We start from the raw sequence: 56,450 nt of genomic DNA, 5'->3' as shown, positions 1-56,450 counted from the left end.
CGGAGATGAATCCCATGAACGCCTCGGCCTCCGTGGTGAACCCCAGGCGCAGCATCGCGTAGACGCAGAAGGCGGCGTCGCGGACCCAGACATAGCGGTAGTCCCAGTTGCGTTCGCCGCCGATCTGCTCGGGCAGGCTGGTGGTCGGTGCGGCCACGATGGCGCCGGTCGGCGCGTAGGTGAGCAGCTTCAGCACCAGCGCGGAGCGGTTCACCATCTCGCGCCATCGCCCGTGGTAGCGCGAACCCGCCAGCCAGCGGCGCCAGAACCGGACGGTGGCCTCGGCCTGCTCCTGCGCCTCGGCGCGCGGGCACGACCGGGGCGGGGCGTCGTCGCCGACCTGGTCGAGGGCGAACACATTGGACTCGCCCTCGATGAGCTTGAAGTGCGACCACACGTCCAGACCGTCGGTTTCCAGGGGTGCGGTGGCGGTCAGTGCGAGCGTCAGCGACGGGGAGCGGAACACCGCCGTGCGGCCTTCGAGGTGCGTGGTGTGCGCCTCGGCGCCGTAGCCGAAGCGGGGGGCGATGCGCGCCCTGAACGGGAGGGTCCCGCGGACGCACACGATCCGCCGGATCAGGCGGTGCCGGGCCGCCTCGCGCGAGTCGTCGACCACGGGCATGAAGTCCTGGATCTCCGCCACCCCGTCCGCGGCGAAGAACCGTGTGATCAGCACGTTCGTGTCGGGGAAGTAGAACTGCCTGGTGCGGGTCGGGACCTCGGCGGCCAACTCGAACGATCCGCCCCGATCGGCGTCGAGGATGGACGCGAAGACGCTGGGCGCGTCGAAACGCGGGCAGCAGTACCAGTCGATGGTGCCGTCCGTGCCGACCAGGGCAGCCGTGCGAAGATCGCCGATCAGTCCGTGCTCGGAGATCGGGGTGTAACGGCCACCGTACCCCTGCTCGAAACCAGCCGCGCCGAACGCCATACGGGCCTCCCTGCCGCTCCGGCCGGGACCTGGGGGTGAAGCCCTGCCTCCATGCTAGACCGCTCCGAGGGTGTCCAGCACGGCGCGCACGGCCGCGGCCACGACGGACGCCGGCTCCCCCGCCTGCGCAGGGCCCTGGCCAGGGTTCGCGAAGACGCTCGGGTGCGCAGCGGCAGCGGTCCGGGCCTGTGATCGAGACGCCGGACGGCGGACATGGTGGCCGAGTCCTGCGGGAGGTGGACCAGGCGGCTGTACTGGCCGCAGTGCTCGTCCAGGTCGGCGGCCGCGTGCTCGGCCGGATACCCGGCCAGTACGTCGACCAGCGTGTCCGGAAGCGCCCGGCAGGCCGCGACGGCTCTCGCGGCCGCCTCGATGTCGTCGGCCACCGCCGTGCGGAACACCGTCGCCACGCGCTCCTCCAGGCTCGGCTCCAGCACGGAGCCGCCCGCCTCCCAGCCCTGCGTCGGCGAGCGGCACGATGCGCGGATGGACGGCGGCCGCCTTCTCCCAGGGTTCGTGATGGCCCGTGCCCGCAGACGGGCGGACGGAGCGCGGCTGGTCGAGGACAACCAGCTCCGACCTGGCACGACGCTCCGTTCAGTGGAATGCGCGCTCGCTGAACGGGTCCTGCTCCAGGCTCTCTTGCTCCTGTCGGACACCAGACGGACCAGGGAGAGGCCATGGGGATCTCACCACCCGGGAGCACGACCAGGGCCCTACAGCCAGCCGTTGCGGCGGAAGGCCCGGTAGAGGGCGCCGGCCGCGAGGGCCATGAGACCGACGGCGAGCGGATAGCCGTAGGTCCAGCCGAGTTCCGGCATGTGCTCGAAGTTCATGCCGTAGACGCCGGCGACCATCGTGGGGACCGCGAAGATCGCCGCCCACGCCGAGATGCGTCGCATGTCGTCGTTCTGCCAGGTGCCCACCCGGGCCTGCTGCGCGCCGAGGACCGAGTCCAGGAGTTCGTCCAGGGTCCGCACCTCGATGTCCGTGCGGTGCAGGTGATCGGCGACGTCACGGATGTACGGTGCGATCTTCGGCTGGTGGTCCTCCCCACCCGGGCCGCCGGACATGAGGCCCTGGACCACCGGAACGAGGGGCTGCACGGCGTCACGGAACTCGCGGACCTCGCGCTTGAGCGCGTAGATGCTCCCGGTGTGGTCGATGCGGGACGTCGAGAACACCTCGTCCTCGAGCCGGTTGAGCGTGGCGCGCACCCTCCGGGCGGCGCCGCTGTAGGCATCGACGGCGACGTCCAGCACGGCGTGCAGTACAGCCGGCGGGCCATGGCGCAGCATGTCCGGATCGGCGTCCAGCCGGCGGGCGGCCTCGGCGCAGGGGTCGATGGTTCCGTGGCTCACGGTGAGGACGCTGCGGGGGCCCACGAAGACCATGATGTCGCCGGTCTCCACCGCCGTTTCCTCTTCCACATACCGGAGGGTCTTCAGCGCGACGGCCAGGACCCCGCCGAAGCGCTCGCCCTTCGGCCGCTGGCGCCCGTGGAGCGCGTCCTCGACGGCCAGCGGGTGCAGGCCCAGTTCCTCAGCCAGTTCGACCAGTTCGCCTTCCGACGGTGCTGCCAGCCGGAGCCAGGCGAACTCGCCGTCGCCCAAGCTGCGCAGTCGCTTGAGGACGGCCTGGCAGGCGTCGTCCGGAAGTTCGCACTCCACATGCGCCGACCGGCCCGAGCCCTGGTCGTATATGACACATTCCATCTCCCGCGCATGCTTCGCCGACCCCATTTCATGCACCGTCCGCGGGACTTGCCGTGCGCGACTCCCCGATCGGCGAGTGCGTAGAACCGCAAAGCCTGGGCAGAAGGGGCGAACAGCCGTCAGCCAACCGGGAGGGAGCGGTCGTCATGTCTCGCTCGACCACCATGATGGGCCCCGTTCGGGCAGAAGAAGCACACGTCGCAGAGACCCGGGGTACTCCGGTGGAGGACCACGAACCGGTTCGCGTGGAGAACGCCCGTGAGATGGCGCCGGGCGACGCGCGCGAGCTCTCGCGTGTCTTCTTCCGCAGACTGTGCACGCTGGAGGAGGGAACGCGCGAGTACCAGTACACGCGCAACACCCTGATCGAGATGAACCTCTCACTGGTGCAGTTCGCCGCACGCCGCTTCCGGGCCCGCGTGCTCGGCGGCGGCCTGGACATGGACGACATCATCCAGGTGGGCACGATCGGCCTGATCAAGGCCATCGACCGCTACGACCTCGACCGCGAGGTCGAGTTCTCCACGCTCGCCCTCCCCTACATCATCGGTGAGATAAAGCGCCACTTCCGCGACACCACCTGGGCCGTGCACGTGCCCCGACGCCTCCAGGAACTCCGCAGCGAGCTCGCCAAGGCCCAGGAGGCCCTGACCGACGTCCTGGGCCGGGCGCCGACGGTCAAGGAGGTCGCCCAGCACCTCGAACTGACCGAGGAGCAGGTCATCGACGGACTCATCGCTGCGAACGGCTACACGAGCGGCTCCCTCGACACCACCGCCGCGGACAGTGACGCACCGTCCTCGACTGGGCGGGCCGCCCGGCCGCTGGCGGAACTCGTCGGCGAGGTCGACCCCGCCATGGACTTGTTCGAGGACTTCCACACCCTCGCCCCGCTGCTGCGACAGCTCGACGAGCGCGACCGGCTGATCCTGCGCATGCGCTTCGGCCAGGAGAAGACCCAGGCCGAGATCGGCGCCGAACTGGGCATCTCGCAGATGCAGGTCTCCCGCCTCCTGTCCCGAACTCTCGCCCGGCTGCGGGCGGGCATGCTCGCCGGGTAGGGGCGACCGATGACGTCCGTACCGGGAAACGCGGTGCCGTTGCCCGAGGTCGATCCACCACTTCCGCGCTCCGGCCGAGCTCCGCGCCACCGCCGGCTGTTTCACGCTGCCGCCTCACAAGGCAAGTCCCCGAGGCGGGAGGCCCCTTACACTGTCACGATCGTGCCGAGGCCGCCCGCCCCGCCCACGGGCACCCGGCCGGCCCCTGACGCCGGCGGCGCCCGTGGGCCGGGCCGGGTGCCCGGAGCAGCGGCCATGTGTGAACGCGGGGGTGGGACCACAGTGGATACGAAGGAACCGGAAACGAGCGGTCCGATGAGTGTTGGCCTTCCCTCGGGGAGTCAACGCCGTCGGCTCGCCCTCGTGGGCGTCCCGGGCGCCGTTGCCAAGGGCCGCGACTTCACCCGCCAGGCACTTCGGGACTGGGGCTGGGACAAGACCGAGACCTCCGAGGACACCCTCCTCCTCGTGTCCGAGCTGCTGACCAACGCGTCACTGCATGCGCACGGCTGCCGCGAACTCGTCCTGGCCGCTGATGAGTCAACCCTGCACATCGAGGTCCACGACGGCACGACAACCCCGCCCGTCCGCCACCCGGCGCCACGACGCGGCATCCCGGGTGGCCGAGGCCTGTACATCGTGGAGCGCCTGTCCGATCGCTGGGGCACCCACACGTACGGGACCGGCAAGGCCGTGTGGGCCGAGATCGAGGCTTCCCGGCTGCGGTTCGGCATGGCAGCGGGGCGCTGACCGCTCCGGCCCGGCACTGCGGCCCTACGCGCCGCCGGTCTCCTCACAACCACACGCCGAGGGCGTTCGGGCACCACGCCCGAACGCCCTCGGCGGAGCTGCTGCTCGCCGGCTGCACCTGTCAGTCGGCCGCCTCGGGCGTCGCAGTCGTATGGGCCCGTACCTCCTCCGGGGTGAGGTAGTAGTCCGTGTACTCGAAGTCCCTGAGCGTTCCCGGTTTGTAGGTCTGGAAGCCGGTCCGGACGAAGTCGTCGCCGGCCACGGCGTTCAGGAGCCAGTTCGTCAATACCCGGGTCTTCGCGGCGCCGGTGCGCAGGGCCGCCCAGTGGTAGCCGCGGGCCACGGCCTGGGCGGGCATTCCGCGCAGGTCGATGCCGAGCGGCCGGGAGACGCCGTCGCGGCCGCCGAGGTCGACGACCAGTCCGAGGTCCTTGTGGGCGTACGGACGCAGGGGTGTGCCGCGCAGCGTGGCGACGACGTTGTCGGCGGCGACCTTGCCCTGGCGCATGGCGTGCTGTGCGGTGGGCGGGCACACCGCACCGTCCCCGCCGCCGGCGAGGTCGGGCACGGCGGCGGCGTCGCCGAGTGCGAACGTGCCGTCCGCGCCGGGCACCCGGAGGTCCGGGGAGACGACGAGCCGGCCGCTCTTGGCGGTCTCGGCGCCCAGTGTGGCGACGAGGGGGCTCGCGGCGACGCCGGCGGTCCAGATGAGGGTGCGGCAGGGCAGCACGCGCCCGCCGGTGAGGGTGACGTCCTCGGGGCCCGCCTTGGCGACGGAGACGCCCAGCGAGACCTCGATTCCGCGGCGGCGCAGCACGTCGAGGGCTGCCCCGCCCAGCCGGTCGCCGAGCTCGGGCATCAGTTTCGGGGCCACGTCCACGAGGTGCCAGCCGATCTCGCGCCGGTCCAGCCGCGGGTAGCGGCCGACGGCGTTCGTGGTGAGCCGCTCCAGGGAGGCGGCCGTCTCGGTGCCCGCGTAGCCACCACCGACCACGACGAAGCCGAGCCGTGAGGCCCGTTCCGCCGAGCCGGGTGCGGCGGCGTCGGCCAGGTCGAGCTGGGCGATCACATGGTCGCGCAGGTGGGCGGCCTCGGCCAGCGTCTTCATGCCGCGGCCGTGCTCCGCCAGGCCCGGGATGTCGAAGGTCCGGGTCACGCTCCCCGGCGCGAGCACCAGGTGGTCGTACGGCTGGTCCACCAGTTCGCCGGTGATCTTCCGGATGATGCAGACCTTGGCGCGGGTGTCGACGCCCACGGCCCCGCCGGGCACGATCCGGGTCCGGTGGCGGCGGCTGCGGCGCAGCGACACCGCCACGGACTGGGGGGTGAGCACGCCGGAGGCCACCTGCGGGAGCAGGGGCAGGTAGAGCTGGTAGGAGAACGGAGTGACCAGCAGGATCTCCGCCTCCCCGGGTGACAGCGTCCGCTCCAGGCGGCGTACGCAGGCGACGCCGGCGAAGCCCGCGCCGACGACCACGATCCTCGGTCGTGCCATGGTGTCCGTCCCTTCTCGGGTATACGGGTCTCGGACACGCCTTCCCCGACAGGCCGTTCCATGCACGCGGATATCGGAACGGAAGCCGAGGAGAGCGCCGGGCCCCGGGGACCGGGGGTGCGGTGCCGGCTGTCGGGTGCCGCCTCGGCGCGGATCCGGGTGGAGAACGGGCGGGGCCGCTCGTGTCACCGGCTCGTCACCAGGCCCGTCTGGAAGCTTGGGGAGCATGGCGAAGACCGCGCTTGTCATCATCGACATGCTGAACACGTACGATCATCAGGACGCGGAAGCACTGGTCCCCTCCGTCGAACAGGCCCTGCCCGCCGTGGTCGGCCTGCTGGAGGAAGCACGCCGGCGAGGACTGCCGGTCATCTACGCCAACGACAACTTCGGGAAATGGCGTTCCCACCACGGGGAGATCCTGGAAGCCGCCCTCGCCGGCCCCCACGCCGATCTGGTCGAAGCCGTACGGCCGGACGAGGATTCCTACTTCATCGTCAAGGCACGCCACTCCGCCTTCTACGAAACACCCCTCGCGTACCTGCTGGGAGCCCTCGGCGTCAGCCACCTCGTCCTGTGCGGGCAGGTGACGGAGCAGTGCGTGCTGTACTCGGCGCTCGACGCCCACATCAGGCACCTGGGGGTCACCATCGCCCGCGACGCCGTCGCCCACATCCGCCCGGACCTGGCCGGCGCCGCCCTGAGCATGATGGAGGTCAACATGGCGGCACGCGTCGTACCCGCGGCAGAGGCCCTCGCTTGAGGGCGGGGTGCGGAGAGCGGCCTCGTCGGACCTCGCGTGGGCCTCGCTTGACTGCTGGTCGGCACGACGGGTAAGGAGAGGCTGTTCATTGCGCAAGGTGTGAAACGGGGGACGAATGAAGCCGCTCGAAACGGGGGATCCCACCTCGCTCGGCGACGGCCGGTACCGGCTGGTGGGACGGCTCGGCCAGGGGGGCATGGGAGTGGTCTACCTCGGCCGCTCCCAGTCCGGCCGTGCGGTCGCCGTCAAGGTCGTACGTCCCGAGCTGAGCACGGAGCCCGGGTTCAAGCGAAGGTTCGCCGACGAGGTCGCGGCCGCGCGGCGCGTCGGCGGCTTCCACACCGCGCCGGTGGTCGATGCCGACCTGGACGGCGATCCGGCCTGGCTGGTGACCGCCTTCGTACCCGGTCCCACCCTGCAGGCAGTACTCGCGCGCGTCGGATCGCTGCCCCCGGACACGCTCACCGTCCTGGCCGCCGGCCTGGCCGAGGCGCTGGAGGCGATCCACCGGGTGGGCGTCATCCACCGCGATCTCAAACCCGCCAACATCATCGTCGCGGAGGACGGACCGCGCGTCATCGATTTCGGCATCGCGCGCGCTCTGGACGGAACGTCCCTGACCCAGACCGGCCTGCAGGTCGGCACGCCGGGATTCCTGGCACCCGAGCAGCTCACCGGCGGTGGGGCGATCACCCCTGCGGTCGACATGTTCGCCCTGGGGGTGGTGCTCACCCAGGCGGCCGGCGGCGCCCCCTTCGGCGACGGCCCGTCCGCGGCCAGGCACTACAAGGTCGTCTACGAGGAGCCGGACCTGACCGCGGTGCCCGGTGAACTCCGCGAAGCCATCGCCGCCTGCCTGTCCAAGGACCCGGCCGCAAGACCCACCCCGGCCGCCTTCCTCGACACGCTGACCGTCCGCCACCCCGACGGCGCCTCCTGGCTGCCGGAGGCGGCGACGCAGCTTCTCCCGCCCCAGGAACCGGCGGTGCCTCCCACCACGCCGGACAGCCGGCCGGACACCGCACCGGACCTCCCCGGACCCGACGCCGCCCCGCCCGTCGCCGCGGAGCACCGTCCGGAGCAGTCGCGCACCGTGACCGGCCCCGCCGCGCGGCTCTCCCCCACCCCGGCTCCCACCCCCAGCCCCACCCCCGCGCAGGTGCCGCAAGCGGAATCGGGGACGCCCCGGCGCCGCCGCGCCGCCGCGCTGGCCGCGTTGCTCGTGGCGTCGCTCGCAGCCGGTGGCCTGTTCGTGTGGCAGCCCTGGAAGGACTCGGCCCGTGACAACGCCAAGCCCCCCGCCACCACACCCACCGGATCCGCCCCCACCCCTGCCCCGTTCCCGGCCGATCCCGTACTGATCCGGCAGGACACCGCCCCGGGCTGGCCCGCGACGTGCCACAGCGTCATCGCCCGCCGGGACGCCGCCGCGGAGAAGCCCGTGCAGCTCATCGCCGGGGGCGCAGGCGTGTGCGACACCCTGCCCCAGTGGTCCCCCGACCGCAGGACCTTCGCGTTCACCCGCACCGGCTCCGACGGCACGGCCGTGTGGGTCGCCAACGCCGACGGTTCGAACGCGCGGCGGATCACCGCCGTCGCCGGCGGCCGGGTGTCCTGGTCGCCGGACGGCAGCCGGCTCGCCGTGCTGCGCAACAAGGACGGCGTACAGCAGCTCTTCGTGGTCGGCGTCGCCGACGGGTCGGCCCGCCAGCTCACGTCGGGCCGGGGCCAGGTCGAGGATCCCGCGTGGTCACCGGACGGCAAGAGCATCGCGGTCTGCCTGCAGACCGAACCCGAGAACTGGCAGATCCACGTGGTCGACCCCGCCGACCCGAACCGCGCCCCGCAGCAGGTGACCCGGCTGCCCCATCCGGCACTCGACCCGGTGTGGTCGCCCGACGGCGCCACCTTCGCCTACACGGCCGGGACCCATGGCAAGGGCACTCAGGGCGACATCCGCCTCGTGGACTCCGACGGCAGCGACGACCGTGAACTGGTCGCCACCGACGCCCACGAGATGGACCCCGCCTGGTCCGCCGACGGCACCTGGGTGGCCTTCGTCCGCGGCCCGTACGAGAAGCCCGTGGTCTGGGCGGTACGTGTGGACAAGACCGGCGAGCGTACGCTCACCACCGGCGCCGGCGCCGAGGGGCATCCCTCCTGGCGCTGAGACCGGCCTGGGGCGCGCAGGCGGAGGCGTCCGCGTGCCCCCGGCCGACGGCGCGTGGGCGGGCTCCCGTTGGGGCTACCGGGCGGCGCGCCGCCGTCGCGCGCGCTCGAACTCGGCAACGTCCGACATCCATGGACCGTGCTGTTCCAGTGCGGCGCAGCCGCCGCGGACGAAGGCGCTCACCAGGCTCCGGTACCCGCCCATCCCGTCGACCAGGCTGTACTCGACCCGGTACTCCGGATCCGCCCCGCCTTTTCCCGCGCGGAGCGTCGTGATCCGGGCTACGGAGTCCGCGTAGAAGTGGAGCTGGATCCCTTCCCCCATCTCCTCGTCCTCGATGGTGAACACTTCGTTGTCCCCGGCAGACCGCTCGCCGACGAACTCCCAGAACTCCGCGGTCGCACTGCGGGGACCGTCCCGCAGCCACTTCTTCTCGACGTCCTTGTCGTCGGTGAACGACAGAGCCGTCTTCCTCGCACTCCCGCCGGAGTCGGCGCGGTAACCGGCCGCCTCCTCGTCATCCTCCATGGGGGTGTTCCGGGAGCGGGCCGCGGCCTCCGAGCACAGCAGGAAGCTCACGGTGCGCACCGCGTCATCGACGAGACCGGGGTGTGCACGGCGTACGGCTGCCTCGACCGTGGTCTTCATCCGATCCCAGTCGCGCCTGTCCGTGGCGCGGCGCCCCCGCCGCGGATCGCGGCCGATCCGCATCCCGGCGCACGCCTGTTCCGCGGTGGTGATCACCTGCATGACCTGCGGCAGCAGTGCGGGGTCGACGGCGTCGGGTATCCGTTTCGGAACCGTCGCGCCGTGCACGTACTGGCCCGTGTACCTCAGAATCGCGGCGTCGAGTGGACCGAGTACCGTTCCGCGCTCGGCGCGCCGGCGGTCCGCGTGGTGCTCCTGAGCTCGTCTCATGTTCGACGTTTCCGTCGCCGCGCGCATCGCCGCGCACACGTGACCGCGCTCCAGCAGGCCGATGTCGGCCCCGTGGGCGATGAGCCGGCTTCTGTCCCACCGGATGCGGCGGAAGAGCGCGTCGACGTCCGCGGGCGCGGCGAGGAGGATCGGGTCCAGGAGGGCGACGGCCGCGTTCTCGTCGAGCGGGCCCCGGGTTCCGGCGGCATCGCACAGCGGAAGGACCGCGCTCCACAGCAGCAGGTGCCGGGCGAGGTCCTCCCGGATCACCGCGAGATGGGCTTCGCCGATCGGGAACGTGAACGTGCGGGGATCGTGGTTGGCGTCGGCTCCGGCACCGAGCATGAGCCTCAGCTCGCCGTCCTCGCGGACCACGTTCGGGATCCACCCGCTGCTGCGCGTGAAAACGATGTCTCTCATGGATTCAGCCTTCTCGGCCCGACCCCGCGCCATCCGTTCACGACCACCGTGCGAATTCGACGTCGAGGCGGGGGTCGGTGCGCACCCAGACTTCTCCCCCGGCGGCGTCGGCCGGAGCGTCGACCCGTTCGAGGCCGAGGAACTCGATCAACGTGAGGAGTTCGGCTCGTTCGGCCCGGTCATCGTCGACACCGTGCGAGTCGAAGAAGACGTAGTACTGGTCGCTCGGGTCGACGATGCCCGAATCCGCCCAGATCCGGGCGACTTCTTCGATCGCCGCTGTTTCCGTCGTGATGGTGGCGGCGCGGGCGGCACCACGAGTCTCCGGTGACGCGTCGAGGTCGGAGAGGTCGGAGAACCACTGGCCGAAGCGGTCGAGGCCGGCATATCCGTTCTCGAAGAACAGCATGGCGCTCGGAAGGTAGCGGTTGCCCCTGTCGACCTGGAGGTACTCCGACCGGGGCCGGTCCGCGTGCTGGATCCGGGAGATCACACCTTGCCCGGGCATGAGCACCAGGCTCTGCCCCGAAGGTTCGTCCTTGATGGTGTAGGTGTCGGAATCCCGATCGCGGAAGAACGCCGAGAACGCCACGTAGGCTTCCTGAGGGTCGCCCACGGAGACCTGTTGGTCGTTGCCGTCGCCGACGGCGAAGACGAACTGCTTCGGTCCGGGGTGGTACGGGCGAGCCATATGCGTCCTTCGTTCACGTGTGAAAGCTCCGCCAGCCTATGTGAACGCAAGAGCCTGCCGGTCATCGCCGACGAACAGCGTTCTTGCGCGGCCTGTCCCTGTCGGCACGTTCCACGCGGGCGGAGTCGGCGGGCGGGCCGCTCCCGGGACCGGTCCGGGACGGGACTCCCGGCGGGCGACCGTGCTCGTCCACGGCCGCTCCCTCATCGGGAAGGAGCTTCGGGCGCGGGTCCTGCTTCTTGGCGTTCATGATCGACCGTCCTTCCCTGCCGATGGGCGGGGACCGGCCCATCGGCTCGGCTCGTCGCTCACAGGTCCAGCACGACGGCGTAGGCGAGGAAGAAGAGGGCGCAGGCCAGAGCCACCAGGCAGATCAACACGAGGGGGCCCATGGCCCAGCCGCGGGTGAGGGGTCGGTACGGGCCGGCGCCGGAGCCGGTGCTCGACTCGCCGGGCGGGGTCTCGCCCGGGGGTACACCGCCGAAGGGCCGGGGCGCGTTGCGCGGCTCTGGGTCGGGAACACGTGCGGACATCTCTGCCTCCCTCTGCTCGAAGGCCGGGGGCCGGCCTGCCGACAGGTCGGCCGGGGCGCCCGGCACCTACCCGCTACAAGCCGCCGCACGCCTCATGTCATGACCGGCCCCAGGGATGGAAGAGCACCTTCACCATGTGGTCCCGCTTCTTCTGGAAGTCCTCGTACGCCTGCGGGGCATCGTCCAGGGGCAGGTGATGGGTGGCGAAGCCCTCGGTACCGAGGGGGTCGCCGTCCGTCAGCAGGGGCAGGAGCGCGTCGACCCACCGGTGGACGTTGGCCTGTCCCATGCGCAGCTGGATCTGCTTGTCGAACATCGTGAGCAGCGGGAGCGGGTCGGCGGCTCCGCCGTAGACGCCGGAGAGGGAGATCGTGCCGCCGCGGCGAACGAGCTCGATGGCCGGTTTCAGGGCGCCCAGACGGTCCACGCCGGCCTTCTTCATCAGTGCGGAGGCCAGGGCGTCCGGGAGCAGTCCGGTCGCGGTCTGTGCGGCCTGGACGCCGAGACTGCCGTGGGCCTCCATGCCGACGGCGTCGATCACGGCGTCGGGGCCGCGGCCGCCGGTCGCGTCACGGACCGCGTCGACGAGCTGATCTCCGTACTGGGACAGGTCGTAGACCTGTACGCCGTGACCGGCGGCGCGGGCGAGGCGATCGGGCACCAGGTCGATACCGATCACCTTGCCGGCCCCTTGATGGGCGGCGATGCGGGTGCACATGTCCCCGATGGGCCCGAGACCCAGAACGGCGACGCTGCCGCCGGGCGGGATGTCCGCGTAGACGACGGCCTGCCAGGCGGTCGGAAGGACGTCCGACAGGTACACGAAGCGTTCATCGGGCGGCCCGTCGGGAACGCGGATCGGGAGGGTGTCGGCGAAGGGGACGCGCAGGTACTCGGCCTGCCCTCCGGGGACCTGGCCGTAGAGCTTGGTGTAGCCGAAGAGACTGGCGCCGGTTCCGTGCTCGCGGACCTGGGTGGTCTCGCACTGCGAGTGCAGCCCCCGCTCGCACATGAAGCAGGTCCCGCACGAGACGTTGAACGGGACCACGACCCGGTCGCCCACGGTGAGGTGTTCGACGTCGGGGCCGACTTCGGCGACGACTCCCATCGGCTCGTGGCCGAGGATGTCGCCGGCGTCCAGGAACGGACCCAGCACCTCGTAGAGGTGCAGGTCGGAACCGCACAGCCCGGTGGTGGTCACCTTGACGACCGCATCAGTGGGATCGGTGATGCCCGGATCGGGGACGGTCTCCACCCTTATGTCGCGCCGCCCCTGCCACGTCACTGCCTTCATCACGCCTCCAGCCCTCGGGGGGTTTCCCGCTCCGGCTCCCCGGCACCTACCCCGGGCGTCCGCGGTAAGCGCACCGAAGGCCCGTGGGGCCCTCCCGTACCGCCATTGCCATTACCGCCATTCCCCTTTCGGCGGTACCCGGGCGAAGGGGGGGCAGAAGGTCAAGCGGGGCGGAGGGAGGTCCGAGGATGTCCTGGATCCGTGATCCGTGACACGTTCGTCTGCGCGAAGGGCGCCGCGGCCGCGGTCGGTGAGCGGCGGGCGCTGGCACTGGCCCGCCACGATGCCGAGGAGGCGGCCGAGCGGGAGCGGGCGGCGCGTTCGCGCCCGGCCCCAGCGAGGGAGCGCGCTCCGGAAGGATGGCTGCTGCCGGTCGCCGTACGGCCCCAGGTCGCGGGGGCAGGACCGCCGGCGTGGCGGACGCTCACCGCCTACATCCGCGGGACGCTGATCGTCGCCCTGATCGACGCGGTGTTCATCGGCGTCGGGATCTACTTCCTCGGCGTCCCCCTCGCCGTCCCCATCGCCGTGGTGATCTTCCTGGCCTCCTTCGTGCCGCTGATCGGCGCCATCGCCTCCGGCGCGCTCGCCGTGATCGTCGCGCTCGTCACCCAGGGCGTCTTCACGGCCTTGATGACCCTGCTGGTGGTGCTCCTCGTCCAACAGATCGAGGGGCACATCCTGCAACCGTTCATACTCGGACGCGCCGTCCGGATCCATCCGCTGGCGGTGGCCCTGTCCGTCGCCACCGGCGGGCTGATCGCCGGTATCGGCCCTTCGACACATACGACCACAAGTGGGATCCCACCGATCGCGGAGGCGTCACACTCATCCACCGCCCCACCGGGCATCCGCTACATCGACCACCAGCCGAAGCTGGAGCAAGGCTGCTAAGCGACGACGATTCGGGACGCATGGGCCAGAAACACCAAATGCCTGGTCCAAAGGAAGTCGGTCAAATCTTCCGCTCCCACAGATAGAACCCCAGGTCAGTCACTCTGCTCCCCGCACCCGCGGGGATGTTCCCGACGCGCTCACCGCCGGCGCCCAGCTCAGCTCGTGCTCTATCCGCACGAGACCGGCCAGATCAAACAGATCAACAAGCTGTACGCCACCTCCACCACCGACGGCATCGGATGGGAACACGCCGACGTACTCCCGGGCCTGACCCAGGACGCGCCGGCCCTCTCCACCGCGAACACCGAAATGAGGTGTGCCTTCCGCGGCTTCGACAACAACAAGATCTACATCTGCATCAAGCGACATGCACCTGGCGGGCCTCCGCCCCCACGCCGGGAGCCACTGGACGCCGGCGGTGGCCTACATCCACGGCAAGATGGTCCTGGCCCGGACCGCGTCCGACGGCTACGTCTACAGCAGCGAGTGCTCCGGGCACGACTGGACCTGGAGCTCCCCCGCCAAGATCCCCGGCTCCTACAGCGGAACCTTCAACACCGGGTCCGCCCTGGTGAGCATGGGCGGCCGTCTGTACTGCGTAGCGCCCAGCCGGGTCCACTCCAGCCAACGCCGACCCGTCCTCATCGCCTCCCGCACCGGCACCGGCGCCTCAGCACAGTGGTCGTCCTTCGAACCAATCCCCGACACCACCGGCATCGCCTCCCCCCGTCGCTCTCGCCGCACAGGGCACCGGCCTCTACCTCTCCTACACCACCAGCTGACCCCGACCCAGGAAGACCGGTCGGCTGTTGCGGCCCGGATACCGTGTCTTTTGCTTCCGGCGCTGTCACCCACTCCGACCAGCGTGGACAGGCCCGGAACCGTGTTGTCCGGCCGGAGGCTACCCGGCTTCCCCAGACCAGCGGAGGCTTCTCCACCACGCGCCGGGCCCGCGGCACAGGTCCCCCAGCGGGAGCCATGCCGCGCAGACTGGGAGCCCAGCCCGGAGTTGGCGACGCAGATCAAAACGGCACGTCAGCCCCGTTACCGGCCCGTGCAACTCCCGCCCGACCGGTGACTGGTCACCGGTCGGCAGGCTCGCCAGGGAGTCGGGCTGTCGTGACCGATGGCATCGCCCAGCCCGCTCCGGTGGTGAGCAAGCCCGTGCGCGGGCTTGCCCAGGTCCCCTTTGGGCTTGCCCAGCGTGCGTCGTGGTCAGCCGCGGCGGCGGAAGACTCCGCAGCCGGGCCTGGCCGGATCCGTCGTCCGCGCAGCCGCTCCGGGCGGCTACGGGACGGGGCTCGACGGCGGGCACGGTGCGGGTCGGGCTCTGAGCCGCAACCCTGACGAAAATTCAGATAACCCGTACCTGATCAGCCTGGGGCCCCCTGGTGCCCTGGGTCACCTCGAACTCCACCCTCTGGTTCTCCTGCAACTCCTTGAACCCGGCGCCCTGGATCGCCGAGTAGTGCACGAACACATCCGGCCCCCCACCATCCACAGCGATGAAGCCGAACCCCTTCTCGCCGTTGAACCACTTCACGACACCCTGCTGCGGCATCCCCACAACCTTCCCGTAGGCCCGAGTCAATCACCCGGGGCGACGCAAACCTCCCCCAACGAGATACAGGGCAAACCGACCCCCATCGTGGAAGCCGGCGTCCGGGTCGGGACCATCACGAAGTCGACCCTCCCGAACTTCCGGCACTTGCCGGACTCGGCGTGGACCGGGCCCAGTATCCGCTTCGCCGGGCCACCGCTACCCAGTTCCACACCGTCCGCAGCGACACGCCAAGAGCCCCGGCCCCGCCCGCGTGTGGTCGGTAGCCAACTCTCCACGGGAATCAAGGGTCAAGCGCGCCATCGCGCTCTGCCGCCCGCGAGCCGGCCACCGCTGCGGCAGATCCTCGCCGCCAGGAACCTGATCGGAGACCCTCACCCCCAGGCCGTATCTCGTGGATGCAGGTGGTGGCTGTCGGCTTTGCCTTCGTCCACCCGACTGATCGGCATCGTCCTGCTGGGCGAGACGACCGGGTGGCGGCGCAAGCTCCTCTCGGCCGCCGTCTCCCTCCTGGGGGCCGTCCTCATGCTCCGCCCGCGGCCGGGCTGCAGGGCGGGGCGGTGGACGGCGCCCACACCTGGATCTCCGAGAGCAGCCCCCGCAGGGGTCCGAGCCGCGGTTCGAGGACGGCTGGTTCGCCGGGGTCCGCGACGCCGCCAACCACCTGCTGCGCATCGCCGACACCACCGCCACCACCGGACGCGGGCGCGCCGCCTCCAGCAGCCAACCTCCCCTGCCCCGGTGAAGGAGCCGGTCCCGGCGTCGCCCTGTACGCGAGGCACGTCCTGGCGGTGGCGGAAGGGTTCGGGTGAGCCGCCGCCGCGACGGGCGAGGGGCACTGGCCGGCGGGGGGAGTTCCTGGACGTCGCGCTGGGCGCGGTGCGCACCGAGGAACGCAAGGGATGCATCGAGCATCCGGAGGCATTCGCGGAGCAGCACCGCGCCCATTGTCGCGGTTCCCGGAAAACTGATCCCCCGGAGCCTTGGAGAAGTTGAGGGGGCGGAACGCGCGCAGCGCGTTCCGCCCCCTCGGGTCAGGCGATGGCCCGCACTGCCAGAAACAGCCAGGCCAATGCGACGCAGGCCAGTGCCATGGCCTCGCCGGGCTGCCTGAATGCCGCGCAGACCGAATCACGTGCGCGCAGCCAGGAGAACTTCAGCTGATCGGTGAGGCTCATGGGCGAGCCGATGAGTTCGGCACACATATAGAGCCCGAGCGGGCTCAGGATGGTGGCGGCCAGCATCAACAGGGTGACCTGAGGCGATATCACACCCACGATCAGGAACACGGCAGCTGCGACAGCCCATATCCTGCAACGGGTCTGCTGAGGGAGGGCGAAGCGGTCGCGTTCCTCTGTCATGACTGCAGTCACCTCCTGCAGATCAGATGCGGTTTCCGGGAGCAGCCATCGGCGGCGTTCCGAAGAATTGCATAATCGTGTTGATGAAGGCCTGCATCTCGCTGGGGTCACGGGCGAGCTTCGTCGTCTTGAGGTACGCCTTGAGAGCGCCGGAACCATTCTTCTCTTCGCGGCAGCGATGGCATCACGGACGATCGCAGGACCGAAGCGGGCCGCGAGGGCTGCCACGGCCAGTGGCCATGCCTGCTCCCCGGCGGGCGCGTGGGTGCTGTTGTCCGGCCCGGCTCCGACAGCCTGCAGGTACTGGGCTTCTGTGGCCGAGAGCTCGGAGACGAGGGCCGTGTCGGCCAACAGCCCGCGCGCGTCGGAAGCGCTCAGTTTCTCCACCGGCTGGGTTGCGCTCGTCGACTGACGGGTCTCAGATGCCCGGGCCAGGCCGGAGCCGGCTCCGCTGGCTATCGCGGCCGTGGCAGAAACAGCCGCAATGCGTAGAGTATTGCGATTCATACAGTATCTTCCTTTGCGTTATCGCAAAGGGGGAAGTTCGCAAGGGCACCTGGACAGGCAAATCGAACCCGAAATGCCCCTCCGGACTCCTATCCCCCAACTACTTCTACTTCGAACCACTCGCGGTCAAGGAGAGGTTCGACACGCAATACCCTTCCTTGGGTAAAGCATGGGCAGGCGATGTCGGTCAGAAGCAGTAGCGCCAGATCGAGCCGCAAGATGCGGATAGGCGGTGCCGCGGGCCAGGTGGGCTATTCCTCCGACAGCCGTGCCATGTCGGACACCGGTCCGAGGTGGCCGAGCTTGTCGGGGTTGGACACGGAGTGGATCGCCCGAATCACACCGTCCACGATGTCGAGTTCGACCACGTTGACCACCCGGCCCTCAGGGTCGTACGTCACGGCGCCGGGGCGGCTGTTGACCCAGGCCGGACGGAGATCGGCACCGAGGCTCCGGATCCGGCGGAACCCCCCGACAAGCAGCTGCCCGACGCGCTGCGGCTCGGCCACCGGATTCCTGGTCGCACGCGCCTTGCCACCGCCGTCCCCGTAGTACACGACATCGGGCGCGAGCATGCCGAGCAGCGCGTCCAGGTCGCCGCCCTCGGCCGCCTCGAAGAATTTACGGGCGAGCTCGTCGCCCTCGGCCCGCTTGGCGGGGGGCGGCGCGCTGTCCGCGTCCGGCCCAGCCGCGGTGATGCGCTTCTTGGCACGGGCGAAGATCTGGCGGCAGTTCGCCTCGGACTTCCCGGTGGTCCTCGCCACGTCCGGGTAGTCGTACCCGAAGACCTCGCGCAGCATGAACACTGCACGCTCCACCGGGGAGAGGGCCTCCAGCAGGACGAGGAAGGCCATGGACAGCGAGTCGGCCAGCTCGGCGTGTTCGACCGGTCCCGGCCGGTCGTTGGTCACGACGACCGGTTCGGGCAGCCAGTTCCCCACGTAGGTCTCCCTCCGCACCCGTGCCGAGGTCAGGTGGTTGATCCCCAACCGCGTCACGGCTGTGGTCAGGTACGCCTTTGGTGCGGAGATCGCGGTACCCGCCTGGTGCGCCCGGGTCAGGCCGAGGAAGGCGTCCTGGACGAGGTCCTCGGCGTCGCCCACCGACCCGGTCATCCCGTAGGCGATGGAGAACATCAGCGGCCGGTAGGCAGCCCCGTCCGTCACATCCGTTGCTCCCGACATGGGACCCCTCCCCCAACTCGCTTACGGCAATGCTCAGTCCGAGCGTGCCGCCCCGCCTGCCCATTCCAAGATCCACAGAATGCCCAGAGGATATCCGAGGGGTTCCGGCCGGCCGTCGGCGGGCCATCGCAGGCCCTGCGGGGAGACGCACGTCACATCGGCCCCTGTCACAGGCTCCCGGGATGCCCTGTCTTAGAGGGCGACAGCGAACAGCAGGAACAAGGAGTGCACGATGAACGCTCGACTGAACTTCATGACCAGCCCCGTCGCCGCCAAGGCCATGAAGCACATCATCGCCGCGAGCAGGGCGCTCGCGGACTCGACCGTCCCGGCCTCCACCCGCGAATTGATGATGCTCCGCGCCAGCCAGATCAACGGCTGCGCCGGATGCATCGACATGCACACCAAGGACGCCGCGCACGCCGGGGAGAGCGCGGTACGGCTCAACCTGGTCGTGGCCTGGCGCGAGGCCACGGTGTTCACCGATGCCGAACGCGCCGCCCTGGAGCTGACCGAGGAGGGCACCCGCATCGCCGACGCGGCCGGCGGGGTCCCGGACGCGGTCTGGGCGAACGCCGCCAAGTACTACGACGACGACCAGCTCGCCGACCTGGTGGCCCAGATCGCCATCATCAACGCCTTCAACCGCGGAAACGTCATGATCCAGCAGCCCGCGGGCGACTACCAGCCCGGCCAGCACGGCTGACCATCCGCCCGCCGCGCGACCGTTCCGGCCCCGGCCCCCGAGCCGACACCATGCAAGGACACATCCCATGAACCTCGTCCTGTGGATCGTCACCGGACTGCTTGCCGCCGCCTACCTGCTCGGCGGTGCCTTCAAGGTGATCACGCCGAAGGAGAAGATCGCCGCCAGCGGCCCCAGCGCCCGCTGGGCCGAGGACTTCAGCGCCGGCGCCATCAAAACCATCGGAGCCCTCGAGGTGCTGGCCGCGGTGGGCCTGGTCCTGCCCGCCGTGCTCGGCACCGCGCCGGTTCTGGTCCCGCTGGCGGCCCTCGGCCTGGTGCTGATGATGACCGGCGCGGCGATCACCCGCATACGGCGTCACGAGACCACATTCATGGTGGTGGACCTGGTCTACCTCGTCCTGGCCGCCTTCGTGGTGTGGGGGCGCTTCGGCCCCGAGTCCTTCACCTGACCAGGGCATTGTCCGGCTACAGCCCGCTGCGTTCAGCCGGTGCGCGCAGCGGGGCTGATCGGAATCGAGGACAGCACGGCGAAACACAGTTCAAGAAGCCTGCCTGACCGTTCAGGCCGAGCGCCTGCGGCTACACGACCGTGATCAAGTGCACAGCGATGGCCGCCTGGTCCAGCTACGGGTGGGTCCTCGCGCAGGCTCTCGGCATGGGTTCCCGACCTGTCGCGCGGCGGGGGGTTGGCGGCGGCGGCCAAGCATCGGCTCGGCCGGCGGCCTGAGCGTCACACGGCCTCCCTCACCGGTGGCCGCCCCCTCCTCCAGATTCGGCCACACCAGGCGTGAGCGGCTCTGCAGGCCGATCGTCATGCCGCCGCAACGCCGCTGCCGAGCCCCGTCCACCCCGGGGGTTGGCTCGGCTGATGGGGCTCTCGGGCAGGAGCCACGGCCCCCTCGAAGGCCGGCCCGCAGTCGGCAGCGTCTCCTCCACCATTTGATGATTACGGGGACCACGCTCTCGGCAGACGCGACCAGCAGGACCGCGCCGAACGGCAGATCGGTTCGGGCCCGCAGGGCGCCGAAAGGGGGACGGTAAATCGTTCGGTGTAACTCCCGATCATGGAGGATGCACCGATGACCAGTGAGAGCGTGACCCAGGCTGTCGAGCCGGCTGAACCGACCCTGTCGAAAGCGGTGGATGACCGGCTGATCGACGAGCTGGTCTCCCGCGCCCATGCCCATGGTCTGCAGCTGACCGGCGAGGGCGGGCTCCAGCAGCTGGGCCCGTCGGTAACCCCGACCACCCTCTTTATACCGTTCGATTGACAGACCCGGTTGCGGAGTGCGAGCGGAAGGCTCGGTCGCTGAGCGTTATGCCGCGCGGGCAGCCGCGGCCGGGTGCATCCAGTCGGTGTTGCCGTCCACGTCGGGCCCGCCCTTCTGCCGGTGGACGCCCAGGTCGCACCGGTTTCGCGTAGGCGGCGACGGCGCATGGAGTTCCTCGGAGCCGGGGCGGACGGATCACCACCGGTGAGCTCCGCCGGGCGCTGTCGGTCACTGCGCGTCACCGCGACCGGATCGGACACCCTCCCAGGTATGAGTCCGTATGCGACCTGTGGCGCAGTCCCGGTTCGCCCTGAGGCGGACGCGCGGTGCGGGCCCGGCCGCAGAGACTGGAAAGCATGAACCGCCGCCCGCTCGTCGTCGCAGCAGCCGCCGTGGGAGTCCTTGCCACCGCCGCTTTCGCGCTGCCCAATCTGCCGCCCAACCTCGTGACCGACAAGATTGACAGCACGGTGTACAAGGAGGCGGGCAAGCGCTTCGCGAGCGCCGCCGACGCCCCCACACGCGAGCAGGCACCGTTCGCCCTGCCGTCCTGGATACCCAAGGACGCCACCGACGTCCGTGTACGGATACCCACGAGCGGCGAGGCCAAGATGATCCGCTTCACCCTCGGCGCGACCCCGCTGGATGCCCCCCAGTGCGACAAGGGCACGCCGAAGCCGATGGGCGCCCCGGCTCTGCATGCCAAGTGGTGGCCGGACAACCTGCGGGAGGGTGTGCGGGCCGAGTGTCGGGGCGCACACCAGTACCAGGTCGCGGTGCGCGGCAAGCAGGTCTACGCCTGGACGGACGGCACCCCGTCCCCAGGCTCCGGGGGACCTCGGGACGACGCCGCCTCCGCGCCCCGGACCCAGGGCTGACCATCCCGCGCGCCCGCCCGGCCCCGGTGTCTTGCAGACCGGGCAGGCCTGGCCACTTCACGGGCAAGCCGTGGGCGCTCCGGTCCGGGCAAGCCTGTGGGTGCCGTGGGCAAGCCGGGTTCGGGCGGGCCGGGGAAGCCGGTCAGCTCTGAGCGCGGGGTCCTGCTGGGAGGAATGGGGGCCGGTGGGAGTGGGCAGATCGAGCGGGTTTCGACCTGGGGCCGGCGGAGGGCGTCGAGTGCCTGCTCGCGTGTGGCGGGCCGCGTCCGGCCCGAGGTGTGGACGACTCTCTGCGTGAGCATGAAGCCGGGGATCGGCGACCCTCGCGGTGGACATGAGTGCTGATCTTGCTGGGCAGCTTGGCCGCGGGGCGCGGCGATCATGGACGTCCAGGTCGGGCAGTGGCTCACGAACGTGCGCCGCCCCGGCGGGCTCGGGAAGGACCCCGCACGCGCGCAGCGGCGAGCCGCGGCGCTGGCCGCGGTCGATCCGGACTGGAACCCGACCGCGCTGGGGTGGACGGTGGACTGGCAGCGGCACTACGCCTACCAGGATGCAACTCCTCGCCGAGGGTGCCCGGCCGGCCGCGGTCGTACCCGGGGTGACCCTGCGCGGGGAGGACGTGGGGCGGTGGCTCGCCGCGCAGCGGCGGAACTGGGACCGGCTGAACGACGAGCAGCAACGCCGGCTCGCCCAACTCGGCGTAAAGAAGGCCCCACGGGCCCGCAGGGTGGCGCCGAAGACGGCTGCGACGTCCGGGCTGCGGGCGGAAAGGCCTTCCGGAAGGAGGTGCAGGCCCTCCAGCAGTACGTCGCGCGGGAGGGCGGGATGCCGGGGCACGGCGCGGTCGAGGAGCTCCCGGACTGTCCTCACCGGGCATCTGGGTCGGGAACCAGAAGGCTCGCCGCGACCGGCTCCGCACCGCGCACCCCGCCGCGCTCGCCGAGCTCGGCGTCGATTGGGCGCGGTAGTTCTGGCCTGCGTCACTGGCATGGGTTACACGTAGTGGGCTGCGCCTTGTAGGACATGCGCGGATCGGGTGCACGATCCCATGCCGCCGTCAAGGCCAGACTTTCCGCGTTGTGTACCGGCAAACCGCAGCGGGCGTAATGGAGGAACCCGACGACGGCTGCTCCGGACCCAAGGCAGCGCAGCCCTCCCTTAGAGGGCGACGCTGGCGGAGACCTGGTGGCCCGTCTCCGAGCCGGTCACGAAGTACAGGGTCAGCTTCTTTATGTCCTTGCCCGTCTCGTACACCAGGTGCAGATCCGTGGTCTTGCCCGTGCCCAGGTTCTTCCCCAGCGGCTCGGCCGAGTAGACGTTGGCCTTGGGATCGTCCCCGCCCATCATCATCCCCATGGACGTAGCCCTGGAGCAGTTCAGGTCGTCATCGACAGCCATGGAGAAGATGGCCTCGTCCAGCTTCTGCGGCTCTCCCGTCTTGTTGGTCACCGACAGGACGAGTCCAATGGCGCGCTTCCCAGCAGCCTCCACATCCTTGCGGATGAATTCGTTGCCGATCGTGAAAGGGTCCGTCACCTCCTTCACGGTGATGTCGAACTTCTTCCCTCCAGTGGTGGTGTCACCCGGCTTGAGGACCCGGTAATCCGCCGCCAGGGGGACCTTCTTAACGGACGGGTCGTCCGTGGCGCAGGACAGGTCCACGGTCTGGGCAGCCGGCGACGGAGGCTGCGTGGAAGGCGCCAGCGTGGGCGACACGTCGGAGGCCGGCTGGGTGCTGTCCTCCACGGGCCCGCACGCGGACAGTGCCAGAGCACCGAGCACAGCGAGCGGTACGGCAATGACCTTCTTCAAGGCTGGTTCCTTCGAAATCGAAAAAAGAAGGGGGTGGAGGGGGGCGGACCACCATGCTGGCAAAAGATGACGTCGGCTGCGCGGAGGTTCCACGGATTGACACAACGGGATGTTCGGCGTGCGCCCTGAGACGGCCAGACCCCCAGCCCCCAAGCCCCCAAACACCGCCAACGGCGGCGTTCCCGGCGTGGTTTGAGCAGACGCCCATCAGTTCCGACGGACTGCTCAGATGCCCCCGAGTCGGCGGCATGCCGCCTCGATCAGGGCGCTGCCGGAGGGCACGAGGGGTTGGTCAGGACGGCGTCGATGACGTGGGCGGTGATCTGGGCGAAGGAGCGGAAGTTGCCCCGGGCGCAGCGTTCGTCGGCTCGGGCGATGTGCTGCGGTGGCTCTTTGCCCCACAGCGGGTGGTGAGCGGGCAGGACGGCCTGGGTCTGGGTGGGGGGTGAGCAGGGGGGATGTGCGGGCGGGTCAGGATGCGGGTGGCGAGCTCGGGTATCCGCTCGCGAAGCGGGACGAGGTGCCGGCCGGTCTGTACCTGGTGGTCGACGCCGACGGGCGGCTGCGATGGCTGGGCAATGCGCACCGCGACGGTGGGTCGGTGCCCGGCTGCGGGGGCACTTCTTTTCTGGTGCCGCGACGGCGGTGTTCCAGCGGTCGCGAGTGCTGGCGCTGGCGGGTTGTCCAGGTTCGGGCAGGAGCCGGCCGCGAGCAGACAGGCTGCGGCGCGGTCCGCGGGGGGATGAACTCCACCAATTCGGAGTGGTGACCAAGCATGCCCGCCCTGTACTTCGCCCTGGTCTGGCGGACCGAAGCCGAGAATGACCTGATCCGCGCCTTGGCTGGCAAAGCGTCTGGCATATCCAGCAGCGCGGAGTCCGGGTCGGGAACCATCATGGACTGATTAGGCTTCGTGGCTATGCGAATACTCAAGCGAGCTGCCTTGGTCCTCGTCTTGGCGATGCCTGCGGCCTGCTGCGCGGGGGTGTGGATGGCGGGGGGTGCCCTGATCGGCTGCTCGGCGCGCGACGCATCCCTCTCGGGCGATCTGAACGAGGATCCGATCCTGGATGCCGCACAGTTTCCCGGGTCCAGCCAGGTCAGTGATCCCTACAACGGATGCGACGAGGATGACGGCTTCGCGTACGCCGGCCGGACCTACGACCACCCCGGAAGCCGAGCCGACCTCATCGCCCACTATCGGACCACCGCGACCCAGAACGGCTGGCAGCCCGACCCGAGTGCATCCACCGGTGGTCCGCACTGCTTCACCCGCCAGAAGGGCCACCTCACCATCCACCTCTCGCTCCACTTTCCCGACACCTACAACATCCCGGGCGAGCCGCAGGCGAAGCCGAGCGAGTACAGCATCGAGCTGACAGCCAGCCACGACGGCTCCGCCTGGTGCTGACTGGCACCGCCGGACGCCCACATGGCTTTGAGTCCCAGCGGGAAGGGGATCTGCGGCTGACGGGGTCTGGGTTCTGGCATGGTGGCGTGTCGAGCGGTTGGCTGGACGCCGCTCTGCTGCTGCGGTCCTCCTGAGTGCTGGCGCCAGGGAGAATCCGTAACGAACGCCGTGGGGCCTGGGGCCGGGCGCGGCTACGGCTGACTCGTCGCGCCCCTGCCCGGATACGCGAGCGCGAGTACCAAGGGGACGGCTGCGCCGAGAAGGATCCAGCCGCCGACGTCGGCTGTGCCGCTCTCCATGTCCGCGCGCGTGCTGCCGTCCAGCGACCTGCCGCCGGCCCGCACCACGTCGTGGACGGCCGAGCGCTGGACCGGCGCCCCCTCCGCCTCGTGGCCGCACCCCGCACCGTGCCGGTGCTGCTGCTTCAGACGCTGGACGACCACCGCGTTTCCCACCGTCGCCTGCAGCCCGAGGAGCCCGGAGGCCTGTGCGGGTGGCGTGGTGACCGGCCTGCGGACCGTCGACCGGGCATCCTCGGTGGCGTTCGACCTGGCCTTCGCGTGGTTCTGCACTGGCGCTTCCTTCGTCGGAGAATCGGAGCCGTACGTGATGCCTGTGTCCTGCATACGTCTCGCGTACGTCCTTGTCCTGCTTACGCCGGGCGACCCCGCGGACGCCAGGTACCCGAGGGCAGACTCGACCGGCCGTGAGGGCAGTCTCAAGCTTGTTCTTTATGGTCTGACCTCGAACGATGCCCCGAACTGGATCGCTCGTCCGGGAGTTTGCCGGACGTGGGAACGGCCTTCGTCTGATCATGTGCTCCGACCAAGGACGCATCTGAAATCAGACGAAGGCGTGGGGGAATGAGTCTGCTGCACCACGATGTCCTGTGGGAGCCGTTCGCTGAAGCGTCACACTTCCGGGAGGACTTCTTCGTTTGCCTGACCATGCGACGTGACGAATTGGTCGAGCTTGTGGACGCGCTGCTATGCGCGGACGGGCCAGTGACCTCGCCGGTGGACCTGACGCTGCTGGCCGAGCACCGCCGTGGGCACGGCGCGCTGTACGACGCTCTCAACCACGGCTGCATCGACATCGACGGGCTGCGGCGGAGGCTGGCCGCGCTGCCCCAGCCGAGGGCGGCCGATGACCGGCTCGTCCTGGCCGTGGACGTGACCAACTGGCCGCGGCCAGACGCCGAGTGCAGCCCGGACAGGCTGTTCTGCCACACCTACGGCCGGGGTCGGGACCAGCACCTGATGATCCCCGGATGGCCGTACTCGTTCGTCGCCGCCCTCGAATCGGGCCGCACCTCCTGGTGCCAGCTGCTGGACGCCGTGCGGCTCGGCCCCGCGGACGACGTCGCCGAGACCACCGCAGTCCAGGTCCGCCGCGTGGTCGAGACCTCATCGCCGGCGGACGCTGGCGCAAGGGTGATCCGGACATCCTGGTCGTCTTCGACGCTGGCTACGACGCCCCACGCATGGCCTACCTCCTCGACGGGCTTCCCGTCGAGGTCCTGGGGCGGATGCGCTCGGACCGCGTCATACGTCGGCCCACACCCTCGCTCAAGGAGTACGCCGAGGCCTATCCCCGGGGCGGGCGGTATCCGAAGCACGGCAAGGAGTTCCGCTTCGCCAAGCCTGAGACCTGGGGCGAGCCCGACGCGGCGACCGTGCAGGTCACCGACCGCTACGGCACCGCGCAAGCGATGGCCTGGGACCGTCTCCACCCCCGGCTCACCACCCGCTCCGCGTGGATCGACCATGACGGTTCCCTCCCCCTCATCGAAGGCACGTTGCTCCGCCTGGAGGTCGACCGCCTACCCGGCGGCGGAAACCCGCTGCCGCTGTGGCTGTGGTCCTCCGCAACCGGCATGACCGGCGCCGACGTCGATCTGCGCTGGCAGGCGTTCCTGCGGCGCTTCGACTTGGAGCACACGTTCCGGATGATCAAGCAGACCCTCGGCTGGACACGGCCCAAGCTCCGTACCCCGCAAGCCGCGGACCGGTGGACCTGGCTGATCATCGTCGCGCATACCCAGCTCCGTCTCGCCCGGCCGCTCGCCGAGGACATCCGTCGCCCTTGGGAGAGCCCGGTGAAACCAAACAGGCTCACCCCGGCCCGGGTCCGCCGGGGGTTCAGAAACCTCGGCCCGCACCTGCCCTGCCCGGCCCGGGCGCCCAAACCCACCCGGCCCGGCCCCGGCAGGCCGCTCGGCTCGAAGAACCGGCGACCCACCACCCGCTACGACGTGGGGAAGACCGTCCGACGCCCGGAGACCCTGGCCGAACGCTGATCGCCCCAGACCGCAAGGCAGCGGTTCCGAGCCTGTCGGCTGGGCCGGGCAAAATGCAGCCCTGTGAGCCTCCACTTCGAAGTCGTCTTCACGTGCTTTCTCCAGGACGACACCCCCCACACGGTCCTGAACACCCTGCGATGGCACCTCGGCCTGACCGCTGAGCGCCCGAATGGGCTCGACCCGAACGAGCACACATACCCAGTCCTTGCCGCAAACCCAGACAGCCACCTGTCCGGAGGAGACTTCGCGTCCCTGCGGCGTCAGTCCCGCGGTTTCGCAGCTGGTCGCGAGCTCTACGCGTGGGGCCTGTTCAGCCGCAACTACTGGCTCGACGACGAGATGGGCGAGCTCGTCACCATCCTCGACCTGCTCGCACCCCACATCGAGGAACCCGGCTACGGCGGATACTTCCGCGAGGAGTACGACACCGAGCCGACCGTCTTCACCTTCGAGAACGGTACCTACGGGCCGCTGAAGCTCTGATCGGGACCGACTGCTGAGCGCCGAAGAGGTTAAAGAACAAGCTCAAGAGTCTGTTTCTGAACCCCCGGTACAGGTGGGTTCGGTGGCCTGATGGCCGACGGGCCAAGGGCGAAAGTGGAGGCGAAGGTGGTGGCCACCGCCTTCGGATCGATCAAGCCGCTGGGCTTCGCGGGCCCCTGGATGACGCTGCTGATGAGCAGTGTCACGGGGTGGGCGGGTGTGAGTAGTTGGCGTACAGGAATCCCGGCGAGAACGATCACGGTCACGAGCTGAGCGCTGCGGCGTCCGGACGGGGCCGGGGAACGTCTCGGGTCTGGAGGGTGGCGAAGTTGGTGTGGGCTGTGCGACGGCCTCGGGGTACGTTTCGCGCTGGAGTGTTCGGCGAGCGCCCGGTAGATGCCGGCCACGGAGGGGCTTCCTCGACGGACTCGCCGCCCGAGCGGCGCCGCAGCAGGGTGTGGAGCATGTCGCGGCGGCGCTGCTGACCGTGGTGACGGGTGTCGTCCTGTACGGCGGGTGGGAGTGAGGGGGTGCGGCACGTGCAAGGTACGGCACGAGCTCGACCGGATCACCTCACGGTTCCCGTCGTTCAAGCAGCTTGAATCCACGTCGTGGTGCGGTATCGACCCGGACAAGCCGTCCCGGTCGCTGCCCTCGCAGGACAACATCCGCCTCGTGGGCGTGCTCAATGCGGTGGACGACCAGGCTGTGCTGAAGGACCTGGAGAACCCCGCTCGCTCCGGCAGCGGCCGGACCACCTTCAGTACTCCCGGAAACGACCGTTCTTGAGACCGGCGCAGACTCGGTGGAGCTTGAGGTCGCAGGCCGCGAGCGGCCGTTCGATCAGCGGGGCAGGATGCGCAGTACTGCCTCGCGTTCGCCGCTGAGCCGCAGGCCTTGCTGTTCTGCGGCGCTCAGATCGAGGTCGCCGAGCAGGGTGGCGGCCAGCAGGTGCGGCGGTCCGGTCAGTGACGCGGTGGGGTGGTCGACCCGGCCGGCGTGTGTGTGCACCGAGCCGTCCTTGACTTCGATGACCAGGTCTTCGTTGCCGTCGGCGTGCAGTTGCAGGGCGATTGCCGGCTGGTCGGGGCGGTGGTCGGTCAGTGCCCGGGCGGGCATGTCCAGCCAGTGGGTGCGGAAGGTGTCGTTGCCGCCCGGCTCACGCAACAGCGGCACGCCCCACCGGCTCAGTTCCTGCAGCACCGGCTCCAGCTCGCGGCCACGCTCGGTGAGGGAGAACAGGGCGGTGGCCACCGGCGGCGGGGCGGCCTCGCGGTGGATCAGGCCGGCTTCCTCGAGCCCGCGGAGCCGGTCGACCAGCAGGTTGCTGGCGATCCCGGGCAGCCCGTTGCGCAGGTCGGTGTGCCGGCAAGGACCCAGGGCGAGCAGTTCGCGAACGATCAACAGGGTCCATCGGTCGCCGATGGTGTCCAGTGTTTTCGCGATGCCGCAGTACTGCCCGTAAGTGCGCATGCCACCACCCTACATCGTGGTGTTGAGATTCAAAACTCTCTTGTTGACTTTCTCAACAACGTCGGTCTAGCGTCGCTGCCCATGACTCCCACCCTTTCCGTGCGTCGGCTGGCCTGGGCCGGCGTCGAGATCCGTCTCGGCGACACCCGCCTGCTGATCGACCCGCTCGAGAACGTCGCTCCGCTGGCGCCGGTGATGGGGCCTCCGCACCGGCCGGTCGACCCGGTCGACGCCCCGCCCGGCACCCACGCCCTCATCACCCACCTGCACCCCGACCACTACGACCACGACCTGATCGCCCGGATCGCGGCCACCGGCACGATCGGCTGCCACACCCCGAGCGCGGCGGCGCTGCACGAGGTGGGCATCACCCCCGTCGCCCAGGACCTGGGCCGGTCACGCCGCATCGGAGAGCTGACCGTCACCCCGGTGACCTCGCTGGACTGGCGCGGCAACGACTGTGACCAGGTCGCCTGGGTCGTCGAAGGCGGCGGCCGGCGGGTCATCCACTGCGGCGACACCCAGTGGCACGGCAGCTGGTGGCAGATCGCCCGCGACCACGGCCCGTTCGACGTCGCGTTCGTCCCGGTCAACGGCGTCATCGCCCACTTCGAGGGCTACGCGGCCAACGTCCCGGCGACCATGACCCCCGAGCAGGGCGTCGAGGCCGCCGTCGCACTCGGCGCCGGCACCGTCTGCGCCATGCACTACGGCCTGTTCCACAACCCGCCGTTCTACACCGAGCAACCCGACATCGAGCAGCGCTTCCAGCACGCCGCCGACGAGCGCGGCATCACCGCGGCCATCATCGCCGACGGCCAGCCCGTCCTGTGACCATCAGAAACAAGGAGCAACACATGAAGATCGTCCTGTTCGGTGCCAGCGGCAACATCGGCCGGCCCGCCACCGAGGAACTGCTGCGTCGCGGCCACACCGTCACCGCGGTCACCCGAGCCGGCCACATCGACGGACTGGGGCACAAGGCCCTGACCCTGACCACCGGTGACGTCACCGACGCCGCCGCGGTCGCCGGCCTCGCCGCCTCCCACGACGCCGTACTGTCGGCCGTCGGCCCCCGGATCGGCCAAGAAAGCGACCGCGCCACGATCGTCGGTGCCGCCCGTGCGCTGATCGACGGACTCCGCCGAGCCGGTGTCACCCGCCTGGTCACCATCGGCGGTGCCGGTAGCCTACGCACGCCGACCGGCGCCCGGGTCATGGACGACCCGGACTTCCCCGCGCTGTGGAAGGCCAACGCCGAGGCCCAGTCCGAAGCGCTCGACCTCTACCGCGGCGTGCACGACCTCGACTGGACGTACGTGTCGCCCGCCGCAGTCATCGGAGTGGGCGAGCGGACCGGGGCCTACCGCAGCGCCGGGGACACCCTTCTCACCGACGACGACGGCAACAGCCGCATCTCGTACGCCGACTACGCGATCGCCTTGGCCGACACGATCGAGAGCGGCACCGCGATCCGCCGCCGCATCACCGTGGCGTACTGAGCCATGAGCAACGACGCCGCCGGCCGGCAAACCCGATTCATCGTCCTGCTCTCAGCGCTCGTGGCCCTGGGGCCACTGTCCATCGACGGCTACCTGCCCGGGCTGCCGGACCTCGCCGGCGACCTGCGCGCCGGCGCCGCGGCCACCCAGCTCACCATCACCGCCTGCCTGGCCGGGCTGGCCATCGGGCAGCTGATCGCCGGGCCGCTGAGCGACACCTACGGCCGGCGGCGTCCGTTGCTGGCGGGCCTCGCCCTCTACACGATCGCCAGCGCGCTCTGCGCGGTGGCGCCCGACGTCCGGACCCTCGTCGGCCTACGCCTGGTCCAGGGCATCGGCGGGGCGTTCGGCATCGTCATCGCCAACGCCATGGTCCGCGACCGCACCTCCGGAACCCGCACCGCACGTCTCTTCTCCACACTTACCTTGATCACCGGCCTGGCGCCGGTGTTCGCGCCGGTCCTCGGCGGCCAGCTACTGCGCTTCACGGCCTGGCCGGGGATCTTCGTGGGCCTGGCCGTACTCGGCGCCGTGATGCTGGCGGCCTCCGCCGCAGGACTGCCGGAGACCCGGTCCTCCGCGTCACGCCAGCCGCTGCCGGCTGTCGTCGGGCAGCTGCTCGGCGACCGGGCCTTCACCGGGTACGTCCTGGCCAACGGCCTGGTCTTCGCGGCGATGTTCGCCTACATCTCCGGCTCGCCGTTCGTCCTGCAGGAAATCCACGGCCTGTCACCGCAGCAGTACAGCGCCGTGTTCGCCGTCAACGCCGCCGGACTCATTGCGGCCGCCCAGATCAGCGGCCGGCTGGTGGCCCGGGCCGGCGCCCGCGTGCTGCTGCTCGCCGGTCTGCTGGGCGCGACAGCCGGTGGCACCACGGTCCTGGCCGCGGTGCTGACACGGGCACCCCTGCCCGCGCTCCTGATCGGCCTGTTCGTCCTGGTCTCCAGCGTGGGCCTCGTCATGCCGAACGCCGCGGCCCAGGCCCTGGCCGACCACGGCGGACACGCCGGATCGGCCGCCGCTCTGCTCGGCTTCAGCCAGTTCATGATCGGCGGGGCACTTGCTCCGCTGGCCGGCGCGGGTGGCGCCACCGACGCCTTGCCGATGGCAATCATCGTCGCCGTGCTGCCGGCGCTCGCTCTGCTCACACTCGGCGTCCTCACCCGGCCGATGCCCGGTGAGCGCACTCGCAGCCCGGCTCGCCAAGGACCTGCCGGGCACCGGCGACCGCGCACGGCCTCCCACGGCACCGCGAGCGGGTCCTCACCCAGGAACCGGCCGATGTAGCGGACCGTACAGATCTGCAAGGCCATGCCCAGGCGATGCACGCCGTCCGTACGACGCGGAGCGATCAGGTCGCGGTCGTCATCGTCGAGGAAGAAGAACCGCTCCAGCTCCGAGCGCGTGGGCACCTCGGATGGGCTGTGCTGGTACTGCGGGTTCCCCTCCTTCCCGCCGCCCCGACCCGGAAAACGGGCCGCCTCGTTGCCGACGGGCACTCGGTGCCCGGCGTCACGGCGGCCGGCAGGTCCGCGCCTTTCTGAACCGGCACCGAGTGCCGGCGGCGGAACTCGCTTGATAGCGCTGCACGGCGTCTTCCATGGTTGCCGTCTGCCATCAGGCAGGACGCCACTTGCAGGAGGGCACACATGCGCAGTCTGTACGTCGTCACGCATCCCGAGGCGACGCATCACGTGGAGGGAGTCGTCGGCGGGTGGCACGACTCGCAGCTGACGCCCGCCGGTGTGCTTGCGGCGGTCTCCGTCGCCCGGGCGCTGCGGGCCCTGATCCCGGACGGTGCCGTGGTGGAGCTGTTCTCCTCGGATCTGCAGCGCACCCGGCGGACAGCGGATGAGGTGGCCGAACTGTTCGGCGTGGAGCCGGTCCTGGATCGCCGGCTGCGGGAGAAGTCCTACGGAGAGGCAGAAGGAAGGCCGCAGGCGTGGCTCGACGAGCGCTTCATCCCGCCGCCGCCCGTCGGGGAGCGGATGGACCACGACGAGGGTGTGCCGGGGGCCGAGACCAAGGCGGTGTGGGCACGACGTATCTATGCGGCCATGGACGAGATCCTGCGGAGTCCTCGCGAACACCAGATCATCGTGACGCACGGCGGTTCACTGACATGCGTGGTGGCGGCATGGATCAGGATGCCGATCGAGTCGGCCGGCCATGTCAGTTTCCGGGCGCCCTCCGGCAGCATCACCACGCTGCGGGAGGACGACTTCTTCCACAACCGCCAAGTCGTCAGCCTCGGCGACACCCGGCATCTCCACTCCCCACAGGGCTGATTCGTGCCTCGTCAACCGATCGGCCGCGTGTGGACAAGTTACCTCTGGGTCAATCAACCACCGAGGGGAGTTAGGTAGGCATACCTCACCAAAACGGGGTGGGCGGAGAAACCCACCCTTCAGAAAGGAACGGACCATGGCCGCAGACACGCTCGCACACAGACGGCCGCAGCTCCGCCCGGCACCGCCGGCCCTGACCACTGAAGGGTGTGTTGTCACCGAGAGCGGCCACCCGCCGCACCTGCACACCTATCACCAGTTCCTCTACGCGCCCCTCGGGCGCGTAGAGGTGTCGGCACTCGAGGCCTCCTGGTCGGTGGAGCTCACCTCGGGCCTGTGGATCCCCGCCGGCGTCCCACACAGCAGCCGCTGCTCCTGGGACGCCGTGGTCGTAACGGAGGCGTTCGACGCCGACCGGTTCGACCTCCCCTACCACCGGCCCACCCCATCAGCGTCACCCATGGGCAGAAAGCGTTGCTGCTGAGCCGGGTGCGCAGCCCTCAGCCGCATCCCGCCGATCCCGACGTCTTCACCACGCTGTCGGCCACGCACGCCGACGCACTCCCGCTGCCCATGCCCACGTCCCCGGCAAGCCTCGCGGTGGCGGAGGCACTGGCACGCACACCCAGTGACCCGCGCACCGCCTCCGAGTACGCCGCCGACGTCTACACCAGTACCACCACGCTCCGCCGGGCCTTCCAGGCGGAGACCGGGATGCCCTTCTCCGAATGGCGCACCCGACTGCGCCTCAACCACGCCCTCGACCTCCTGGACCAGGGCCAGGCCGTACAGACCGTGTCCACCCAGGTCGGGTTCACCAGCACCAACGGCTTCATCCTCGCCTTCCGCCGCCACTTCGGACGCACGCCCGGAACCTACGCCCGCAGAAACACCGAGAAATCCGGCGGCCAGGCCCCGAGGTGAACCGCGCCCCCTGCCCCCGCCGGGGGAATCCAGGAGAACGTCGCCAAGAATCGCAACGGGGGTCCCGCTCTCGCCCGACGTGGACGCCGTCCCCCCCCTCCATGCCGAGGCCGGGAAAGCACGCTTCGACGTAGGGCTCTGCCAGGACCCCGGACCGTGGTCACACGAGCAGGATCCCCCGGATTCACGCAACGGCGCCCGTCGTTGCGGCAATGTCGATCGAACTCGCCCACCGCGACGGCGCCGTTCGCCTGGCGGACCTACCGCCCGGCTGGGCCGGGGGTCCGGCCGAGGGCCTCCTGGTAGACGTCCGCGTAGGTGGGCGTGCCCTGGACGAGGCCGTCCGCGAAGGCGGCGACGTCGGTGCCGATGAGTTCCAGGACCCCCTTGCCGGCCGCCGCGCCCTCCTCGAAGAAGTCGACCATGCCGGGCAGCAGGCTCCCGTCGGCCAGGTCGACCGGACCGACCTTGAAGAAGTACTTCTGCACCTCTCCGTAGACGATCCGGTAGTCGGGTGGGAGCGCCTTGACCCGGGCGGTGTGGGCGCGCCACTGCTTCTTGCCTTCGATGATGTCGCGGATGCCCACGTCAGCCTCCCAGCCGGGCCAGTTTCCCGGCGACGTTGCAGTTCAACTGTTCGCGCCACCGGTCGCTTGAGCGCTCCGCCCCTCCGCTGCTGTCTCTTCGAGCAGCCCGAGGGCGCCGTCGAAGATCGGCATCAGGTTGCGGCCGGTGAAGTCCGCATAGGGAAAGAGGTGGGCGACGATCTGGTCCCATGCCGCCCGGTGGTCGGCCGGCAATGCCGCGGCCCGGGCTTCGAACGCCTTCCACAGGCGTGAAAGGTCACTGCCGGTCATGCTCTCCCAGAGGTTCATCTCCCGCCTTCCCTGAGCTGGTTGATGCGCGATGAGAGGTACTCCCACTTCACCCAGAACTTCCCGAGTCCCTGGCGCCCCGCGTCGTTGAGTGCGTAGAACTTGCGGGGCGGGCCCACCCCGGACGGGCGCTTCGTCATCTGCACGAGCCCGTTGCGCTCCAGACGGAGGAGGATCGTGTAGACCGTCCCCTCGACGACGTCGGTGAAGCCGAGTTCGCTCAACTGCCGGGTGACGGCGTATCCGTAGGTCGCCTCGCGGCCGAGGATTTCGAGCACGCAGCCTTCGAGCGTGCCCTTCAGCACCGTCATGGACAAGGTCAGGACTGCGGGGTTCGGAACGCCAGATACCGGGTGAAGGCTTCGTTGCTGTCGGGGGTGAAGCACCACTCCAGCAGGGCCGACCGCAGCTCCGGCTCGGTCAGCCAGCCGTGCCAGGCGACCTCGTCGGGATCGGGGACCATGGCGTCCTCCGACACCACGGCTTCGTGTACGCCGAGCCAGTGAGGGCTCAAGCCACGACGGTTGAGGAACGTGAACAGCAGGCGCGGAGTCGCACGAATGCCCAGCTCTTCGGCCAGCTCCCGCGTGGCGGCCTGTTCATAGGACTCGCCGACATTGGCGGCGCCACCGATCTCGACCTCGTAGAACCCGGGGAAGCGCGATACCTGCTCCGACCGTCGGTGGACGAGGATCCGTCCACGGTCATCACGACACACCGTCACGGCGACCCGGTGCAGCCACCCCTCCCGGATGGCCCGTCGGCGGCTGACCACCATCCCCAGCAAACGATCTTGATCATCGACACGCTCCACCAGTTCGTCCACGGCGCACACCCTGGCAGAGCCCTGTGACAACGCCGCTTCTCCGAGCCGCAGAGGCCGACCAGGCCTCACACGGACGACCACAGATGCCGGCCGGCAATGCGCCCGGCGGCGGGGGTCAGAAGGAGACGTCGAAGTAGTCGATGTCGGTGAACTCGACGCGGAGCTGGTCGGCGCGGGCGCCGCCGTCCTTGAAGTAGATCTCCTGGAGGCCTTCGGCGACGATGGCGCGCAGGTCGCGGTCGTCGGCGCCGCGGGCGCGGGCGTCGAAGAGGCGCTGGGCGTAGGCGGCGGGGAGGTGGACGGTGAGGCGGCGCACCCGGCCGTCGTCAGTGGTGCCGACGGGTGCGGTGTAGCCGAAGCGGGCGCGGGTCTCGACGGTGATGCCGCTGCTGGTGGCGGCCTCCTTGCGGCGGCGGCCGCGGACCACGGGCTGCCAGCGGGCGCGGACGGCGTCGTCGATGCGGTCGGCGACGCGCCGGGGCGGGGTCTTGCGGTCGCCCTTGCGGTAGCGCTCGACGGACCGCTGGCTGACGCCGAGCTCGGCGGCGACCGCGCGGGTCGTCTTGAGCTGCTTGAGCAAGAACTTGCATATCGCACTCAGTTGAGCCGGGCGACCATCAGGATGCATGAGAGTGATGACGGAGGCGCCCCCCTTCCCTTCGTGGCCCGGCAATTCGAGGAGGTTCTCGGCTGGGCACCGGGCAGCATCCCAACCCCTTCGCGCGAGACGACGGACCTTGAGCTTCCCCCGAGCCCCGGTGCGGTCACCGGGTAGGCAGAGCGGTCAGGACTGCCCAGTCGGCGCGACCTTGCCGGCTGCGGCGGTATGCCCGCCGCCCGCCGGATGGGCGAGCAGGGAATCCGGCCATCAACGTCCGCACGGGAAGGATTGATGTTGCACAACTGCACTTCTGTGCAACATTGTTGCCGGTCTGCCAGTCATGCGACCTCGTACGACTGGGTTGGACGAGGGGGATTCATTCATGAGTACCGACGGTGCAGCGAAGCACGCCACCAGCCGACGCGGGTTCCTCAAGACGGGTGGCGGCGTCGCCGCCGCCGTGGTGGGCGGTGCCGCGCTCCCCCTCTTCACGGCTTCCCGCGCGAGCGCGGCGGTGCCCGACTCGCCACGGTTCAAGCTCGACGGGGCGGGCGGCAATCCGATATGGAAGAAGCCGCTCCACGCCAACTGGGTGATGCAGTCGTTCGGATACGACAGCGTTCACCAGCACGCGTACTTCCTGCAGACGAAGACCGGGAGCACGAACGGCGACCTGTGGGTCACCCGGACCGACACGGCGGGCAACCAACTGGGGTCCATGGCCCTCCACGGCTTCGGCCACGGCGTATCGATCGCGGTGGAGCCGTACGGCGGGCAGGTCCACCTGTGGACCGAGTGGAAGACGAGCTCCAACGGATTCGGTACGCGGATCGGCCGGTTCCCGTTCGTCAACGGGGCCGTTCTGGAGCAGGACGACCCCTCGGTCCAGGACCGCACGCCCTCGATCGGCGATACGATGATCAACCCGCAGCCCGTGATCGACCCGTCCACGGACCGTCTGCTCGTGCGCTACAACGTCGGAACCGACCAGCGCCGCATCGTCGCCTTCACGATGGACGATGCCCGCGCCGGGCGGCTCACCAGCGCGTACCGGCTGGTCGAGAGGGCCCTGCCGGCCCGCGGTGACTGGGGCAGGGCCAACCCCTTCCAGGGCTTCGCCGCCTACGGCCGGTACGCCTACCTGCTGGAAGGCCCCGTGGGAAACCCCTCGTACATCACCACGGTCGATCTGAACGACGTCGGCAACTCCACAGTGGTGGACCGCTTCGCGACGACGGCCGGCCAGTCCCTGCCAGGCCGCGAACCGCAGGGCATGGCAATCTGGCAGTCTCCGGGCGGGCCGCGGCTCGCCTTCGGCTTCCACTCGAACACGTCGGGTGCCCGCCACGCGAGCGTCTTCCACAAGAGCGAGTTCGTATAGGCGGTGCCCGGAAGGGATCGCGCGGATCCAGGGCCGTTCGAGGTGGCTGCGAACGCCCGATGCGGCGCCGCGAGGCTGTGTCGCGGCCCCTGCGCAAACTCCGGCGGGCCGGGCGCTTCCGCGATCGGCGGTCGCGATCCTCGGGGAGGGCGGACAGGGATCCGCATTCTGCCGGCCGAGGACATGCACACGATCCGAGGGTGCCCCGGCCGCGCTGCTGGGCCTGGAACCTGACGTGGAGGTCGTGGGCGAAGTGGCCCGCGGGGACGCCGTCCTACCCGCCGCTCTCGCCCACCACCCCACCGTCGCGCTACTCGACCCCGACATGCCCGGCGCCGGGCTCACCGGCGGATCCCCAACGCTCCCGATTCCCCAGTGCAGATTGGCCGCATGCGCCGCGCACGGTCCCGCGTGCGGTTGATGTGGCATGGCGACGGACGTCCTCTCGCGCGGCGGGCGCGGCACGCACGAGCAGCGCAGCCTCAGAATACGTCCGGAGCCGACTTCACATGCACGCCGCGGTCACGGGGCGGGAGGGCGGCCGGTGCGGGTGGGGAGGGCCGCGATGACGGTCTTGCCGCTGCGGTGGGAGCGGACGAAGGTGCTGGGCGCGAGGGTCTTGACCACCCTCCATCCGAAGCCGCCGGGCGTGTGCGGAGAGTGCCTTCTGAGGTGGGGCAGGAGGGCGGAGCGGTCGGACACCTCGACGACGACCTGGTCGGCCCGGGCGGTGACCTGGAAGCCCGTGACCCCTCCTGCGTGCCGCACGGCGTTGGAGACGAGCTCGCTCACCACCGTCAGCACGTCGGCGACCAGGGGCGGGGGCGCGTCCTGCTCGGCCAGGACACGGCGGGCGCTCTCCCTCGCCTGCGCGCAACTCGTCCCGGGCGGCGGATTCGACTTGGTGGATCGGGGCCTCATACCCTTCGGCTTCCCCACCTGCGGCAAGAGATGCCGGCCCCGCGCCACACAGGGGGTCATCCGGCCTGTTCGGTGGTGTCTCGGATGTCGAACAGGGGCAGTGCGCCCGTCATCTCCATCATTCTGTACAGCTGTTTCGGGAGCGGGCCCCGGAGGGCCAGGGAGCGGGTGTTGCGCAGCCGGATCAGGGCGTTGAGGAAGCTGGAGTCGCCGAACGCGACCTGCCTCACATCGACGACCAGGAGGCCGGCCGGCACCGGCCTGACGTCACAGGCCTCCACCAGCAGTCCCGTGGTGTCCAGGTCGAACTCGCCGGAACAGACGACCACCCGCACGCCGTCGGCCTCGGCCCTGACTGTCACCTGGGGCGCCTGCACGCTGTCTCCTGGAACACGAGCGGATCTGACTCAGCGACCGTACGGGAAACCCGCACGCACCGAAAGCCGCGAAACGAAGATCACGTGTTCGCTCATGGACCTTGGACACACCGGCCCACCAGGCACGACGCGTTCGCCGATGGGGAGCCGGCGCCGCGGCCGGTCGACTGCTGCGACCGGCCGCGGCGGAAGTCCGACCGTCAGAGGACGGGGGTGTCGGGCAGGGGAGCGAAGCCGGCGCCGCACGCGGCCGGAAGGTTCGCCGGCGTGAAGGGGGTCCCCGACGCGGTGCTGCAGACGGCCTGGCGGAGCACGCCGTTGCTGGCCAGCAGCGTGATGTAGAGGTGGCCGGGGTCCTCCTCGGTGACCGACACGGCGGTGCCCGCCACGCACTGCGGGGCGCCCGCCAGGAGCCCCAGGTTGATCCACACGCCGGGGTTGCGGCTGTCGTTGAGGAAGGCGTGTCCCTTCCGGTCGGTCGCGGCGCGGAACACGGTTTCGAACAGGCCGCCGGCGCCGGAGTAGTCGACGACGGTGGAGCTCACGTCACGCGGCACCGAACACCGCTTCGTGTCCGCGGCCTGAGCCTGGGTGTCCTTGGGCGTGGGGTCGTCGACCGCGAGCGCGGACGGGGCCGTGAGCGCCCCGAGGAGCAGGGCCCCCGCGGCTGCGATACCCCGTGCAGCCCAAGCGTGCTTCCTCATGCGATTCCTTCCGTGGATGCGGGCCGGCCCCGCGGCGTCGAGTCATGTGACAACGCCCCGCAGGCGTTCAGGCGGCTCGCCGAATGATGAGACCGTCGCGACGTCCGCCCCGGCCTCCGTTTCGGAAGCGAATATTCCGCGCCCACCCCCGGCGCACACGCATAGCTATGATTCGTCACCCTAAGAGATCGGATCAGGCCTCGGGGTACCCCGGACAGCACGACGGTGGCGTGAAGCCCGTCCAGAGGTGCGGTGGCCGGTCGTCGAAGTGGCGGGGCCGGCCGACTGCGTACGCCAGGTAGAGCAGTGGGCCGATCCCCCGGTCCCCCGGTCCCCCGGCCGGCAGCGTCAGCGCGGAGCGGGGCCGCTCGTCGCGCTCACCCAGGTGCCGCCCCTGACGCTGTACACCGTCAGGGTGCGGTTGAGTGTGTCGCCGTCCGCGTCGAAGGCGACGCGGCCCGTGACGCCGTCGAAGGCCAGCCGCGCCACGGCCTGCGGCATGGCCGCCCGGGCGTCGGACGGGAGGGTCCCGTCGTTGGCCGTCACGACCGCCTTCACCGCCTCGATCAGCGCCCAGGTCGCGTCGTACGCGTAGGGGCCGTACCAGCCGGCCGTCTCCGGGTACCCGGCCTTCTGGTACCGGTCGAGGAAGTCCTGCCCGACCGCCGACTCCTGGGCGGGGACGCCGATGTTGGTCGCGAGGTCGCCCTCGGCCTTCGGATTCGCCGTGAGGTACTGCTGGTCGAAGATGCCGTCGCCGCCCATGACGGGGGCGGTCACCCCCGCCTGCTTGAGCTGCTGGGAGAGCGGCGCCGCGGTGTCGTAGTAGCCGCCGAAGTAGACGGCGTCGGCACCCGAGGACCGCACCCTCTCGGCGAGGCCGGCGAAGGCGCGCTCCGCGGGATCGACCTGCTCGGTGCCGACGACGGTGCCGCCGAGCTCGGTGAACTCGGCCGTGAAACGGGAGGTGAGCGTGGTGCCGTGGGCGCTCGCGTCGTCGACCACGTAGAGCTTGGTCTTCTTCAGCCGGCCGTGCAGGTACCGGGCGGCGAACGGCCCCTGGTCGACGTCCGTGGCGATGGTACGGAAGTAGGTGGAGTGCGGACGGGACTTGGTGCCTGCGGCCCAGTCGGGGCCCAGGGTCAGGACGGGGTCGGTGTTGCCGGGCGACACATTGACCACGCCCGCTTGCGCGAGGGGTGCCACCAGGGTCCGGGCGACACCGGAGTTGAGGGGGCCGACGACGCCCAGCAGGCGCTCGTCGGAGACGAACTGGGCGGCGTTGGGCGCGCCCTTGGCGGGGTCGGCCGCGTCGTCCAGCGCCTTGATCTCGAAATTGACGCCGGGGACGTGTTCGCTCTCGTTGGCGGTCCTGGCCGCGAGGTCGGCGGAGTTCTTGATGCCGGCGCCCATGGCGGACAGTCCGCCGCTGAGGGGCGCGTCCACCCCGATCACGACGGTGACGTCGGAGGCTTCGGAGCCGCTGCCGGCCGCCCGGCCGCCGGATCGGTCACTGTCACGGGTGAGGGTCCAGGTCAGGACGGAGCCGGTGGCGAGCGTGGCCAGTGCCGTGCCCAGGATGACGGAGCGCCTGGTGAGGGCCTGCTTCGTCCGCTGGGGGGTCGCCGTCCGCTCGTCGTGCCCCCTCGGGTCTTCGGCCGGGGGCGTGGGCGGACCGGTCGGCCGGTCCGGGACGGGACTCTCGTTGGCCACGGCGTCGGCGCCGGACCCCGGGTCCAGGAGCGTTCGGGTCCGCTCCGCCGGGGCGTCCCGTGCGGGTGTCGACCTCGGATCGGGGGCGGGCGAAGGCGTGGGTGCGGATTCGGGTGCGGGTGTGTCCAGGGCGTCGGGCTCGCGGCCCGGCTCGTGGCCGGGGGATGCGTCGGTGCCTGTCTCGGAGGACGCCAGCACCGTGGCGAGCATCTCGGCGGCTTCCGCCGCGCCGATGCGCTGCGCCGGGTCCTTGGTGAGGAGCGCGTCCAGTACGGGCGCCAGCGGGCCGGAGTGCACGGGCGGCCGGTGCGGGCGGGTGAACACGGCCACGGCTAGGGCGTGGATCCCCTCCACATCGAACGGCGGGCACCCCTCGACGGCGTGGTAGAGGGTGGCGCCGAGCGCCCAGAGGTCGTTGGCCGGGGTCGGACGCTTGCCTTCCAGTTGCTCCGGAGGCATGTACTGCGGCGTGCCGATGACGATGCCGGTGTGGCTCAGCCTGGTCGTGGCGTCCGTGAGGTGGGCGATGCCGAAGTCGGTGAGGACGACGCGGTCCTTGGTGAGGAGGACGTTGTCCGGCTTGATGTCCCGGTGGACGATCCCCGCCCGGTGCGCTTCGGCCAGGGCGTCGAGCACGGCGGCGCCGATCTCGGCCACGCGCCGCACGGGCAGCCGTCCCTGGCTGCGGATGGCGGCGGCGAGGGACTGCCCGCGGATCAGCTCCATCACGATGACGGGGGCGCCGCGGTGCTCGACGACGTCATGGATGGTGATGATCCCGGGGTGGCTGATAGTGACCGCCGCGCGGGCCTCGCCGGTGAACCGCCGGAGCAGCGCCGCGCGGTCGCCGTCGTCCATGCCCTGCGGGAAGAGGATCTCCTTGACGGCGACCTCTCGCCCGAAGAGCTGCTGGTCGATGCCACGCCAGACCCGGCCCATGCCGCCTTGGCCAATGCGTTCGACCAGCTGGTACCGGCCGGCGATGAGTTCGGGATTCTGCTCGGTCACGCGCACACTCTAGATCCTGCTGAGCCGATCAGGTGACGAAAGAATGGCCTGATCACCCCCACGGTGCTGCCCGGGCCGCGTGTCAGCGGTCCCTGTCGGGGCACGGGGCTTCCCGTGGCCACGGGTAGGGGCGCTCTGCGGGGAGAAGTCTCCGGGCCTTGGCCGCATGCCCGGTCTGTATCAGGGTGGCGGCCTTGCGGGCTTGAGGCGTGAGATCGGTGAGGCCGACGATCCAGTCGTCGGTGAACGTACGGATCAGGTGCCGGCCGATGCCGACCTGGATGCTGTAGTGGTTCAGCGCCGCTCCGCGGGGCGAGCGCTCCGGATCCCACTGGACGTGGACGGCTGCGTGAGCCACGGCCTCCGGGTCTGCGGTCGTGGGCACGGCCCGGGACAGGGCTTCCTCCCAGCCCTGCCGGGTGATCCGCACCCCGAGAATGCGCTCCTGGCCGGGTTTGCGGGCCCAGTTGCTGCGGTGCATGAGCCACAGGAACGAGGGCTTGATCCACGTCATCCTGTGGAACGAGAACGGCGCGACGAAGCGGCCCGCTCGCAGCGCAGCGTCCGCGATGGCAGGACTGTACGCCTGGTAGACCACGATGGTGCGGGCATCGTAGTCGGCGCGAATCTGGTACTGGGATGCCACGCGACGTACCCTGCCGCGTGCTCCGCCTGCCCCGCAATCGGATTCTCCGCCGCCCGGAGCGGCCTTCCGTGCCGCTCGTCCCCGGCCGGCCCGGCCCCCCGCCGACCGTCCGCCGGTGTGAACCCTCCGCATCGGCCGCCGGCGAACGGGGTGCGGACTCCGGCGGTCGGTTTCCTGGCCGCCGGAGCCCGCTTCAGGGGGGTGTGCCGGTCGTATCAGTTGCGGGTGTCCGTCAGCTCCGTCGGGGTCGCGGTCGCGGTCGCGCTCGACGGGGAGGACACGCGCTGGTGGGGGACGGCGGCGTGCGGGAGCGGCGTCAGGTCTTCGTCCCGTTGGAGGGCGATCGTGTGGGTCGGGGCCGGGATCGAGATGCCCTCCGTACGGAAGCGCTGGTGCAGGCGCTTGATGAACTCGTGCTTGATCCGGTACTGGTCGCTGAACTCGCCGACGCCCAGGATCACCGTGAAGTTGATGCGGGAGTCCGCGAACGTGTGGAAGCGGACGGCTCCTTCGTGGTCGGGGACCGCGCCGTTGATGTCGGCCATCACGCCGTCGACGACCTCGAGGGTCACCCGCTCGACGTGCTCCAGGTCGCTCTCGTAGCCCACCCCCACCTGGACCATGATCGAGAACTGTGCTTCCGGCTGGGTGAAGTTGGTCATGTTCGTCCGCGCGAGACGCCCGTTGGGAATGATGACCAGGTTGTTCGACAGGTTGCGCACGACGGTGTTGCGCCAGTTGATGTCGACGACATAACCCTCCTCTCCGCTGGTGAGCCGGATGTAGTCACCGGGCTGCACGGTCTTCGAGGCAAGGATGTGCACGCCGGCGAAGAGGTTGGCGAGGGTGTCCTGGAGTGCCAGCGCCACCGCCAGACCGCCCACACCGAGGGCGGTGACCAGGGGTGCGATGGATACGCCGAGGGTCTCCAGGGCGACGAGGACGCCCATCACCAGGACCACGATGCGCGTGATGTTGACGAAGATGGACGCCGAGGCGGCCACCCCCGTACGCGTGCCCGCCACCGACTGGACCAGGCCCGCGACGACCCGGGCCGTGCTGAGCGTGGCGATGAGGATGAGCAGCGCGGTCAGGGACTGGTTCACGAACCCCGAGACGCGCGCGGTGAGCGGCAGGGTCGTGGCGGCCACCGCGGCGCCCGCGATGAGCGCGGCGCCGGGGGCGATGGTGCGCAGCGCGTCGACGATGATGTCGTCGCCGCGCCAGCGGGTCCGCTCGGCGTGCCGGCCCAGCCACCGCAGGAGGGCGCGCAGCAGCAGTCCGGCCGCGGCGCCCGCCGCCAGGGCGATACCCGCGACCAGCCAGTCGTGCAGGACGAGATCCCGGTTCAACGGACCCCCTCCGCTGCGCGGCGCCGGCCAGGGGGTGTGGCGGCTGACGCCGCAGGCCGTCGTATGAGGTGTGTCGTCACCTTGTCACCTGTCAGTTCGTCGTGCTGTAAGCCGCGTTCGGGCGTGTGTACGCATCCGGAACGGGCTGCCATCCTGCCCCATGGAGGGGTGACGCACCGCAGGCGGGGCCATCGTAGACGGCGCGGTCGGGCGGCGGGCGCGGCGGCGACTACCGTCGTACGGCGGCGTGTTCGAGGACGGCGCGGACCTCCGCGGTGATGGCGCTCTCGTTGCGTTCGAACTCGGGGCCCGTCAGCAGCTGGGGGTCGGCCGGCAGGCCGGTGAGCACCGGGGTGTGGAGGTGGCCGCCGGGCAGGTGCGGGGCGAGTTCGGCGCGCAGCCGGTTGGAGCGGTAGGCGACCTCGTTGGACAGGTAGCCTCCCCCGCCGCCGGCGACGGCGCGGGAGCCGGGCGTCGGGCCGTCGGTCCGGTCGACGGGAGCCGTGGCGCCCGCCGGGATCTCGGTCACGTCGCTGTTGAGGAGGACCGGGTACGGGGTCTGTACGGCGGCGGTGACCGCGTCGGCGGGGAGGGTGGTGCGGATGAACTCCGGGCCGGGGCCGAGGCCGGGGGCCGTCACCGGATGTTCGCGGGTGCCGCCGGAGAGGGCGCGCGCGTTGTCGGGGTACGGGTCGGCGGACCGCGCCCGTCCGGCCCAGTCCTCCAGGGTGAAGATGCCGGGGTAGCCCTGGCTGACGGTGGTGATGATGTCGGCCGAGGCGGGGCCGGCCGCCAGGTGCGGGGCGAACGCCCGCTCCACCATTCCGGCGTCGAAGTCGGCGTACCGCACGGGCAGGACGACGGCGCGGATCTCGGCCGGGGTGCCGTCGGCGAGGGTGATCCGCCGTCCGTTGAGCTGGAGGGCGGCCGATCCGGACGGGTTGGCGCGGCGGATCTCCGCGTCGAGCCCGAAGGGGTCGAATCCGCTGATGAAGATCCTTCGTACGCCGGGTGCCGTGCGGAAGGCGTTGTCGGTGAGGCCGCGGGAGGCGTCCTCGAAGCGGGCGCGGAGCGTCGGCTTGTCCGCGGGGAACTCCGGCTGCCAGCGGGCGAGTGCGGCGGTCATGCCGAGCCGTGCCCAGTACAGCGGCCGGTCGTCCCCGGGGGCGAGGTCGCCGCCGGGGCGCTGGCTCTGGGCCCGCCGTACGGAGGCCTGCCAGAGGGCCTGGCCCCAGGAGTCGAGGAGCCGTTCGGCCTCGGCACGGCTGCGCGTGGTGCACAGGGCGGCGGGGAATCGCCGGACGAAGTCCCCGAAGCCGGCGCGCTCGACGAGGGTGGTGGTGCGGGGGTCCGCGAGCCGTGACTGTTCGGCGTCGAGCGGTACGGACGCCGGTGGCCGGCAGGCGGCCTCGCCGTCGGCGGCGTGTGAGGCGTGCGCGGGTGAGGCGACCGAGAGGGGGAGGACGGTGACGAGGAGGGCTGCGGCCGATGCCGCACGACGTAAGAGCATCATGCGATGTGACATTACATAGCGACCTCCACCCCCACCAGACACACCGGCCGCAGCCGAGCGGACTGGCTCAACTCCATTGCTGACGCGTCCGGTTCGGCATGCGGGGACGGGCCGCGTCCGGCACCGACCCGCGGTGTCCGGCGGCATCCGGCCGCCCAAACTGGTGATCGATTTTCGGCCGCCGTGTGGGTATGATCGCCGGCAGCAAGGCCGTAGCGCAGAGGTCGTCGCGCCCACGCATCGAGCTGGAGGACGTCGGTTCGAATCCGACCGGTCTTGCGTCTACCTCTGCAGTACGTCGTGATGGACGCCGGGCACCGGCGAAGGAAACCGGTGGAGTGGTGATGACACAGCCGACACCCGTACGGTGCCCCGCGATCGAGCACCCCGACCTGCCACCGGCCGACCCGGCCGGCCTCGACCCGCTGCTCGCCCGGCTCGCCGCGGACCGGCCCGTCGAGACCGACGAGACCTTCCCGCTCGGCACGCTGCGCGCCGACGGCCGCGTCGACCTCTGCAAGCAGGGGCTCGGACCGGCCGGGGCCGCCCGGCTGCTGCCGGCCGCCGCCGCCTCCGCGCACGCCACCCACCTGCTCCTCGGCACCAACGCCATCGGTGACGCGGGCGCCCGCACCCTGGCCGGGGTCCTCGGCGCCGCCGGCCACGGGCTGCACACCCTCTACCTCGGCTGCAACCGGATCGGCCCCGACGGCGCGGCCTCCCTCGCCGGTGCGCTCGCCGACGACCCCACCGTCCGCGCCCTCTGGCTCAAGCGGAACCCGCTCCACGAGGACGGCGCCCGCATCCTGGCCGCGCTGCTGCGCCGCAACACCGCCCTGCGCACCCTCGACCTGGTCAACACCGGGATCGGCGCCGACGGCGTACGCCTCGTGCTCGACGCGCTGCTGGAGCGCGAACAGCCCCTGGAACGGCTCTTCCTCGGCGGCAACGGCCTCGGCCCCCACGCCGCCCCGCTGCTGGCGGCCCTGATCCGGGATGCCGGCGTACGCGAGCTGTACGTCCCCGCCAACCACCTCGGGGACGAGGGCGTCGCGGCCCTCGCCGCGGCCGCGGCCGAATCCGCGCACCCGGTCCGCCTCGGGCTCGGCGGCAACGGAATCGGCGCCGCCGGAGCACGCGCGCTGGCCGCCTCCCTCGGCGGCATCGAAGCGCTCGACCTGGGCCGGACCCTGTCCGAGCGCAGCCTCGGGGCTCCCGGCAACCACCCGGGCGACGAAGGGGCGTACGCCCTGGCCGCCGCCCTCCCGGGCAGCCCTCTGCGCAGGCTGGACCTGCGCCACACCGGCCTGACCGGACGGGGTGCGAAGCGCCTGCTCGCGGCGGTGCACGACGACAGCCGGCTGGAGTACGTGGGCCTCGGCCCCGGACTCCCCCGCCGCGTGAAGCGCTCCTTCACCGAACGGCTCCGCCCCGCCCGGGCCGCCCATCCCGACGTGCGGGCCATCGGCAGCGTGTACCGGTGAGCCTGGCGAACGCAGTACTCACCGGCGGCTTCACGGCGGAGGACGGCCCGGCCTGGCAGCGGATCCGCCGCTACGCCGTTCCCGGCTGGATGATCACGCGGGCCACCGGGCACCGGCTGGCCGGTGACTGGCGGGCGGCCTGCGCGGCCGCCGCCGTGGACGTCGGCTTCGAGCTGCCCGACATCGGCGCCCGCTACGGCGCCTCCGTGGCCGAGGCCGTGGCCGAGGACCTGCGCCACCTCGCCCCGGACCTGCTGCGCTGGCACCTGCCCCGGCTCCTGGGCGGCCGCACCACCATCACCCCCGACCTGCGGATCGTACTGGCCACCTACGGCGGCCCCGGTGGGCCGGCCCTGTCGGTCACCACACCCGTCCTGACCGAGGGCTCGCAACGGCTGCGCCTGCACTGCGCGCCCGTCACCGCCGAGTGGAACACGTACACGGGGCGCGGTTTCGTCCCGGAGGACTGGACCTCGATCCGGCCGTTCTGGGACGCCCGCCGCGCATCCGGGCTGGGCGCGCGCTTCGCCGAACCGGAGGGCCTCGCCGAGCGGATCGCGCGGCTGCGGGCCGCCGGGGACACGGTCGGCGCCTTCGCGGCCGCCGGTATCACCTGCGACCTGACCGTCCCCACTCCGCAGTCGTACCAGCGTCCGGCGGACCCGGAGGCCCTGCTCGCGCAGCTGCCCGCCGACCTCACCCGGCTCGCACCTGAGGCGGTGCGGCTCGTGGCGGCCGGGGCGGGCGACCGGTACCGGATCCCGCTGAACTGGCGCTGCTCCCTCCTGCTGGAACCCTCCGGTCCCGGCGCGCTCCGGGCCCGCGTGATCGAACCGGCCGAGGCGGCCACCGTCCCGCTCCTGCCCCGGTACGCCTGGCAGCGGCTCCCCGATCTCGAACTGGTGCGGACCGGCCGGATCTCCCCGCGCGAGCTGCACCCGCTGGTGGCCGCCGCCCTGTTCCCCGGAGCCGGCCCGGCGGTGGGCCCACCCGGTCCCGACGCGGGCGGCCCCGTACGGGTGCGCTGTCGCGGCGGGTGGCACGAGGTGCGCTCGCGGGGCGGGGTACTGGACGTGCCGCACACTCCCGAGGAGCAGCAACGGGAGCGCGCGATGCGGGCGTTCGGGGGCGCGGTCTCGGGCTGCTTCGCCGTCCAGCAGATGTGGACCACGGGCGAGGGCCGGCTGCCCCGCGGCCTCCGGGCCCAGCGGCACGAGCTCTTCCTGCGCGTCCAGCACGGCGACACCCCTGGTGTGGTGTCGCTGCTGGACGCCGGCGTGGACCCCCGGATCCGGGACGCCCGCCGACGGGGACTGCTGCATGGGCTCCACCTGCTCGACCACGAGGTGCTGCTGCCGCGGCTGCTGGCGGCCGGACTCGACCTGGAGGCACGGGACGAGGCGGAGCGCACGCCGCTGATGTCGGCGGTGCACTGGGGCGGTTCGGCGGAGCTGGTGAGGGCCCTGCTGGCGGCCGGGGCCCGGATCGACGTCATCGACGGGATGGAACTGTCGCTGTCCCAGGAGATCCGCCGCTACAAGCGCGCCGACCTCGCCTTCCTCCGGAACCGCGTCGACGAGGAGTTCCCCGGCATCGGGGCCGACTGGTTCGACGAGCACATGGAGTACCGGGAGGAAGAAGAAAGCGAAGAAGAAGAAGAAGGGGACGACGGCGTATGAGTGCGCATATGAAGGCCGATGCGCATGCGGCGCAGGTGCGGCCCGCCCGGGCCCTGGCCGCCGCCGACGCCCTGGGCGCACGGCTGAGCGCCACCCGCACCGAGCCCGCCACCAACCCCCAACTGGAAGCACTGGCACTGGCCGTGACGGCCAATCAGCCCGTTCTCCTGTGGGGCGAGCCGGGCATCGGCAAGTCCGCCGGCATGGGGCAGCTCGCCGCCGCGCTCGGCGTCCCGCTGGAGACCGTCATCGCCAGCGTCCACGAGCCCTCCGACTTCGCCGGACTGCCCATCGTCGGCGACGACCCGGCCACCACCGGCGTCCCCATGGCCCCACCGGACTGGGCGGTGCGCCTCGCCCGCACCGGACACGGGCTGCTGTTCTTCGACGAGCTGTCCTCCGCCCCGCCGGCCGTGCAGGCGGCCCTGCTGCGCGTGGTCCTGGAGCGCCGCGTCGGGAGCCTCGAACTCCCCGCGGCGGTACGGATCGTCGCCGCGGCCAATCCGCCGGCCAGCGCCGCGGACGGCTGGCACCTCAGCCCGCCGCTCGCCAACCGCTTCGTCCACCTCGACTGGACGCACAACCCGCGCACGGTCGCCCGCGGCATGGCCGGCACCTGGCCCGAGGTGGCGATCCCCACGGTCGACCCCGGCCGGGCTTCCGGGGCGGTGGCCCGTGCCCGCGGTGCCGTGTCCGGCTTCCTCACCGCCCGGCCGGGCCTGGTCCACCACATGCCGGCCGAGGCCGCCGGGCGGGGCCGCGGCTGGCCCTCGCCCCGTACCTGGGAGATGGCCCTGCGGCTGCTGGCCACGGGGTCCGCGGCCTCCACGGGCCGGGAGGCACTGGCCGCCGCGCTCACCGGCGCCGTCGGCGAAGCCGCCGGGATCGAGCTGCTCTCGTACCTCGAACACCTCGACCTGCCCGACCCCGACCGGGTACTGGCCGACCCGGACGCCTTCGCCCTGCCCGAGCGCGGCGACCGGCAGCTGGCCTTCCTCATCGCCGTGGTCGCGGCCGTGCAGAGCGAACTCACCCGCCCCCGCTGGGAGGCGGCCTGGGCGGTCCTCGCCAAGGCAGTGGACGCGGGCGTGCCCGATGTCGCCGCCCGCGCCGCCGCCGACCTCGCCGCCATGCGCGACCTCGACTGGCCGGTGCCCGCCGGCATCGACGCCTTCGTGGAACTGCTCCAGCTGTCCGGCGCGCTGCCGGGCGGCAGCTGAGTCCGGGCGGTCCGCCGTGCGCCCGGACCCGGCCCCGCACCTGGACCGTGCGAAGCTGCTGGCCGCCCGCTACAAGGCGGCCGAGGCCCGTCCGTACCTCGCCTCCGCGCTGTACGCCCTGACCGTGGTCCCCTCGGCCGGGGTGCGCACCATGGGCGTCGACCGGCACTGGCGCTGCTACGTCTCCCCCGCCTTCGTCGAGGCGACCGAAGTCGTCGAACTGGCCGGGGTGTGGATCCACGAGGTGGCGCACCTGCTGCGCGACCACCACGGCCGGGCGGAGCGGCTGCCCGCCGCCGACCAGCGCGACCACGTCAGGGTGAACATCGCCCAGGACTGCGAGATCAACGACGATCTGCTCGCCGACGGGCTGGCGCTGCCCGAGGGCCGGATGGAGCCCCGGCTCTACGGCCTGCCCACGGGCGGCCTGTTCGAGACGTACCTGCCGGCGATTCCCCCGACGCCCCACGGGCCGGACTGCGGCTCCGGCGCCCACGGCAACCCCGGGCCGTGGGAGCTGGGAGAGGGCGGCCCCGCCCGGGTCGGCCCGGTGGAGGCGGAGGCGCTGCGCCGGCAGACCGCCGAGGCCGTACGCGACCACCGGCGCACCCGGGGGCGGATCCCCGCGGGCTGGGCCCGCTGGGCCGAGGAGCTCCTGGAACCCACCGTCGACTGGCGCCAGGCCCTGGCGGGAGCGGTCCGTGAGGCCGCCGCCTGGGCGGCCGGCGCGGTCGACTACACGTACCGCCGCCCCTCGCGCCGCACCCCGGCGCTCGGCGGCCGGGTGGTGCTGCCCAGCCTGCGCAGGCCCCTGCCGCGGGTGGCCGTCGTCGTCGACACCTCGGGGTCGATGGGCCCGGACGACCTCGCGGCCGCGCTCGCCGAAGTCACCGGCGTGCTGCGGGAGGTGGGCGTCGGCGGCAACCGCGTCGCCGTCCTGGCGTGCGATGCCGACGTGCACGCCGTGACGCGGGTGCGCAGTGCCGGGGAGGTGACCCTGGCCGGCGGCGGAGGCACGGACATGCGGGTCGGCATCGGCGCGGCGCTGGCCCTGCCCGACCGGCCGAACATGGTGGTCGTGCTGACCGACGGGTACACGCCGTGGCCGGACGAGACGCCGTCCTGCCGCCTGATCGCCGCGCTCATCGGGGAGGACCCGCCCGCTCCCCCGTCGTGGGTGGAGACCGTACGCGTCGCCGGGCCCGGCCCGGCGTAGCCCGTGCGGTCAGCCGCGCACCGGGAGCTGCAGGGCGAAGCGGCGAACGGCGTCCGTGAACGCCTCTGGATCGTCGAAGTTCGCGAGGTGCCTCGCCCGTGGGACCAGTTCGATGCGGGCGTCCGGGTGCGCGCGGGCGAATTCCCGCTCGCCGGAACGGAAGACGGTGTCCTTCTCGCCGTTCAGGATGAGCACGGGCGCATCCACGTGGCGCATCGCGGACGCCTCGAAGCGGCCCAGCACCTCGCCCCAGGCAGCCGGCAGGGTATGGAAGGCGTAGCCCGCGCGGATGGTCGCCCCGACCACCTCGGGAGGGTAGAGCCGGCGCAGCAGGCGGTCGTTCCACCGGGCCAGCCGGTCCGCCGGTACGCGCCCGACGAGCCCGGCGGCCCACCGGTACGGGAGCGCCCACGCACCGGTCGTGGAGGCGCTGGCCCCCGCGAGGACCAGCCCCCGCAGCAGTTCCGGGCGGCACCGCGCGAACTCCAGCGCCGCGTATCCGCCGAGGGAGTGCCCGACGACCAGCGCTGGTCCGCGGCCGAGGGAGCCCACCGCGGCCGCGATGACCTCCGAGGCCGCGCCGAGGCTCCAGGGCTGGGCGGAGCGGGAGCCGTGGCCCGGCAGGTCCACTGCGGTCACCGGGAAGTCCTGCTGGAGGGCGGCGAGTTGCGGACTCCACTGCCCCGCGCTGAACCGCGTCCCGTGCACGAGGACGATGGGTGGTGCGTCCGCGGCCGCCATGGGTCCCCCTTGATCCAAGATCTCCTCGAACCAACCCTACCGGCGGGGCAGTTCACGTCCGGGCCGGGTGTTGGCATGATCGGGATCATGACGCATCACCCCCACCTGCCGACCACCGAGTCGGCCGTCGCCGCGATAAGAGCCGTCGCGGCCCAGTACCAGCGGGCCATGGCCGTCACCGAGGACATCGGCGCCGACCGGACGTCGCGGAGGAGCTCCGCGCCACTGTTCTCCGTCGCCGATCCCGACGGGTCCCTGCCCCATGAGGCGTTCGTGGAGCTGGGCGGCAGCCCGGCGGTCGGCATTCGGCTCTTCCCCGAGGACGACGCGGAGATCACAGTGGACGGGGTGGAGTTCCAGGACCTCCCACGCGACTGCGTCCCACCGTTCCTGACGGCCGTCTACAGCGGACTGGCCTTCGTCAAAGGCAGGTTCTTCCCACCGGGCTACCACCTCTACGTCCCCCTTCCCGGCGACGAGACCTACAAGGAACGCGTCCCCGGCGTCGCCCTCACGCCCTGGCTCTCCGGACGGGTCCGCTGACACGACCTGCCCGGGCCCGCGCCGTTCGAGACCGGGCGGCGAGGTGGCGCGGGCCGAACCGGTCCGGGGGTGCCCGTCAGCGGGGCAGGTCCGCCAGGTCCAGCAGGGCGTGCAGGCGGGCGGTCGGCAGGCCCGGGTTGGCCGCGGCGCCCTCGGCCGTCGCCGGGTCGTGGAGGAGCGCCTCCAGGACGTCCGCGGTGAGGAGCGGGTTGGCCGCGGCGGCCCGGCGGACGCGGTCGTCCGGGTCGGTGAGCAGTTCCACGGGTGGCCGCCCGAGCGTCGGATCGGCGGCAGCCAGGGCCCGTACTTCCGGGTCCTCGTGGTCGAGCAGGTGGGAGAGGCCGGTCCGCGGCAGCCTGGACTGCATCAGCAGGTGGGGACGTTGCCGGGGGCGGGCGACGAAGGCCGCGAGGACGGTCTCGGCGGGAGCCAGCGGGTGCCACGAGGCCAGCCGGTGCCGGACCTCCTCGACCGGGTCCTCCGCCAGCCGTGCCACCAGATCGGCGGGCAGCGTGGGACACTTCGCGGCCGCCAGGCGCAGCACCACTTCCTCGGACTCGGCACAGGCCCGGTACCACTGCGGATCCGGCCCGGTGTACGGCTCGGTGCACGGCTCCAGGATCGGGCAGAGGCACTCCCAGTCGCGGGGATCCTCCGCCATCTCGTGATCCACGGCCCAGCATTGCGCTGTGGTGCGGGGCAGCGGCTGCACCCGGGCGCGGGTGCGCACCCGCTCGTGGGGATCCTCCGCCAGCACTTCCCACACCGCCGGATCGAGGTCGGCCCGGGCGGCGACCCGCTCGCGCACCGCGGGGTCGGCGTCGCGGGCGAGCCGGGCGACGGCGTGCGGGGGTGTGTAGGGGTTGCCTGCGACGGACCAGCGGAACTCCGGATCGGCCAGGGCCTCCTCGAGAACGGCATCCGACAGCGCGTAGTTGTTGAGAACCATCCACCGGTAGTGGCCGGGGGCGGGGAAGACCGCCCCCATGCCTGCCGGGTCCGCCGCGCTGACCCAGTACTCGGCGGATGCCCGGACGTCCGGATCGGGGTCGTTCAGCAACGCCTCCTGCTCCTCGGCGGTGAGCCCGCTCCACACGTCCGTTGCGAGGCCTCGCACAGTGGGGTGCTCGTGCCCGCGCATCCTGTACCGGAAGGAGGGAGTCACCTGCCTGGAGAACATGAGTTCCTGCAGGATCTCATTGACAGTGAGGAGCTCGGGTTCGCCGCTGTCCTCGGCGGTCAGCAAGGTCACGAGGACGTCGTCCGGCAGTGGTCGCTGCTGACGAGGGCGCGGGCGGGGTCCCCCGGCGACGGTCGCGCGGACCATGACGTGGGGGTCCGAGGCCAGACGGCCGCGGTGGGCGGGCGCGGCATGCGCGTTGCGGGCCAAGGACCGGCGGACCTTCACCTCCGGGTGCGCGACCACCGCGTCTACGACCTCGTCGGGCAGGGTGCGCTCCTCACAGAGGAGTTGCCGGGCCGCTCCGGCGGCCGGGTCCAGGAGTCGCAGCAGGACCTCGGCGGGGGCTCCCCGGTTGGCCGCGACGCCGCGCATCCACAGGTCCGTCGGGGCAGGAGCTGAGCAAGCGGAGGAAGCAGAAGGCGACATGGGCATCCGGACATCATCGCGTGTATCGCGGGTGTATCGAAAACCCCATACGCCACCGCAACGGCCGTGCGTTTCCAATGGGGGCATGAACCACGACGCATCCCTGCCGCCACCGCCCCGCCGTACGCGCGGGATCCTGCTCCTGGGCCTGGCGGTCCTCGGTTTGGCGGGTGCCGCTTTCGTCCTGCGGAAGCCGCTCATGATGTCCGCGCCGACGTGCATGGCCGGGCGGTGGCACGGCTGCTACGACACGTTCAACGGTGTGGTGCTCATGACGCTGGTCACGCTGCCGCCGGCGGGGCTGGTGGCGTGGGTTCTGGCGCGCCGTCGCCGTGCCGCGGGCGTCGCCTCGGCGTGGCGGCTGTCGCTGGCCGAGGTGGGGATGGTGCACGGGACGGTGCCGTGGGTGTGGATGATCCTGATGCCGGGCGCCGGGGCCGGTGTCGTTCCGGGCCGGGTGAGCCTCGTACCGCTGCGGGATCTGGTCACGATGGGGCCGCTCGGGATCGTGGGCAACCTGCTGGTCTTCGCGTCGCTGGGGTTCTTCGCGCCGATGCGGTTCGCGGCGCTGGCGTCCGTGCCGCGGATCCTGGCACTCGGGGCGGGCTGCTCGGCGCTGGTGGAGAGCGCGCAGTACGTGCTGTGGCTGGACCGGGTGTCGTCGGTGGACGACGTACTGGTCAACGCCGCCGGTGCCGCCCTGGCCGCGGCGGCGTCGCGCCGCTGGTGGCGGACGGCGGGGCGGACGCCGTCGAACGGTCCGCGGCCCGCGCTGGTGTCGTCGGGCTGAGCATACGCCGGCGATATGGAGCGCCGCTTAGGCTTCCGGCATGCGCGTACTGATCGTGGAGGACGAGCCCTACCTGGCCGAGGCAGTCCGTGACGGTCTGCGGCTGGAGGCGATCGCCGCCGACATCGCCGGCGACGGCGACACCGCCCTCGAACTGCTCAGCGTCCACTCCTACGACCTCGCGGTCCTCGACCGGGACATCCCCGGCCCCTCCGGCGACGAGGTCGCCCGTCGCATCGTCGCCTCCGGCCGCGGTATCCCGATCCTCATGCTGACCGCTGCCGACCGGATCGACGACAAGGCGTCCGGCTTCGGGCTGGGAGCCGACGACTACCTGACGAAACCGTTCGAGCTGCGCGAGCTGGTCCTGCGGCTGCGTGCGCTCGACCGCAGGCGCGCGTACGCCCGGCCCCCGGTCCGCGAGATCGCGGGCCTGCGGGTCGATCCCTTCCGCCGGGAGGTGTTCCGCGACGGACGCTACGTCGCGCTCACCCGCAAGCAGTTCGCGGTACTGGAAGTCCTGGTGGCCGCCGAGGGCGGGGTCGTCAGCGCGGAAGAGCTGCTGGAACGGGCCTGGGACGAGAACGTCGACCCGCTCACCAACGCCGTACGCATCACCGTGTCCGCGCTGCGCAAGCGGCTCGGCGAACCGTGGGTCATCGCGACGGTACCCGGAGTCGGCTACCGCATCGAGACCGGTACGGACACCACGGCTGGCGGCAGCACGCATGCGTAGGCGCCGGGGGCTCAGCGCCCGGCTGAAGCTCGCCCTCAGCTACGCCGGGTTCCTCCTCGTCGCCGGCGCTCTCCTGCTCGCCGTGGTGTGGTGGTTCCTGCTGCGCTACGTACCGGACAACTCGCAGGGCCTTCTCGGGATCTCACCCAACCGCTACCTCCTGGTGCGCACCTTCGCCCCCGCCGCGGCCGCGGCGATGGCCTTCCTGCTCGTGTTCGGCCTCGCGGGCGGATGGATCCTCGCCGGCCGGATGCTCAGGCCCCTCACGCTGATCACGGATGCGGCGCGGACGGCCGGGCGGGGCTCTCTGTCCCACCGGATCCGCATGGAGGGCCGCCAGGACGAGTTCCGCGAACTCTCCGACGCCTTCGACTCGATGCTCGAACAGCTGGAGTCCCACGTCGCCGAGCAGCAGCGGTTCGCCGCGAACGCCTCCCACGAACTGCGCACCCCGCTGGCGATCTCGCGGACGCTCCTCGACGTCGCCCGCAAGGACCCCGGGCAGGACCGCGGCGAGCTGATCGAGCGTCTGTACGCGGTGAACACTCGGGCGATCGACCTGACCGAGGCCCTCCTGCTGCTCTCCCGCGGTGACCGCGGGAACTTCACCCGGGAGAGCGTCGACCTCTCCCTGGTCGCCGAGGAAGCCGCCGAGACGCTGCTCCCCCTCGCGGAGCAGCACCGGATCACCCTCGACGTGACCGGCGGCGCGGCCCGGACCAGCGGCTCCGCGGAACTGCTGCTGCGGATGACGACGAACCTCGTCCAGAACGCCGTGGTCCACAACCTCCCCGCCGGCGGCACCGTGACCGTCCACACGCAGGCGGACGGCGGCACGAGCGTGCTGCGCGTCGAGAACACGGGCCGTGTGCTCCCCGAGGACCTGGTGCCGACCCTCACCGAGCCCTTCCGGCGCGGAACGGACCGGGTACGCACCGACGAGCACGCCGGCGTCGGCCTCGGTCTGGCCATCGTGCACAGCATCGTCCGCGCCCACGACGGCACCCTCGCCCTCGCCCCGCGCCCGGCCGGCGGCCTCGTCGCCACGGTCCGGCTCCCCGCAGCGCCGCCCTAGGGTCTGTCGTCAAAGTGATCTTGCGTTGTGGATCATGGTCGGGTGATACGTCGCCATGAACTGTCGGACGCTGAGTGGGAACTCGTGCAGCCGTTGCTGCCTCGGCCCGTGCTGGGGCGGCCGCGGCTGGACGA

Annotated in this window: 51 protein-coding genes and 6 pseudogenes (1 of these 57 running past the window's edge); 29 read left to right on the top strand and 28 right to left on the bottom strand. The window is 71.2% G+C overall.

All coding sequences use genetic code 11. The features are described 5' to 3' along the window. Positions 1-931: the 5' portion of a glycoside hydrolase family 15 protein gene (locus tag E6U81_RS30355; protein WP_136233228.1), read on the bottom strand. 905 nt of this gene lie to the left of the window's left edge; the window shows 931 of its 1,836 coding nt (coding positions 1-931); its start codon is at positions 929-931; its stop codon lies off the left edge, out of view. 716 nt (positions 932-1,647) lie between these two features. Further along, positions 1,648-2,646: a magnesium and cobalt transport protein CorA gene (locus E6U81_RS30350; RefSeq protein ID WP_136233227.1), complete on the bottom strand. Its 999-nt coding sequence runs from the start codon at positions 2,644-2,646 to the stop codon at positions 1,648-1,650. 263 nt (positions 2,647-2,909) lie between these two features. Between E6U81_RS30350 and E6U81_RS30345 the strand changes: the two genes are divergently transcribed. Beyond that, the gene (locus E6U81_RS30345) at positions 2,910-3,707 is read left to right on the top strand and encodes a SigB/SigF/SigG family RNA polymerase sigma factor (RefSeq protein WP_240804106.1); all 798 of its coding nucleotides are present in this window, start codon (positions 2,910-2,912) and stop codon (positions 3,705-3,707) included. Positions 3,708-4,022: 315 nt separating this feature from the next. Then, positions 4,023-4,457, top strand: coding sequence for an ATP-binding protein (locus tag E6U81_RS30340; protein WP_240804101.1), 435 nt, complete (start codon positions 4,023-4,025; stop codon positions 4,455-4,457). Positions 4,458-4,578: 121 nt separating this feature from the next. Here the strand turns inward: E6U81_RS30340 and E6U81_RS30335 are convergent, their stop codons facing one another. Then, positions 4,579-5,952 carry an NAD(P)/FAD-dependent oxidoreductase gene (locus E6U81_RS30335; RefSeq protein ID WP_136233224.1) on the bottom strand — a complete coding sequence of 458 codons (1,374 nt, stop codon included), beginning with the start codon at positions 5,950-5,952 and terminating at the stop codon, positions 4,579-4,581. Between the two features lie 226 nt (positions 5,953-6,178). On the opposite strand from E6U81_RS30335, the gene E6U81_RS30330 reads away from it, so the two are divergent. Beyond that, complete coding sequence (locus tag E6U81_RS30330) at positions 6,179-6,715, top strand: isochorismatase family cysteine hydrolase (protein WP_136233223.1); 537 nt, start codon at positions 6,179-6,181, stop codon at positions 6,713-6,715. Between the two features lie 115 nt (positions 6,716-6,830). After that, entirely contained in the window at positions 6,831-8,885 is a 2,055-nt protein-coding gene (locus E6U81_RS41785) for a protein kinase (protein ID WP_136233222.1), read from the top strand. 75 nt (positions 8,886-8,960) lie between these two features. On the opposite strand, the gene E6U81_RS30320 is transcribed toward E6U81_RS41785, so the two are convergent. From E6U81_RS30320 to E6U81_RS30305, 4 genes are all read right to left on the bottom strand, one after another. Beyond that, on the bottom strand, positions 8,961-10,223 hold the full coding sequence (locus tag E6U81_RS30320) for a DUF6357 family protein (protein ID WP_136233221.1): 1,263 nt from the start codon (positions 10,221-10,223) through the stop codon (positions 8,961-8,963). Between the two features lie 37 nt (positions 10,224-10,260). Then, the gene (locus E6U81_RS30315) at positions 10,261-10,914 is read right to left on the bottom strand and encodes a DUF6357 family protein (RefSeq protein ID WP_136233220.1); all 654 of its coding nucleotides are present in this window, start codon (positions 10,912-10,914) and stop codon (positions 10,261-10,263) included. Between the two features lie 308 nt (positions 10,915-11,222). Continuing rightward, positions 11,223-11,447, bottom strand: a complete 225-nt coding sequence (locus E6U81_RS30310; protein ID WP_136233219.1) for a DUF6480 family protein — start codon at positions 11,445-11,447, stop codon at positions 11,223-11,225. Positions 11,448-11,544: 97 nt separating this feature from the next. After that, on the bottom strand, positions 11,545-12,741 hold the full coding sequence (locus E6U81_RS30305) for a zinc-dependent alcohol dehydrogenase (protein WP_136233218.1): 1,197 nt from the start codon (positions 12,739-12,741) through the stop codon (positions 11,545-11,547). 363 nt (positions 12,742-13,104) lie between these two features. Here E6U81_RS30305 and E6U81_RS30300 point away from each other — a divergent pair. After that, positions 13,105-13,515 (top strand): annotated as a pseudogene (locus E6U81_RS30300) (AI-2E family transporter); the annotation flags it as partial. A 1,477-nt stretch (positions 13,516-14,992) separates the two neighbouring features. Here E6U81_RS30300 and E6U81_RS30295 read toward each other — a convergent pair. The 3 genes from E6U81_RS30295 to sigJ form a co-directional block, all read right to left on the bottom strand. Further along, positions 14,993-15,199 carry a cold-shock protein gene (locus E6U81_RS30295; RefSeq protein ID WP_136233217.1) on the bottom strand — a complete coding sequence of 69 codons (207 nt, stop codon included), beginning with the start codon at positions 15,197-15,199 and terminating at the stop codon, positions 14,993-14,995. Between the two features lie 1,034 nt (positions 15,200-16,233). Further along, on the bottom strand, positions 16,234-16,560 hold the full coding sequence (locus E6U81_RS30290) for a hypothetical protein (protein WP_136233216.1): 327 nt from the start codon (positions 16,558-16,560) through the stop codon (positions 16,234-16,236). A gap of 758 nt (positions 16,561-17,318) precedes the next feature. Next, positions 17,319-18,251 carry an RNA polymerase sigma factor SigJ gene (gene sigJ / locus E6U81_RS30285; RefSeq protein WP_136233215.1) on the bottom strand — a complete coding sequence of 311 codons (933 nt, stop codon included), beginning with the start codon at positions 18,249-18,251 and terminating at the stop codon, positions 17,319-17,321. A 232-nt stretch (positions 18,252-18,483) separates the two neighbouring features. On the opposite strand from sigJ, the gene E6U81_RS30280 reads away from it, so the two are divergent. From E6U81_RS30280 to E6U81_RS30265, 4 genes are all read left to right on the top strand, one after another. Continuing rightward, on the top strand, positions 18,484-18,957 hold the full coding sequence (locus E6U81_RS30280; protein WP_136233214.1) for a carboxymuconolactone decarboxylase family protein: 474 nt from the start codon (positions 18,484-18,486) through the stop codon (positions 18,955-18,957). A 67-nt stretch (positions 18,958-19,024) separates the two neighbouring features. Further along, a complete protein-coding gene (locus E6U81_RS30275) occupies positions 19,025-19,408 on the top strand; it encodes a DoxX family protein (RefSeq protein WP_136233213.1) in 384 nt (127 codons plus the stop codon). Positions 19,409-20,038: 630 nt separating this feature from the next. After that, positions 20,039-20,230 carry a hypothetical protein gene (locus E6U81_RS30270; protein WP_136233212.1) on the top strand — a complete coding sequence of 64 codons (192 nt, stop codon included), beginning with the start codon at positions 20,039-20,041 and terminating at the stop codon, positions 20,228-20,230. Between the two features lie 356 nt (positions 20,231-20,586). Continuing rightward, complete coding sequence (locus tag E6U81_RS30265; RefSeq protein WP_136233211.1) at positions 20,587-21,108, top strand: hypothetical protein; 522 nt, start codon at positions 20,587-20,589, stop codon at positions 21,106-21,108. A 1,161-nt stretch (positions 21,109-22,269) separates the two neighbouring features. Here E6U81_RS30265 and E6U81_RS30255 read toward each other — a convergent pair. Further along, positions 22,270-22,923 (bottom strand): hypothetical protein, encoded by a 654-nt coding sequence (locus tag E6U81_RS30255; RefSeq protein ID WP_136233210.1) that lies wholly within the window; start codon positions 22,921-22,923, stop codon positions 22,270-22,272. Between the two features lie 991 nt (positions 22,924-23,914). Here E6U81_RS30255 and E6U81_RS30250 point away from each other — a divergent pair. Then, positions 23,915-24,334: a hypothetical protein gene (locus E6U81_RS30250; protein WP_136233209.1), complete on the top strand. Its 420-nt coding sequence runs from the start codon at positions 23,915-23,917 to the stop codon at positions 24,332-24,334. A gap of 191 nt (positions 24,335-24,525) precedes the next feature. Here the strand turns inward: E6U81_RS30250 and E6U81_RS30245 are convergent, their stop codons facing one another. After that, a complete protein-coding gene (locus tag E6U81_RS30245) occupies positions 24,526-24,906 on the bottom strand; it encodes a hypothetical protein (protein WP_136233208.1) in 381 nt (126 codons plus the stop codon). Positions 24,907-25,197: 291 nt separating this feature from the next. Between E6U81_RS30245 and E6U81_RS30240 the strand changes: the two are divergent. The 3 genes and pseudogenes from E6U81_RS30240 (at position 25,198) to E6U81_RS30225 (ending at position 27,908) form a co-directional block, all read left to right on the top strand. Continuing rightward, positions 25,198-26,633: pseudogene (locus tag E6U81_RS30240) on the top strand (NF041680 family putative transposase). A 63-nt stretch (positions 26,634-26,696) separates the two neighbouring features. Next, positions 26,697-27,119 (top strand): hypothetical protein, encoded by a 423-nt coding sequence (locus E6U81_RS30235; protein ID WP_136233207.1) that lies wholly within the window; start codon positions 26,697-26,699, stop codon positions 27,117-27,119. A gap of 516 nt (positions 27,120-27,635) precedes the next feature. Next, the gene (locus E6U81_RS30225; RefSeq protein ID WP_136233206.1) at positions 27,636-27,908 is read left to right on the top strand and encodes a hypothetical protein; all 273 of its coding nucleotides are present in this window, start codon (positions 27,636-27,638) and stop codon (positions 27,906-27,908) included. A gap of 54 nt (positions 27,909-27,962) precedes the next feature. On the opposite strand, the gene E6U81_RS30220 is transcribed toward E6U81_RS30225, so the two are convergent. Next, complete coding sequence (locus tag E6U81_RS30220) at positions 27,963-28,592, bottom strand: helix-turn-helix domain-containing protein (protein WP_136233205.1); 630 nt, start codon at positions 28,590-28,592, stop codon at positions 27,963-27,965. A gap of 81 nt (positions 28,593-28,673) precedes the next feature. Between E6U81_RS30220 and E6U81_RS30215 the strand changes: the two genes are divergently transcribed. The 3 genes from E6U81_RS30215 to E6U81_RS30205 are packed head-to-tail and all read left to right on the top strand — an operon-like array spanning position 28,674 to position 31,381. After that, positions 28,674-29,426, top strand: coding sequence for an MBL fold metallo-hydrolase (locus E6U81_RS30215; RefSeq protein WP_136233204.1), 753 nt, complete (start codon positions 28,674-28,676; stop codon positions 29,424-29,426). Between the two features lie 23 nt (positions 29,427-29,449). Next, positions 29,450-30,094 (top strand): NAD(P)H-binding protein, encoded by a 645-nt coding sequence (locus tag E6U81_RS30210; protein WP_136233203.1) that lies wholly within the window; start codon positions 29,450-29,452, stop codon positions 30,092-30,094. A gap of 3 nt (positions 30,095-30,097) precedes the next feature. Next, on the top strand, positions 30,098-31,381 hold the full coding sequence (locus E6U81_RS30205) for a multidrug effflux MFS transporter (RefSeq protein ID WP_136233202.1): 1,284 nt from the start codon (positions 30,098-30,100) through the stop codon (positions 31,379-31,381). On the opposite strand, the pseudogene E6U81_RS30200 reads toward E6U81_RS30205, so the two are convergent. Next, positions 31,339-31,506, bottom strand: a pseudogene (locus E6U81_RS30200) (DUF4158 domain-containing protein); the annotation flags it as partial. The gene E6U81_RS30205 and the pseudogene E6U81_RS30200 sit on opposite strands and share 43 nt — an antisense overlap. 237 nt (positions 31,507-31,743) lie before the next feature. On the opposite strand from E6U81_RS30200, the gene E6U81_RS30195 reads away from it, so the two are divergent. From E6U81_RS30195 to E6U81_RS30185, 3 genes are all read left to right on the top strand, one after another. Continuing rightward, positions 31,744-32,382 (top strand): histidine phosphatase family protein, encoded by a 639-nt coding sequence (locus tag E6U81_RS30195; protein ID WP_136233201.1) that lies wholly within the window; start codon positions 31,744-31,746, stop codon positions 32,380-32,382. Positions 32,383-32,518: 136 nt separating this feature from the next. Then, the gene (locus E6U81_RS30190; RefSeq protein WP_136233200.1) at positions 32,519-32,866 is read left to right on the top strand and encodes a hypothetical protein; all 348 of its coding nucleotides are present in this window, start codon (positions 32,519-32,521) and stop codon (positions 32,864-32,866) included. A 5-nt stretch (positions 32,867-32,871) separates the two neighbouring features. Beyond that, positions 32,872-33,306, top strand: coding sequence for an AraC family transcriptional regulator (locus E6U81_RS30185; RefSeq protein ID WP_136233199.1), 435 nt, complete (start codon positions 32,872-32,874; stop codon positions 33,304-33,306). A gap of 260 nt (positions 33,307-33,566) precedes the next feature. Here E6U81_RS30185 and E6U81_RS30180 read toward each other — a convergent pair whose 3' ends face one another. From E6U81_RS30180 to E6U81_RS30160, 5 genes and pseudogenes are all read right to left on the bottom strand, one after another. Further along, positions 33,567-33,893, bottom strand: coding sequence for a DUF1048 domain-containing protein (locus tag E6U81_RS30180; RefSeq protein ID WP_136233198.1), 327 nt, complete (start codon positions 33,891-33,893; stop codon positions 33,567-33,569). Position 33,894: 1 nt separating this feature from the next. Further along, positions 33,895-34,181, bottom strand: a pseudogene (locus E6U81_RS30175) (DUF1048 domain-containing protein). After that, positions 34,178-34,492 (bottom strand): PadR family transcriptional regulator, encoded by a 315-nt coding sequence (locus E6U81_RS30170; protein WP_136233197.1) that lies wholly within the window; start codon positions 34,490-34,492, stop codon positions 34,178-34,180. The pseudogene E6U81_RS30175 and the gene E6U81_RS30170 overlap by 4 nt, the downstream one beginning before the upstream one ends. A gap of 8 nt (positions 34,493-34,500) precedes the next feature. Beyond that, positions 34,501-35,007, bottom strand: coding sequence for an NUDIX domain-containing protein (locus tag E6U81_RS30165; protein ID WP_240804099.1), 507 nt, complete (start codon positions 35,005-35,007; stop codon positions 34,501-34,503). 115 nt (positions 35,008-35,122) lie between these two features. Next, positions 35,123-35,590 (bottom strand): annotated as a pseudogene (locus E6U81_RS30160) (XRE family transcriptional regulator); the annotation flags it as partial. Between the two features lie 400 nt (positions 35,591-35,990). Between E6U81_RS30160 and E6U81_RS30150 the strand changes: the two are divergent. Next, complete coding sequence (locus E6U81_RS30150; RefSeq protein ID WP_240804098.1) at positions 35,991-36,989, top strand: hypothetical protein; 999 nt, start codon at positions 35,991-35,993, stop codon at positions 36,987-36,989. Between the two features lie 522 nt (positions 36,990-37,511). Here the strand turns inward: E6U81_RS30150 and E6U81_RS30145 are convergent. The 7 genes from E6U81_RS30145 to E6U81_RS30110 form a co-directional block, all read right to left on the bottom strand. Beyond that, positions 37,512-37,910 carry an ATP-binding protein gene (locus tag E6U81_RS30145; protein WP_168714775.1) on the bottom strand — a complete coding sequence of 133 codons (399 nt, stop codon included), beginning with the start codon at positions 37,908-37,910 and terminating at the stop codon, positions 37,512-37,514. A 56-nt stretch (positions 37,911-37,966) separates the two neighbouring features. Further along, positions 37,967-38,272, bottom strand: coding sequence for an STAS domain-containing protein (locus E6U81_RS30140; protein WP_168714774.1), 306 nt, complete (start codon positions 38,270-38,272; stop codon positions 37,967-37,969). 215 nt (positions 38,273-38,487) lie between these two features. Continuing rightward, the gene (locus E6U81_RS30135) at positions 38,488-38,991 is read right to left on the bottom strand and encodes a hypothetical protein (RefSeq protein WP_136233194.1); all 504 of its coding nucleotides are present in this window, start codon (positions 38,989-38,991) and stop codon (positions 38,488-38,490) included. 348 nt (positions 38,992-39,339) lie between these two features. After that, on the bottom strand, positions 39,340-41,712 hold the full coding sequence (locus tag E6U81_RS41985; protein WP_136233193.1) for a bifunctional serine/threonine-protein kinase/ABC transporter substrate-binding protein: 2,373 nt from the start codon (positions 41,710-41,712) through the stop codon (positions 39,340-39,342). Positions 41,713-41,794: 82 nt separating this feature from the next. Continuing rightward, a complete protein-coding gene (locus tag E6U81_RS30125) occupies positions 41,795-42,358 on the bottom strand; it encodes a DUF4291 domain-containing protein (RefSeq protein ID WP_136233192.1) in 564 nt (187 codons plus the stop codon). 215 nt (positions 42,359-42,573) lie between these two features. After that, positions 42,574-43,710 (bottom strand): mechanosensitive ion channel family protein, encoded by a 1,137-nt coding sequence (locus tag E6U81_RS30115; protein WP_136233191.1) that lies wholly within the window; start codon positions 43,708-43,710, stop codon positions 42,574-42,576. Positions 43,711-43,939: 229 nt separating this feature from the next. Next, the gene (locus tag E6U81_RS30110) at positions 43,940-45,223 is read right to left on the bottom strand and encodes a pyroglutamyl peptidase (RefSeq protein ID WP_136233190.1); all 1,284 of its coding nucleotides are present in this window, start codon (positions 45,221-45,223) and stop codon (positions 43,940-43,942) included. 206 nt (positions 45,224-45,429) lie between these two features. Between E6U81_RS30110 and E6U81_RS40100 the strand changes: the two are divergent. The 5 genes and pseudogenes from E6U81_RS40100 (at position 45,430) to E6U81_RS30090 (ending at position 50,822) form a co-directional block, all read left to right on the top strand. Then, positions 45,430-45,502, top strand: a pseudogene (locus E6U81_RS40100). A 65-nt stretch (positions 45,503-45,567) separates the two neighbouring features. Beyond that, positions 45,568-46,707 carry a gala protein gene (locus E6U81_RS30105; protein WP_136233189.1) on the top strand — a complete coding sequence of 380 codons (1,140 nt, stop codon included), beginning with the start codon at positions 45,568-45,570 and terminating at the stop codon, positions 46,705-46,707. Beyond that, positions 46,704-48,386: an ankyrin repeat domain-containing protein gene (locus E6U81_RS30100; RefSeq protein ID WP_240804097.1), complete on the top strand. Its 1,683-nt coding sequence runs from the start codon at positions 46,704-46,706 to the stop codon at positions 48,384-48,386. The genes E6U81_RS30105 and E6U81_RS30100 overlap by 4 nt, the downstream gene beginning before the upstream one ends. Beyond that, a complete protein-coding gene (locus E6U81_RS30095) occupies positions 48,383-49,606 on the top strand; it encodes an AAA family ATPase (protein ID WP_240804096.1) in 1,224 nt (407 codons plus the stop codon). The genes E6U81_RS30100 and E6U81_RS30095 overlap by 4 nt, the downstream gene beginning before the upstream one ends. A gap of 16 nt (positions 49,607-49,622) precedes the next feature. Next, positions 49,623-50,822, top strand: coding sequence for a VWA-like domain-containing protein (locus tag E6U81_RS30090; RefSeq protein WP_136233188.1), 1,200 nt, complete (start codon positions 49,623-49,625; stop codon positions 50,820-50,822). A gap of 9 nt (positions 50,823-50,831) precedes the next feature. On the opposite strand, the gene E6U81_RS30085 is transcribed toward E6U81_RS30090, so the two are convergent. Continuing rightward, positions 50,832-51,563, bottom strand: a complete 732-nt coding sequence (locus tag E6U81_RS30085) for an alpha/beta fold hydrolase (RefSeq protein ID WP_136233187.1) — start codon at positions 51,561-51,563, stop codon at positions 50,832-50,834. A gap of 87 nt (positions 51,564-51,650) precedes the next feature. Here E6U81_RS30085 and E6U81_RS30080 point away from each other — a divergent pair, with 87 nt between their 5' ends. Then, positions 51,651-52,106, top strand: coding sequence for a hypothetical protein (locus E6U81_RS30080; RefSeq protein WP_136233186.1), 456 nt, complete (start codon positions 51,651-51,653; stop codon positions 52,104-52,106). A 76-nt stretch (positions 52,107-52,182) separates the two neighbouring features. Here E6U81_RS30080 and E6U81_RS30075 read toward each other — a convergent pair whose 3' ends face one another. Then, positions 52,183-53,661: a hypothetical protein gene (locus tag E6U81_RS30075; RefSeq protein ID WP_240804095.1), complete on the bottom strand. Its 1,479-nt coding sequence runs from the start codon at positions 53,659-53,661 to the stop codon at positions 52,183-52,185. A gap of 139 nt (positions 53,662-53,800) precedes the next feature. Between E6U81_RS30075 and E6U81_RS30070 the strand changes: the two genes are divergently transcribed. The 3 genes from E6U81_RS30070 to E6U81_RS30060 are packed head-to-tail and all read left to right on the top strand — an operon-like array spanning position 53,801 to position 56,316. Further along, positions 53,801-54,505 carry a VanZ family protein gene (locus tag E6U81_RS30070; protein ID WP_136233185.1) on the top strand — a complete coding sequence of 235 codons (705 nt, stop codon included), beginning with the start codon at positions 53,801-53,803 and terminating at the stop codon, positions 54,503-54,505. Positions 54,506-54,545: 40 nt separating this feature from the next. Continuing rightward, positions 54,546-55,241, top strand: a complete 696-nt coding sequence (locus tag E6U81_RS30065) for a response regulator transcription factor (protein ID WP_136233184.1) — start codon at positions 54,546-54,548, stop codon at positions 55,239-55,241. Next, on the top strand, positions 55,234-56,316 hold the full coding sequence (locus E6U81_RS30060; protein WP_136233183.1) for a HAMP domain-containing sensor histidine kinase: 1,083 nt from the start codon (positions 55,234-55,236) through the stop codon (positions 56,314-56,316). Before E6U81_RS30065 ends, E6U81_RS30060 begins: the two co-directional genes overlap by 8 nt. Positions 56,317-56,450 lie beyond the last annotated feature (134 nt).

Origin of the sequence: Streptomyces sp. A0592, assembly GCF_004795115.1 — a bacterium.
Lineage (GTDB): Bacteria > Actinomycetota > Actinomycetes > Streptomycetales > Streptomycetaceae > Streptomyces > Streptomyces erythrochromogenes.
The sequence above is the reverse complement of the archived record's forward strand: the minus strand, read 5'-3'. Positions and strand labels throughout refer to the sequence as shown.

Coding starts and splice junctions, on each gene's coding strand:
- E6U81_RS30350 (WP_136233227.1), bottom strand. CDS start 2,646: ATGGAATGTGTCATATACGACCAGGGCTCGGGCCGGTCGGCGCATGTG.
- E6U81_RS30345 (WP_240804106.1), top strand. CDS start 2,910: ATGGCGCCGGGCGACGCGCGCGAGCTCTCGCGTGTCTTCTTCCGCAGA.
- E6U81_RS30340 (WP_240804101.1), top strand. CDS start 4,023: ATGAGTGTTGGCCTTCCCTCGGGGAGTCAACGCCGTCGGCTCGCCCTC.
- E6U81_RS30335 (WP_136233224.1), bottom strand. CDS start 5,952: ATGGCACGACCGAGGATCGTGGTCGTCGGCGCGGGCTTCGCCGGCGTC.
- E6U81_RS30330 (WP_136233223.1), top strand. CDS start 6,179: ATGGCGAAGACCGCGCTTGTCATCATCGACATGCTGAACACGTACGAT.
- E6U81_RS41785 (WP_136233222.1), top strand. CDS start 6,831: ATGAAGCCGCTCGAAACGGGGGATCCCACCTCGCTCGGCGACGGCCGG.
- E6U81_RS30320 (WP_136233221.1), bottom strand. CDS start 10,223: ATGAGAGACATCGTTTTCACGCGCAGCAGCGGGTGGATCCCGAACGTG.
- E6U81_RS30315 (WP_136233220.1), bottom strand. CDS start 10,914: ATGGCTCGCCCGTACCACCCCGGACCGAAGCAGTTCGTCTTCGCCGTC.
- E6U81_RS30310 (WP_136233219.1), bottom strand. CDS start 11,447: ATGTCCGCACGTGTTCCCGACCCAGAGCCGCGCAACGCGCCCCGGCCC.
- E6U81_RS30305 (WP_136233218.1), bottom strand. CDS start 12,741: ATGAAGGCAGTGACGTGGCAGGGGCGGCGCGACATAAGGGTGGAGACC.
- E6U81_RS30295 (WP_136233217.1), bottom strand. CDS start 15,199: ATGCCGCAGCAGGGTGTCGTGAAGTGGTTCAACGGCGAGAAGGGGTTC.
- E6U81_RS30290 (WP_136233216.1), bottom strand. CDS start 16,560: ATGACAGAGGAACGCGACCGCTTCGCCCTCCCTCAGCAGACCCGTTGC.
- sigJ (WP_136233215.1), bottom strand. CDS start 18,251: ATGTCGGGAGCAACGGATGTGACGGACGGGGCTGCCTACCGGCCGCTG.
- E6U81_RS30280 (WP_136233214.1), top strand. CDS start 18,484: ATGAACGCTCGACTGAACTTCATGACCAGCCCCGTCGCCGCCAAGGCC.
- E6U81_RS30275 (WP_136233213.1), top strand. CDS start 19,025: ATGAACCTCGTCCTGTGGATCGTCACCGGACTGCTTGCCGCCGCCTAC.
- E6U81_RS30270 (WP_136233212.1), top strand. CDS start 20,039: ATGACCAGTGAGAGCGTGACCCAGGCTGTCGAGCCGGCTGAACCGACC.
- E6U81_RS30265 (WP_136233211.1), top strand. CDS start 20,587: ATGAACCGCCGCCCGCTCGTCGTCGCAGCAGCCGCCGTGGGAGTCCTT.
- E6U81_RS30250 (WP_136233209.1), top strand. CDS start 23,915: ATGGCGGGGGGTGCCCTGATCGGCTGCTCGGCGCGCGACGCATCCCTC.
- E6U81_RS30220 (WP_136233205.1), bottom strand. CDS start 28,592: ATGCGCACTTACGGGCAGTACTGCGGCATCGCGAAAACACTGGACACC.
- E6U81_RS30215 (WP_136233204.1), top strand. CDS start 28,674: ATGACTCCCACCCTTTCCGTGCGTCGGCTGGCCTGGGCCGGCGTCGAG.
- E6U81_RS30210 (WP_136233203.1), top strand. CDS start 29,450: ATGAAGATCGTCCTGTTCGGTGCCAGCGGCAACATCGGCCGGCCCGCC.
- E6U81_RS30205 (WP_136233202.1), top strand. CDS start 30,098: ATGAGCAACGACGCCGCCGGCCGGCAAACCCGATTCATCGTCCTGCTC.
- E6U81_RS30195 (WP_136233201.1), top strand. CDS start 31,744: ATGCGCAGTCTGTACGTCGTCACGCATCCCGAGGCGACGCATCACGTG.
- E6U81_RS30190 (WP_136233200.1), top strand. CDS start 32,519: ATGGCCGCAGACACGCTCGCACACAGACGGCCGCAGCTCCGCCCGGCA.
- E6U81_RS30170 (WP_136233197.1), bottom strand. CDS start 34,492: ATGACGGTGCTGAAGGGCACGCTCGAAGGCTGCGTGCTCGAAATCCTC.
- E6U81_RS30150 (WP_240804098.1), top strand. CDS start 35,991: ATGAGTACCGACGGTGCAGCGAAGCACGCCACCAGCCGACGCGGGTTC.
- E6U81_RS30145 (WP_168714775.1), bottom strand. CDS start 37,910: ATGAGGCCCCGATCCACCAAGTCGAATCCGCCGCCCGGGACGAGTTGC.
- E6U81_RS30135 (WP_136233194.1), bottom strand. CDS start 38,991: ATGAGGAAGCACGCTTGGGCTGCACGGGGTATCGCAGCCGCGGGGGCC.
- E6U81_RS30110 (WP_136233190.1), bottom strand. CDS start 45,223: ATGATGCTCTTACGTCGTGCGGCATCGGCCGCAGCCCTCCTCGTCACC.
- E6U81_RS30105 (WP_136233189.1), top strand. CDS start 45,568: ATGACACAGCCGACACCCGTACGGTGCCCCGCGATCGAGCACCCCGAC.
- E6U81_RS30095 (WP_240804096.1), top strand. CDS start 48,383: ATGAGTGCGCATATGAAGGCCGATGCGCATGCGGCGCAGGTGCGGCCC.
- E6U81_RS30085 (WP_136233187.1), bottom strand. CDS start 51,563: ATGGCGGCCGCGGACGCACCACCCATCGTCCTCGTGCACGGGACGCGG.
- E6U81_RS30080 (WP_136233186.1), top strand. CDS start 51,651: ATGACGCATCACCCCCACCTGCCGACCACCGAGTCGGCCGTCGCCGCG.
- E6U81_RS30075 (WP_240804095.1), bottom strand. CDS start 53,661: ATGCGCGGCGTCGCGGCCAACCGGGGAGCCCCCGCCGAGGTCCTGCTG.
- E6U81_RS30070 (WP_136233185.1), top strand. CDS start 53,801: ATGAACCACGACGCATCCCTGCCGCCACCGCCCCGCCGTACGCGCGGG.
- E6U81_RS30065 (WP_136233184.1), top strand. CDS start 54,546: ATGCGCGTACTGATCGTGGAGGACGAGCCCTACCTGGCCGAGGCAGTC.
- E6U81_RS30060 (WP_136233183.1), top strand. CDS start 55,234: ATGCGTAGGCGCCGGGGGCTCAGCGCCCGGCTGAAGCTCGCCCTCAGC.